Origin of the sequence: Cellulomonas sp. Leaf334, from assembly GCF_001424195.1 — a bacterium.
In the GTDB taxonomy this organism is placed as follows: Bacteria; Actinomycetota; Actinomycetes; order Actinomycetales; family Cellulomonadaceae; genus Cellulomonas.
The window spans coordinates 278,592-336,262 of the sequence record NZ_LMOO01000007.1 but is presented as its reverse complement, the minus strand read 5'-3'; the positions used below and the strand labels follow the sequence as shown (position 1 = coordinate 336,262).

Here is a 57,671-nt window from a genome sequence, read left to right as displayed (position 1 = left end):
CTCGTCCTGGCGATCACGGAGGCGTCGTGGCCGGCGCTGGTGGCCGCCGCCCTGCTGATGGCGGTCTTCGTCGTGGTCGAGCGCCGCACGGTCGCGCCGCTGGTCCCGTGGCGGGTGGTGCGGTCGCGACGGCTCGTCGCCGGGAACGTGCTGCTGCTGGTGGCGGGGATGTGTGTGGACGGCGTCCTTCTGGTGCTGGCGCTCGGCGCGCACGCGTCGGGCACGTCCCCGGTGCAGTTCGGGCTGACCACGGCCGCCATGACCGTCGCCTCGGTGGCCGGGTCCTTCGCCGGGCAGGCCGTCGTCACCCGGGCGGGGGTGCGGACCGTGGCCGTGGCCGGCACGGCGCTGCTCGCGGTGGGCAGCGTCGCGCTGACCGCGCTGCCCCTCGGCGTCGGTCTGGTGGTGTTCGGCGCAGGTCTCGGCGCCGCCTTCGTGAGCGCCCAGATCGCCGCCGTCTCCGGGGTGGCGGACGACGACGCAGGGCTGGCCGCCGGGATCGCGGACACGTCGTTCGCGATCGGTGGCGCGCTCGGCGTCGCGGTGCTCTCGACCGTCGGCGACACCCGCACCGCGCTCGTCGTGGCTGCGGGTGTCGCCGCTGTCGGCGTCGTGGTGGGGACGGTCCTGCGCGCCGACCGCTCGACCGTCAGCGCGGCCGCGTCATGACCTCGAGCGCGTCGAGCAGCGAACGGCGCGCCCCGTCCGTCCCGTCCCGGGGCACGGGCAGGTCGAGGACGACGCGACCGGGCCGTTCCGAGAGCACGAGCACGCGGTCCGCGAGCAGCAGCGCCTCGTCGACGTCGTGCGTCACGAGCACCACGGTCCGCCCGTGGCCGGCGAGGTCGAGGCCCGCCAGCCAGGCGTTCATGCGGCGCCGGGTGATCGCGTCGAGCGCACCGAACGGCTCGTCGAGGAGCAGCACCGGACGCCCGGGCAGGCAGGTCCGGAGCAGCGCGAGGCGCTGCCGCATGCCGCCGGACAGCTCGTGAGGCCACGCCCGCTCGAACCCTGCCAGCCCGAACTCGTCGAACAGCTCGCGCGCCCGAGCCTCGGCGACCGTCCGGTCCTGACCTGCGATCCGGGCGCCGACCAGCGCGTTCGGCAGCGCCCGCCGCCACGGGAGCAGGCCGTCGCGCTGGGGCATCCACGCCGCGGCCGACGGGCAGGCTGTCGCGCCGGTCACCGTCGCGCCGGACGGTGTGAGGCCGGCGAGGATGCGCAGCAGTGTCGACTTGCCGCACCCGGACGGTCCGACGACCGCGACGAACTCGCCCACCCCGACCTGCAGGTCGACGTCGTGGAGTGCGACGACGCCGGGGAACGTGACGGTCAGCCCGGCGACCTCGAGCGCCGGGACGGCCGTGGTCGGCGCCTCAGTCGACAGGGAGGTAGTCATCGGTCCACGCGGCGTCGGTGTCGAAACCAGGGTCGGCGAGGTCGTGGTCCTGGAGGAAGCCGACGAAGTCGTCCCAGACCTTCGCCTCCTGGACGCCCCAGTGCTCGGGGTCGTCGGTGTAGCGGGGTGCGAGCCACTGCGCGCTGAGGGCGAGCAGCTCCTCGTCGATCTCGGGCGCCGCCCCGTGGATCGCGTCGGCGGCGGCCTGCGGTTCGGCGATGGCGTCCTCGTACCCGTGCGTGAGGGCGGCGAGGAAGTCCCGGACCAGCTCGGGGTCGTCGTCGAGGTGCTGCTGCGACGTCGCGACGAGCGGGGTGTACCAGTCGGGGATGCAGTCGGTGTGCTCGATGAACGGGATCGTCGAGACGTCCAGGCCGTCGATCTGCCCGAGCCGGATGGTGTCCCACGCGTCGAACACCCAGGCGGCGTCGAACTGGTGCTCGGTCAGGCCGATCCGGAAGTCGTCGCTCGACAGAGGGGTCAGCTCGACGGCGTCGGGGTCGCCGCCGTCGCACTCGACGAGCGTGCGGATGAGCGCCTCCTCGAGCTCCGAGCCGTACGACCCGTAGGAGTGGCCGGCCAGGTCGCGCGGCCTGGTGATGCCGGACTCGGTCAGGGAGATGAGGCTGGAGGTGTTGTGCTGGATGACGGTAGCCACCGAGACGACCTCGGCGCCCTGCTCACGGGCGGGAACGAGCCCCTCGGCGACGGAGAACGCGAAGTCCGCCTTGCCTGCCGCGAGAAGCTGCAGGCCGGACGTGTCACCGGGCTCGACGATCGTGAGGTCGATCCCCGCGTCGGCGAAGTAGCCGCGCGCCTGCGCGAGGTAGAGGCCGGAGTGGTTGGTGTTCGGCGTCCAGTCGAGGATGACGGACACGGGTCGCAGCGCGGCGTCGTCGGCGGCGACCGCCGTGCAGGCGGTGAGCAGCGAGAGGCTCGCGACGGCAGCGAGGAGACGGGTTCTCATGCGGGGGTCCTTCCGGGACGCGAGGGGAGCGACGGCCGCTGCCACGGCGTGGCGAGCCGCGCGAGGCCGTCGACGAGCAGGAACAGCAGGCCGGTGAGTACGGCCACGAGGGCGACGGCGACGAGGATCTGGTCGACCTCGTAGCCCTTGCGCGAGCGCTGGACGAACACGCCCAGACCGCTCTGGCCGGCGAGGTACTCGGCGACGACGGCCGCGCCGATCGCGTACGTCGCGGCGACGCGCAGGCCACCGAGCGCACCGGGCACGGACGCGGGGAGCTGCACGAGCCAGAACTGGTGCCGGCGGGTGCCGCCCAGCCCGGCGACCATCTCGGCGTGCTCCGCGTCGACGGCGGCCATCGCGGTCACGGCGGCGACGAGCACGGGGAAGAACGCCGTGAGGGCGACGAGCAGCACCTTGGGCAGCAGCCCGAACCCGGCCCACAGGATGAGCAGAGGGGCGAGGACGACGGTCGGCACGGTCTGCGTGAGCGTGACCAGCGGGTAGACGGTGTCCGAGACCAGCGGGAACGCCGCGATGAGCACGGCGAGCAGCAGCCCGACGACGGCCCCGAGCAGCAGCCCGAGACCGGCCTCCGTCAGGGTCGTCGCGACGTCGTCGCCGAGCAGCGGTGCGACCTCGACGGCGGTGCGGGCGACCTGCGACGGCGGCGGCAGGACGAAGGCGGGGAGGTCGGACAGGCGCACCCCGACCTCCCAGCCGACGAGCAGCACGAGGCCGGCCAGCGACGGGGCGACGAGTCGACGCCAGCGGCGCACGGACTCAGGCCCGGAACTTGCCCACGAGGTCCGCGATCGTGGGTCCGGCGTCGTCCTTGCCCTGACCCACCTTGATCACGCTGGAGACCGCCGACGCGCCCGCGAGCACGGTCGCCTCGTGCACGGCGCGCAGCAGGGGCCAGATCTGGTCGGGCGTGCCCTGGACGGTGGTGCCCATGGCGCCGACCTCGTACACGAGGCCGGACTGCTGGATGACGGCGATGGCGGCGTCGACGTAGGCGTACCGGTCGTCGTCGGTCCCGCTCGGGCGGGGAGAGACCTGGATCTGTGCGAGCACGGTGTTCCTCCGGGGTGGGTCGGACCGGGCACACGCAGCACAGGTCCACCCGTCCGGGGACGACGACGACGGAGACCCGGCGACGGCCAGGAGACCGCCCACGCCGCGCTCGGTGGCGCATCCCTCCGCTGGCATTACCCAGTTCAGGTTCTCGGGTCGACGTGCGCTGACACCCTGCGGTGTCGCGGCTCGTCCTCTCAGCCCGACTGTCTCGAGCTCCCCGGCGTTGGCAGGACGAAATCTACCCGACCGGCGGACTGTTGCTCACCGTGTTCCCGCCGTGCGGTCGCTCAGCGGGCAGCCCAGAGCAGCCCGCGCTCGATGATCGTCCGGACCGAGGGCACCTCGAGGTCGGCCAGCAGGTGCCCGGGTGCGCAGACGAACACCCGCCCGGCGCCCCACCGACGCGTCCAGACTGCCGGGGACGTCACGGGCTCGTGCCAGGGGTCGTCGGGACCCGGGGTGATCGTGGTCGTCGCCAGCACGTCGTTGAGGGGGTCGGTCAGCAGCCAGTACTGCTCGGAGCGCAGCGTGAAGTCGTGCACGCCCTCGACGATCGGGTGGTCGCCGGTGATCTCGATGGTGTGCTCGACCAGGGGACCGCCGGGGTGCGCGGCGAACTGGGCGCCGACGAGCTGGAGGTAGTCGGTGGCGATCCGGAACGAGTCCACGATCCCGCCGTGCCAGCCGGCGAACCCGGTGCCGGCCGCGACGGCGGTGCGCAGGCCGCGCAGCTCGTCGGCCAGGATGTCGCCCATGGTCCAGCACTGGACCACGAGGTCGGTGGCAGCCATGAGGTCGGGGTCGGCGTAGGCCTCGAGCGAGCCCTCGACGACGACGTCGAAGTCGTGCTCGCGCAGGAACGGCACGAACAGCTCGGCGGCTTCCTCGGGCGCGTGCCCGTCCCAGCCGCCGCGGACGACGAGGGCGCGACGTTGTGGGGCCACGGCGGGTCTCCTTCTAGCTGATCAGGGCGTCGATCGCGGCGGCGGACAGGACGTGCTCGGAGGCCATCGCGCTCGCCCCGAGCACGCCGGCGCGCCCCTTGGTGCGGGACGCGACGATGCGCAGGTGCTGCGTGGCCAGGGGCAGGGAGCGGCGGTAGACGACCTCGCGGATGCCGGCGAGCAGGTGCTCCCCGGCCTCGGCGACGACACCGCCGATGACGATGACCGACGGGTTCAGCATGCTCACGCACGCGGCGAGGACCTCGCCGATGTGCCGGCCTGCGGCCCGGACCTCGCGGCTGGCGTCGACGTCTCCGGCCCGCACGAGCGCCACGACGTCCGCGCTGGTCGCGGCGTCGGCCAGGGCGTTCGCGATGGCGGGTCCGCTGGCGACGGCCTCGAGGCAGCCGGTGTTGCCGCAGCGGCACGGCAGGTCGAGCCCTCCGGGTACGGCGATGTGCCCGAGGTCGCCGGCTGCGCCCTGCGCACCTCGGCGGATCTGACCGTCGGAGATGATCCCGGCGCCGATGCCGGTGGCGACCTTGACGAAGAGGAGGTGGTCGACGTCGGGCCACTCGGAGGTGTGCTCGCCCAGTGCCATCACGTTGACGTCGTTGTCCACGAGCACCGGGACGCGCAGCTTGCGGGCGAGGAGCCCGGGCACGTCGGCGTCGTCCCAGCCCGGCATGATCGGCGGGTTGATCGGGCGTCCGGTCGAGTGCTCGACGGGCCCCGGCAGGCCCACCCCGACGCTGACCAGGTCGCTGAGCGGGCGGCGCGCGGTGCTGAGCAGCTCGAGTCCCAGCTCGACGACGCGGTCCAGCACGGGGCCGGGGCCCTCGGCGATCGCGATGGGCTCGTGGTGCTCGGCGAGGACAGTCCCGACGAGGTCGGTGAGGGCCAGGCGGGAGTGGGTGGCGCCGAGGTCGACGGCCAGGACGACGCGTGCCGACGGGTTGAACGCGAACGTGGCGGGCGGACGGCCGCCCGTCGAGCTGGCCTCACCGGCGGGCGCGACGAAGCCGGACGCGAGCAGGAGGTCGACGCGGGCGGCGATCGTGGAACGCGCTTGCCCGGTGAGCGTGGCGAGATCGGAACGGGTCCGCGGCTGCCGGTCACGGAGGAGCTGGAACATGTCCCCGGCGCCCGTCGGCCGAGGAGCGAACTTCAGTAGCTCGTCCATGCGCACAGTGAACCATTCCGCCTTCTGTAGGTCACGTTCGTGTAACCGTGCCACACAAGTGGCGACTTTTGCTTGACCGGCGACAGAAGTGGTTCTACGTTCCTGCCCATGGTCAATGCGGACCGAACGGAAGACCCGCCGCTGCTGCAGATGCGCGGGATCGTGAAGCAGTTCCCGGGGGCCCGGGCGCTGGACGGCGTCGACCTGGAGATCCGGGCCGGCGAGGTCCACTGCCTCCTGGGCCAGAACGGCGCGGGCAAGTCCACGCTCATCAAGGTGCTCGCCGGCGCCCACCAGCCGACCGAGGGCGAGATCCTCCTGGACGGCGAGCCCGTCACCATCACGCACCCGGTCGCGGGCCTCAAGCTCGGCATCGCGACGATGTACCAGGAGCTCGACGTCGTCGACGGGCTCTCCGTCGCGGAGAACATCTACCTCGGCCACGAGCTGGCCACCGCCGGGTTCTCGCAGCGTCGCGCCGCGACGGCGAACACCCGTGCACTCCTCACGCGCCTCGGTCACGGAGACCTGTCCCCGCACCGCGAGGTCGGCCAGCTCTCCGCCGCCGGCAAGCAGATCGTCAGCATGGCGCGCGCCCTGTCGCACGACGCCCGGGTGATCGTCATGGACGAGCCGTCCGCCGTCCTCGACGCGGAGGAGGTCACCAACCTGTTCCGCGTGGTCCGCGAGCTCACCGCGTCGGGCGTGGCCGTGGTCTACATCTCCCACCGCCTCGACGAGATCCGGCAGATCGGCGACCGGATCACCGTGCTCAAGGACGGTCGGACCGTCGCGTCGGGCCTGCCGGTCGCCCAGACACCCACCGCCGAGCTCATCAAGCTCATGACCGGACGCAACGTCGAGTACGCCATCCCGCAGCGCGACGCCGTGCCGCCGGACGCCGCGACGGTGCTCCGCGTCGACGGGCTCGGTCTGCGCGGGGCGTTCAGCGACGTGTCGTTCGAGGTGCGGGCCGGCGAGGTCGTCGGGCTCGCCGGGCTCGTCGGATCGGGACGCACCGAGATCCTGGAGACCGTGTTCGGGGCGCGCAAGGCGACCGCCGGGACCGTCCAGATCGAGGACCGTCGGCTGCGCGCCGGGTCGGTCAGCGACGCGGTCACCGCCGGCATCGGCCTGTGCCCCGAGGAGCGCAAGAGCCAGGGCCTGATCCTCGACGAGCCCGTCTACCGCAACATCACGCTCTCGACCTTCGCGCGCACCGCCAAGGCGTCGTTCCTCGACGAGGGCGCCGAGCGCACGGTGGCCCGCGAGCAGATCCAGGCTCTCGACGTGCGGCCGTCCGACCCGGACCGCAGCGCACGCACGCTGTCCGGGGGCAACCAGCAGAAGGTCCTGCTCGCGCGCTGGCTCGTGCACGGCTGCCGGGTCCTGCTGCTCGACGAGCCCACCCGCGGGGTCGACGTCGGCGCCCGCGCCGAGATCTACGGGCTGATCGCCGACCTGGCCGCCCAGGGGGCCGCCGTCGTCGTCGTCTCCAGCGACATCCCGGAGGTGATCGGGCTGTCCGATCGCGTCCTGGTCATCTCCGAAGGGCGCGTGGTCCACGACGGGCCGGCGTCCGACATCGACGAGCACCGCGTGCTCGACCTCGTCATGGAAGGAAGTGCCGCGTGAGCGAGCAGGACGTGACCGTCCCGGCCGCCGACGAGTCGGCCCGGATCGAGAGGGTGGCCAAGCCCTCCCAGAAGCGTAGCGGTCTCCTGACCGGGGCGACCGGACGCAACCTCGGACTGGTGATCGCGCTGGTCGCGCTGTGCATCTTCGGTGTCATCACCGCCGGTGAGCGGTTCGCCAGCATCGACAACCTGCTGACCATCCTGCGGCTCGCGTCGGTGATCGGGGTCCTGTCCATCGGGATGACATTCGTCATCACCGGCGGGGGCATCGACCTGTCGGTCGGCTCCGTCGTCGGGCTGTCGTCGGTGTGGGCCTCCACGCTGGCCACGCAGGCGATGGCGGAGGACTTCCACTGGATCGTCATCGTGCTCTGCGCGCTGGGCGTGGGTCTGGGGGCGGGCGTCATCAACGGCGTCCTGATCGCCTACGGCAAGGTGGTCGCCTTCATCGCGACGCTGGCCATGCTCGTGGCGGCCCGCGGCTTCGCGGAGATCATCGCCAACCGGCGGACCCAGGTCGTCAAGGTCGACTCCTTCCTCGACTTCTTCCGCTCGTCCCCCCTCGGGCTGCCCATGCTGGTCTGGATCTTCCTCGTCGTCGCCGTCGCGGGCTGGTTCCTGCTCAACCGCACGACGTTCGGCCGACGCACCATCGCGGTGGGCGGCAACCCCGAGGCAGCACGCCTGGCGGGCATCAAGGTCAAGCGCCACACGATGTACCTGTACGCCCTCTGTGGTCTGACCGCGGGCATCGGTGGCGTGATGATGCTCGGCCGCACGACGGCCGGCAGCTCCACCAACGGCCAGCTCTACGAGCTCGACGCCATCGCCGCCGTGGTCGTCGGCGGCACCCTGCTCATCGGCGGCCGCGGCACCATCGTCGGCACCGTCCTGGGCGTCCTGATCTTCTCGACGCTCCGCAACGTGTTCACGCAGAACAACCTGTCCATCTCGGCGCAGGCCATCGCGATGGGCGTGATCATCGTCGTCGCCGTGCTGCTCCAGCAGCGCATCGCCGAGCGCTCCCGCGCCGGAACCTGACCTTCACCAGCTCCGCCCCGCACCAGCCCGTTCGATCAAGGAGGATCGTCATGTCCACAGCTCTGCGCCGTAAGTGGCTCGCGGCAGCCGGCACCGCCGCAGCTCTCGTGCTCGTCGTCGGCTGCACGTCCAACACCCCCGAGGCCGAGGACACCGGTGAGCCGCAGGCGCCCGCCGCGGCCGCCGGCAGCAACGACGAGCCCGGTGACAAGGTCGTCATCGGCTTCTCCGCCCCCGCCGCCGACCACGGCTGGATGGGCTCCATCACCAAGTCCGCCGTCGACGAGGCCGCCAAGTACTCCGACGTCGAGCTGGTCCAGGCCGAGGCCACGAACGACGTGAACCTGCAGATCAGCCAGATCGAGCAGTTCATCAACGACGGTGTCGACGCCATCGTGCTGCTGCCGTTCGACGGCGCGGCGCTCACCGAGGTCGCCATCAAGGCGATGCAGGCCGGGATCGTCGTCATCAACGTCGACCGCGAGTTCGAGGACCCGGACGCCGCCCGCACCACCGTGCTGGGTGACAACTACGGCATGGGCGTCAGCGCCGGCGCGTACATCTGCGGCGAGCTCGGCGGCAAGCCTGACGCGAAGGTCGCGGAGATCGCGGGCATCGACTCCCTGCCGCTGACGCAGGACCGCAGCCAGGGCTTCGAGGACGCGCTCGCAGCGTGCGGCCTCGAGGTCAGCAACCGCGTGGCGGCCGACTTCACCGTCCAGGGCGGAGAGTCCGCGGCGGCCAACCTCCTGCAGGCGGCGCCGCAGCTCGACGCCATCTGGAACCACGACGACGACCAGGGCGTCGGCGTCATGGCGGCCATCGAGAACGCCGGTCGCGACGAGTTCATCATGGTCGGCGGCGCCGGCTCGAAGAACGTCATGGAGGCCATCAAGGCCGACGACTCCGTCCTCAAGGCGACCGTCATCTACCCGTCCACGCAGGCAGCCGACGGCGTCAAGCTGGCCCGCCTGCTCGTGCAGGGCAAGTCGATGAGCGACCTGGTCGAGGTCGAGGTGCCCCGCACCATCCAGCTCTACGCACCCGTCGTGACCAAGGAGAACGTCGACCAGTACCTGCCGACCGCCTTCGAGTCCTGAGTCCCACCTGACGAGCCGGGCGGGTTCCCCTCCGCAGGGAACCCGCCCGGGCACGGGCCGCGAGGAGGAGCCGTGACAGAAGCAGTCCCACGCCTGGGCATCGGCATGGTCGGGTACGCGTTCATGGGCGTCGCGCACTCGCAGGCCTGGCGCAACGCCCCCCGGTTCTTCGACCTGCCGCTGCGGCCGGACATGGCCGCCGTCGCAGGTCGCGACGAGGCCGCGGTGACCGCCGCGGCGACGAAGCTGGGCTGGTCCAGCTCGGAGACCGACTGGAAGGCGCTCGTCGCCCGCGACGACATCGACCTCGTCGACATCTGCACCCCCGGCGACACGCACGCCGAGATCGCGATCGCGGCGCTCGAGGCCGGCAAGCACGTGCTGTGCGAGAAGCCGCTGGCGAACTCCGTCGCGGAGGCCGAGGCGATGGTCCGGGCGGCCGAAGCCAGCAGCGGGCTCGCGATGGTCGGGTTCACCTACCGCCGCGTCCCTGCCATCCAGCTCGCCCGCACGCTCGTCGCGGACGGCCGGATCGGCACGGTCCGGCACGTGCGCGCGCAGTACCTGCAGGACTGGATCGCCGACCCGCAGGCGCCGCTGTCGTGGCGGCTGGACAAGCAGAAGGCCGGCTCCGGGGCACTCGGGGACATCGGCGCGCACATCGTGGACCTCGCCCAGTTCGTCACGGGGGAGTCGGTCACGGGTGTGTCCGCGGTGCTGGAGACGTTCGTCACGGAGCGCCCGGTCGCCTCGGAGCACTCCGGTCTGCACGGCACGGCCGGCTCGGAGACGGGCCCGGTCACCGTCGACGACGCCGCGATCTTCCTCGGCCGGATGTCGGGCGGGGGGCTGGCGACGTTCGAGGCCACCCGGTTCGCGTGGGGGCGCAAGAACGCGATCCGCCTGGAGATCAACGGGTCGACCGGGTCGCTCGCGTTCGACTTCGAGGACATGAACGTCCTGCACTACTTCGACGCGTCCGAGCACGCCGCGGTCGCGGGGTTCCGACGCATCGTCGTCACGGAGCCCGAGCATGCCTACGTGGCAGCCTGGTGGCCCCCGGGTCACGGCCTCGGGTACGAGCACGCGTTCACGCACCAGGCGGTGGACCTGGTCACCGCGATCGCCGAGCACCGCCAGCCGGTGCCCAGCTTCGCCGACGGGCTCGTCGTGCAGCGGGTGCTCGCCGCGGTCGAGGAGTCCGCCGCGAACGACAGCACGTGGACCCCAGTCACGAAGGAGAGCTGACGATGGCGCGACCGATCACCCTGTTCACCGGCCAGTGGGCGGACCTGCCTTTCGAGGAGGTCGTGCGCCTGGCCGCCGGGTGGGGCTACGACGGCCTCGAGATCGCCTGCTGGGGCGACCACCTGGACCCGTGGCGCTGGGACGACGACGAGTACGTCGCCGGCAAGCTCGCGCTGCTGGAGGAGTACGGCCTGAAGGTCTGGGCGATCTCCAACCACCTCAAGGGTCAGGCCGTCTGCGACGACCCCATCGACCAGCGGCACCGCGACATCCTGTCCGACCGCGTGTGGGGCGACGGCGACGCCGAGGGCGTCCGGCAGCGGGCCGCCGAGGAGATGAAGAACACCGCCCGGATCGCCGCGAAGCTCGGCGTGAAGACGGTCGTCGGGTTCACCGGGTCGAGCATCTGGAAGTACGTCGCGATGTTCCCGCCGGTCTCGCAGGAGGCCGTCGACGCCGGCTACCAGGACTTCGCCGACCGGTGGAACCCGATCCTCGACGTGTTCGACGAGGTCGGCGTCCGGTTCGCGCACGAGGTCCACCCCAGCGAGATCGCCTACGACTACTGGACGACCGTGCGGACCCTGGAGGCCATCGGCCACCGCGAGGCGTTCGGCCTGAACTGGGACCCCAGCCACTTCATCTGGCAGCAGCTGGACCCGGTCGACTTCATCCTCGAGTTCGCCGACCGGATCTACCACGTCGACTGCAAGGACGTGAAGCTCCGCCTCGGGAACGGTCGCAACGGCCGGCTCGGGTCGCACCTCGCGTGGGCCGACCTCCGCCGCGGGTGGGACTTCGTGTCCACCGGCCGCGGGGACGTGCCGTGGGAGGCGTCGTTCCGGGCGCTCAACTCCATCGGGTACGACGGCCCGATCTCGGTCGAGTGGGAGGACGCCGGGATGGACCGGCTCCTCGGCGCGCCCGAGGCGCTGGAGTTCGTGAAGCGCAACGCGTTCGACCCGCCGACGGCCGCGTTCGACGCGGCGTTCAGCACGCGCTGACCGGTCCGGGTGGCGCGCTCGGCACCCCCGCGCGCCACCCCCGCGCGCCACCCCCGGTCCCACGGTGGACCAGATGCCCGCGTGCACGGGCTGTGCCAGGCTCGACGTGTCTGTGGTCGCACGGGGCAGTGCGACCACGTGCGACGAGCTGACCGGGGGGGGCCGGGGATGGTGGCTGGGCGACGTGCACCGGAAGGACCGACGGGCGGCGGACGGAGGCTGCCGTGGTGGCGACCACGGGTCGCCGTGCTCGGCGCAGTCGTCCTGTCCCTTCCGTTGATCGTCGTCCCCGCGCTCCCGGCCGCGGCCGCCACGTGGGGCATCAGCAAGACCGAGACGAGCACCGGGCCGTACCAGCCCGGTGACAACGTCCAGTTCGTCGTCACCGTGTCCTGCTCGGACCCCAACGCGGACCCCTGCACGAACGCGGTCGTCACCGACCCGCTGCCCGACGGCCTCGAGCTGGTCAGCGCGTCGATCCAGAGCGGGCCCACGGGGGGCGCCATCGACGCTGACACGACGACCGACACGGTGACCGCCACCTGGCCGAGCGTGCCGAACGGTGCTCAGGCGCAGATCCTCATCACGGCCCAGGTGGACCCGGACCTGCCGTACTCGGCTGACGGCGTACCCATCACGAACAGCGCCACGGTGGTCGCGGACAACGCGCCGCTCGTGCCCGCGAACGCCACGATCACCCCGGTGGTCCCGCTCGTGATCGGGTCCACGACGACGAAGGAGATCGTCCCGGAGGGAGCGATCGCTGCTCCCGGGACCCCCACGACGATGACGCTGTCGGCGACGAACACGTCGAACGACCCGGTCGACCAGCTCGTCGTGCAGGACCCGGTGGACCCGACGGCGACGCCGAACCCGTTCACCTACCTCGGCTACTCCGCCACGGGGGACATCGGCCTGCCACCGAACGCGACCACGGTGACGGAGGAGTACTGGGACGGCGACTCGTGGGAGCCGCTGGACGACTCGGTCGACCCGACCGCCGTGCAGGGCGTCCGGTACACCTTCGAGGGCGACATCCAGCCTGGTGCCACAGCGACGATCCCGGTCTCGGTCGTGCAGACCGACGCCGTGGAGGAGCTCACCGGCGCGACCACCGTCACCAACGACGTCCAGTCCTCCGTGGTGCACCCCGAAGGCGGTCAGTCGGTCCCCACGTCCGACAGCGACACCTACGTCATCACGCCCCCGAACAACTCGGTCACCGCGTCGAAGAGCTTCGACCCGGCGACCGTCAGCGCCGGCGCGCCGACGACCGTGACGATCGGCGCCACCAACGGTGGAGACCCGACCACGTCGCTCACGCTGACCGAGCCGTCGCCGGGCACCGCCAGTCCCTTCGAGGGCGACGACCCGCTGAGGTTCACCGGGTTCGGGCCGAGCGGCGACGGGACCGGGGTCCAGTGGCCGGCGAACGCGGACGCGGCAGCGGTGACGTTCACCTGTGCCGACGGCGCCACCCCGACCCTGGACACGACGACCGTCGGCACCCTGCCGAACCCGCCGCCGGACTGCGAGGTCCTGGGTTTCAGCGTGGAGTTCACGGGCGCCATCGTCACGGGTGCGCAGGCGTCTGTGCCGTTCACGGCGGACACGGACCCCGACCAGGACCTGGACGACGTGACCCACCCCAACGAGGTCACCGCCACGATCCCGAACGCGGAGAGCACGGCGGCGGCGGACCTCGTCACTCTCACCGACCGGCTCGCGACCGACACCGACAAGCTCATCACCCCGTCGACCTTCCCGGCGATCCCTGGGCAGAGCGTGATCGTCCAGCTGCCGAGCGAGCTGCTGCCGTTCGGGCCGGACGGGTCCACCTCGTCCGCGGACCAGGTGGTCATCCAGGACCCGACCGACCCGTCCGACCCGGGCGACTTCTGGGCGAACTTCTCCGCGACGTCGGTGCGCACGACGGACGTCCCCCCGGGTTCCACCCTCACGGTGAACTACTGGGACGGCAGCGAGTGGGTCCCGGCTCCGGGCTGCGGACCGTGGACGGGACCGCAGGTGGTCAGCTGCGACCTCCCGGCGGGGGCCGAGGGCGTCCAGTTCGTCTACGACTCGACGGACGGCGGCTTCCCGCCGGAGACCTCGTTCCAGCCGAACTTCACCGCCGCGTACGACGGACCGACCGACCTCGACACGCCGTTGACCAACTGCGGCGCGTCCAGCGCGTCGTCGAGCACCGTCGCGCCGACCGACCCGGCCGAAGGCTGCGCGTCGGTCGACCCGTTCCCGGTGGACGGCGCGGGTGACCTCGACTTCCTCGACAAGGCGTTCCTCGGCGGCGACCCGCCCTCCGTCCTCGCGCGGTCGACCGACCAGGTGACCGCGCAGATCACCTGGTCGACGAACGGCTTCTCCGGCGTGGACCCGATGGTGATCGGGGACATCGGCACCCCGGAGACCACGCCGGTCGCGAGCTCGTTCTACGACGCGTTCGACCTCGTCCGGATCGAGGCGATCGACGCGTCGGTCGACCCACTGATGCAGTACGACGAGATCGAGAGCGTCGAGCTCTACGTCGGCGGGGCCTGGGTGCCGGCCGCGGGGGACCCCTGCCCGTGCGACGGCTCGTTCCCCGGGTACACGCTCTCGGCCGACGAGAGCGCGGACGCGACGGCGGCGCGGCTGACGTACGTCGAGTCACCGTCCCGCACGACGGACGACGTGCTCGCTCCCCAGCCCGGCGACGGTGTGGCACGGTCCACGCAGGCGGACGGGCGGCACGTCCAGCTCACCTTCCAGATCCGCGACGACCGCCGCAGCGACGGGTCGCCGGTCCTGGGCTCGACGAACGGGACCCTCTACAACACGCCTGATGCGGGCCTGGTGAGCGACGTGGCGCAGGGCACCGCGACGTTCGACGGCGAGCAGTACACCGACTCGGACGACGCGACCGTGCTGATCATCGACCAGCCGATCAACGTCGGCACCGACAAGACGTGGACAGGCGGCCCGATCTCCGTCCCACCGGAAGGCACGCCGGCGGCCTTCTACCCGTCGACCACCGTCACCGTCACCGGCACGAACGAGTCCCTGGCGCGCGTCGACCAGCTCCGGATCGTCGACCCGGGTCTGGAGGGCACCGACGAGGTGCAGGTCACCGAGGGCACCGAGCCGTTCGACGCGTTCACGCTCCGGGCCGTCGACGTCTCCCCGCCCACGGGCACCGAGACCACCACCGTCACCCTCACGACCTGGGACGGCGCCACGCTCGACACGGCGACGTACGACGAGACCGCGGCCGAGGCGCTCACGGTGGACGACCTGCAGGACGTCGTCGGCGTCGAGGTGGCGTTCGACGGGCGGATCGCGAGCCAGGCCTCGGGGACGATGACGCTGACGCTCCAGCTGCGCGCCCTCGACCGCTACACCGGGGACCCGGTGACGGTCGAGGGCTACAGCCCGGTGCCGAACGTCGCAGCGGCGCAGGTCTCCGACCCCGGCGGGACGTCGCAGGACCAGCCGCTCGCGTGGGACGGCGCCGACATGGTTCTGCAGACGGCGGCGATCGACCTGGAGGTCGGCAAGACGTTCGAGCCCGGCCAGGTGGTCGAGCCGGGGACCGGGCCGGTGCTCATGACGCTCACGGGTCAGCCGGTCGGGCCGTCACGGGCCGTGGAGATGGTGCTGGTCGACGACGACCCGCAGTTCTGGAACCAGTACGACTTCGACGCGTTCGTGGGGGCCACCCTCACGGCACCCATCGACCAGGTGCAGGTCGACGCGTTCACGGGGGCGACCTTCACAGCGATCGGCGACAACGTCGTCGTCAGCGGAGGCGGCTGGGAGACCGGCACGCTCGGGAGCACCTTCGCGCTGCCGGCGGGCGTCGGTCCCGAGGACGTCCAGGGTCTGCGGTTCACCTTCACGCGCGCCGACGGTGCGATCTGGGAGAACCCGGAGAACCCCCTGCAGAGCGTGCCGATGAACGTCGAGCGCCGGGAGGAGCTGCGCACGGGCGGGCCGGTCCTGCCCGACCTGGCGGACAACCCACCGGCGCCCGGGGAGGACGCGCCGGGTGTCGCGAGCAACACGGTCGACGGCACGGTCTCCGGTGCGGACCAGGTGGTCGACCCCGACACGGGGGACCTCGTGCCCGTCGGCGGCACGGACTCCCAGGACGCGTCGGTCGTCTACGTGCACGCCGAGAACGGGGTGCAGATCGTCAAGGCCTTCGACGGCACGGTGACCGGCGGCACCGAGGCGCCCAACGCGGTCTTCCCGATGACCATCGCGGTGACGAACACCGGCAACCGGCCGATCTTCGACCTCGTCGTCACCGACCCGATGCCGGTCGACGACGTCGGCGCGCAGCTCGCGCTGGCCGACGTCGACGAGCCGTTCACCTTCGCGCTCACGGGCGCAGCGCCGGACCCCGCCAACGGCGAACCGCTGCCGACCGATCCCGCGGACGTCACGATCGTGCAGACGGGCGACATCGAGAGCCTCGAGCTCTCGTTCCCCGACGACACCGTCCTCGAGGTGGGCCAGACCTACACGATCACCGTGATGGTGCAGTTCCGCCTGGGCCTCCCGGCCGAGACCGTGGTGCCGAACACCGCCGGCGTCACGGGTGACCGGCCGTGGGACGAGTGCGTCACGCGGCTCGACGCCGACACGGGCGCGTGCGAGGCCGACGCGGACGTGACCAGCGTCCCCGCCGGCGTCCTGGCCCAGTCGAAGCAGGTCAAGGCCACCGACGACGACGAGCTCGAGGTGTTCGTCGACCCGGCCGCCGACCCCGCGACGACCTGCACACCGGACGCCCAGGGCTTCTACTCCTACCCGTGCACCCCCGTGGTGCCGCCCGGGCACGACGAGACGTGGCGCGTACGCATCGACAACGTCGGCAACCTCCCGATGACCAAGGTCGTCTCCTACGACCGGCTGCCCGTCCCGGGTGACACGGGTTCCTACTCCGGCTCGGACCGCGGGTCCCAGTGGGAGCCGATCCTCACCAACGACCCGCCGCCCGTTCTCGTGAACGCACCGGCGGGCGCGGTGGCGACCTTCTTCTACACGACCGCGACCGACTACTGCATGGCCGACCTCGAGGACCCGCTCAATGAGCCGACCTGCCCGGCAGGCGACCCCGCGACGGGGTGGGCACCCCTGACGGGCACCGAGAGCGAGGAGGTCTTCGAGACGATCACCGCGATGAAGTTCGTCATCGACTTCCCCGAGGACGCCCCGTTCGAGCCGGGCGAGTCGATCGCGATCGAGGGGACGACCACCACCCCGGCCGAGGCGCCCGCGGCGGGCGACCGCTCCATCGCCTACAACTCGGCGGCGGCCAACGCGGTCATCGAGACCGTGCAGGGGCAGCAGTTCAACCTGCTGCCCACCGAGGGCACCAAGGTCGGCGTGGCGACCGCGACGGGCTCGCTCGACGTCACCAAGACGGTGACCGGCGACGGCGCCCAGTACGCGCCCGACTCGTTCAGCCTCCAGGTCGCCTGCACGTCGGCCGTCGGCACCTGGCTCGAGACCGAGCTCGACCCGATCCCGATCACCGTCACACCACCCGACGCGACGACGGTCACGAACCTGCCCTACGGCGCGGAGTGCACCGTCACGGAGGACGGTAGCAACGGCGAGACCGAGCTCCAGGTGGGTTCGGTGACCATCGGCGAGGAGCCGGACGTGGTCGAGCTCGAGGCCGTCAACGTCTACGACCTCACCGGCCTCGAGCTGTCGAAGGTGCTCGACACCGACGCGGTCGACCAGGACGGCGACCCGGTCCCGTTCGGCCCGTTCGAGCTCACCGTGGAGTGCACGTTCCTCGGCGAGCCGGTGTACGCCGACGGGTTCGACCCGGGTGAGCCGATGACCGTCACGATCGACGACGGCGACGCCCCGGTGGAGCTCACCGGCCTGCCGGTCGGCTCCGAGTGCGTCGTCACCGAGACCGCGACGGGCGGCGCGACCTCGACCACCTTCACGGTCACCCAGGACGGGCAGCCGCCGGTCACGGTGGACGGCTCCGCGACGGTGGTCCTCACGGCCCGCGACGCCGGCGACGAGGTCACGACCGCCGTCGTGGTCACGAACACCGTCGCGGTCGGCGCGATCGACCTCCTCAAGGTCGTCGACGGCGACGGTGGCGACGTGTGGGGAGGCGGTCCGTTCGAGATCGACGTGACCTGCTCGTTCGACGACGACGGCGACGGTCCCGGCGATCCGCGGACCGTGTACGACGACACCGTCTCGCTCGGCGGCGGCGACCCGCTCGAGGCGCAGGTCGTGGACCTGCCGGTCGGCGCCGTCTGCACCGTCACCGAGACCGATGACGGTGGTGCCACGGGCGCCGTCGTCGTGCCGGACACGGTGACGGTCGGCGGCGGCGAACCCGCCCAGGTGGTCATCACCAACACGTTCGACGTCGGCTCGATCGTCGTCGACAAGGCTCTCGCCGGCATCGGCGCGCAGTACGCCACGGGTCCGTGGGAGGTCTCGCTCAGCTGCACCTACGAGGGCGAGCCGATCACGATCCCCGGTGGCCCGACGCGCGAGCTGACCGTCGACACGCCCGCCCGGTACGACGACCTGCCCGTCGGCTCGGAGTGCGTCGTGACGGAGACGGACGACGGCGGGGCGACCGACGTCGAGATCTCGACGACCGTGGACGGTGGCGCCCCCGGCGAGGTCGTGGTCACCGACGGCGACGCCGAGATCACGGTGACCAACACGTTCCGGATCTCCCCGGTCGTGGTCCGCAAGGTCGTCGACGGGGACGGCGCGCAGTACGCCGCCGGGCCGTGGGAGGTCACGCTCGCCTGCACCTTCGGCAGCATCCCGATCGAGACGTACCTCGGTGGACCGACGCGTGAGATCACGCCCGGTCAGCCCGGGGTCTGGTTCGGGATCCCCGACGGGGCGGTGTGCTCCATCACGGAGACCGACGACGGCGGAGCGACCGCCGTGTCCGTCGCTCCGGACACCGTGACCATCACGGAGGACGAGATCGCGCTGGTCACGGTGACGAACACGTACGACCTGGGCGAGCTGAGCGTCGAGAAGGTCGTGGACGGGGACGGTGCGCAGTACGGCACGGGCCCGTTCGAGGTGTCGCTGGCGTGCACGTTCGAGGGTGACCCGGTCGACATCCCCGGTGGCGCCACGCAGGACGTCGGCCCAGGGGAGACGGTCACCTACACCGACCTCCCGGTGGGAGCCGAGTGCGTGGTGAGCGAGACGGACGCGGCGGGGGCGACGTCGACGACGGTGTCCACGACGGTCGTCGACGGCGAACCCGGCCAGGCGGCCGTCCCCGGTGACGACGGCGACCCGGTGCTCGTCACGGTGACGAACACGTTCGACCTGGGTGAGCTGAGTGTCGAGAAGGTCGTGGACGGGGACGGTGCGCAGTACGGCACGGGTCCGTTCGAGGTGTCGCTGGCGTGCACGTTCGAGGGCGACCCGATCGAGATCCCGGGCGGTGCGACGCAGGAGGTCGGGCCGGGCGAGACCGTGACGTTCACGGACCTGCCCGTCGGCGCGGACTGCGTGGTCAGCGAGACGGACGACGGGGGAGCGACGTCGACGACCATCTCCCGGACGGTCATCCTCGGCGGTCCCGGTGCGACGGTCGTGCCCGCGGACGAGGCCGACCCCGTCGTCATCACGGTGACGAACACCTACGACCTCGGCGCGCTCGTGGTCGACAAGGTCGTGACCGGTGACGGCGCCGACCTCTACGGCGGCGGTCCGTTCGAGGTGTCGCTGTCCTGCACGTTCGACGGGGTGCCGGTCGAGATCCCGGACGGCGCCACGCGGAGCGTCGAGCCGGGGTCACCGGCCACGTACGAGCAGCTCCCGGTCGGGTCCGAGTGCGTCGTCACCGAGCCCACCACGGGCGGGGCGACCTCCACGACGATCTCGGCCGTCGACGACGGGGAGCCCGGGGAGATCACGGTCGCGGGTGAGCCCGCGACGGTGACCGTGACGAACACCTTCGACGTCGGTGAGGTCAGGGTGGTCAAGAGCCTCTCCGGGGCGGACGCGCCCAGCCACCAGGGGGACGTGTTCACGGTCGGCCTCGCGTGCACCCAGGAGGTCGACGGTGTGACGGTGCCGGTCGACGTCCCTGGCGGGCCGACGCGGACGCTCTCCCAGGCGGGTGCCTGGGTCGCGGTCTACGAGGACCTGCCCCAGGGAGCGACGTGCGTGGTCGCGGAGACGGACGCCGGGAGCGCCGACGCCGTGCAGGTCGTCGTCGACGGTGTCGGCACGCCGACGATCCCGACCGCGACCGACCCGCCGTCGGCGCAGTTCGCGCTGCCTGTCGGCGACGACGTGTGCCAGCCGGTCGAGGTGATCAACACCTGGTTCGCGTCCCCCGGTGGTGGTGGGCCGGGCGCCGGCCTCGGCACCGCGGTCACCGGGCCGTCGTCGGCACCGATGTCGGCGGCAGCCCTCCTGGCGGCGTCGGGCTGCTCGAGCACGCTCGCGGCGACGGGGACGAGCCCGCTCGCCCCGGCGCTGCTCGGTGTGCTGCTGCTTGTCACGGGTGTGCTCGCCGTGCTGGTGGCGCGACGGCGCTGGGCCGTGCCGACCGTCTGAACAGGGGTGATACTGGCCAGATGATCAGCATCGCCCGTGCCGAGCAGCTCCACTCCGCCGGCCTGCGCTGGCGTCCGGCGCCGGGTGACCGGTTCGCCGTGCGGACGCTCGCCGACCAGGTCTTCACCATCTCGGACATGGTCGTCGAGCCGCACGAGTACCCGACCGGGACGGTTCTCGGGTTCAACGGCACGACGGAGTGGGCGCTCGACTCGGTCGCGCAGGAGGATGCCCTCTGGCTGCCGCGCGAGGACCAGCTGCGCGAGCTGCTCGGCCGGACGTTCCGGAGCCTGGCGCGGTCGCTCGACGGTCAGTACCAGGTGCTCGTCGAGCTCTCGGGGCAGCCGGAGCGGGTGTTCACCGCCGACGAGGCGGCGGACGCGTACGCCCAGGCGCTGCTGGCGCTGGTCAGTGCGGCGGTCGACCGGGTCTGACCCGGTCAGTCGTCGTAGCGGTCCTGGTCCTGGACCGGCACGAACGTGCCGCGCTCACCGGACACGGTCCACCCCGGGCCGTCGTCGCCGGCAGGCTGTCGCGGCGGGATGCTGATCGGCTGCGTGTCGTCCGGGCGCACCTCGTGGAGAGGTGGCCACGCGACGCCGCGGTCGGCGACCACCGGGCTGACGGGCGCCGGTGCCGGGCGGCGCACGGCGACGGACGGCGGACGGTTCTGCGCTGCCTGAGGTACCTGTGTCGGCGTGAAGATGATCGCGCACAGCTCGCGGTAGGTGGAGTCGGGGTTGGCCACCCAGGAGATGCGGCTCAGCGCCTGGTCCTGGCCGGCGGACTCCATCAGGAACTCGCCGTAGCCGAGCACGCGGCCGGTGATGGACCGGGAGTACCGCATGTCGGTGACCTTGACCAGCGGCATCATCGAGACCTTCTTGGTGATGAGCCCGTAGAGCAGCAGCATGCGCTTGTCGGTGGCGACGAACCACTCGTTGCGCCAGTCCAGCACCTTCCACACGAGTCGCACGAGCACCGCGACCCACAGCCACCACAACCACTCGGAGCGCTGGCCGACGGCGGTGGCGGCCACCTCGACGAGCCACGCCACGACCACGAAACCGACGAAGGTGCTGAGGGCGGGCTCCGCGAGCTTGCCCCAGTGGGACCGGCGGGTCAGGACCACGCGCTCGCCGGGCAGCACGTACTTCCGCAGGGTCCGGTGCCCCGCGAGAGTCTGCTCGACGGTGGCCATCGTCACTCGGTCAGGTTGGAGAAGAACGTGGCGAAGCTGCTGAACGCGCTGACGATGATGTCCCACACGGCGCGCACGGCGTCGGCGGCGCGGTCCGGGCTCGTGACGATGGCGTACACGAGGAAGATCGCGATGATCCAGAAGAGGGCGGTCTTGATCTTCGGCGGCATGGTGGTCCTCGCAGGGCGTCGTCGGGTGGCGCGGGCGCGGTCAGGGGGAGCGCGTTTCTTGCGGGCAGCACGGTCGGGGGCAGGCGGCGGGTCGACCCGGGGGGCAGGGCCGGCCAGCACCACCAGTCTCGGCAAAGCGTACTTACCGGACGGCGCCCAGCGGGGGAGCACACACCGGGAGCGGGACGCGTTGCTGTGCTCGCCCGCGTAGGCAGGCATGCCCAACGTCTAGACTCCGACGCATGTCCACCCTCTCTCGCGACGAGGTCGCGCGCGTGGCGGGCCTGGCACGGATCGACCTCACGCCGGCGGAGCTCGACCGCCTCGCGGGCGAGCTCGACGTCATCGTCGAGTCGGTCGCCCGCGTGAGCGAGATCGCCACGCCCGACGTGCCGGCCACCAGCCACCCCCTGCCGCTGACCAACGTGTTCCGCCCCGACGTGCCCGTGGAGCCGGTCGACCGCGCCCTCGTGCTGGCGTCCGCGCCGGAGCACATCGACGGCAAGTTCGCGGTCCCGCAGATCCTGGGGGAGGACGCGTGAGCCTCACTCGTCTCTCCGCCGCGGTCCTGGCCGAGAAGCTCGCCGCGAAGGAGGTGTCCAGCGTCGAGGTGACGCAGGCGCACCTCGACCGGATCGCCGACGTGGACGGTGCCGTCCACGCGTTCCTGCAGGTCAGCAGCGATGCTGCACTCGCTGCCGCAGCCGACGTCGACGCGCGCCGCACGTCCGGGGAGTCGCTGCACGCGCTCGCCGGCGTGCCGATCGCGGTCAAGGACGTCGTCGTCACCAAGGGCCTGGAGACCACCGCGGGCTCGAAGATCCTCGAGGGCTGGATCCCGCCCTACGACGCGACGCTCGTCGAGAAGCTCAAGGCAGCGGGCCTGCCGATCCTGGGCAAGACCAACATGGACGAGTTCGCCATGGGGTCGTCCACGGAGCACTCGGCGTACGGCAACACCCACAACCCGTGGGACCTCGACCGGATCCCCGGCGGCTCCGGTGGCGGGTCCGCGGCGGCGGTCGCCGCATACGAGGCGCCGCTGGCGATCGGCACGGACACCGGCGGCTCGATCCGCCAGCCGGCCGCCGTCACGGGCACGGTCGGCGTCAAGCCCACCTACGGCGGGGTGTCCCGCTACGGGCTCATCGCGCTGGCGTCGTCGCTGGACCAGGCCGGACCCGTGACGCGGACGGTCCTGGACTCCGCGCTGCTGCACGAGCTCATCGGCGGCCACGACCCGCGCGACTCGACGTCCATCGACGAGCCGCTTTCTCCGCTGGTCGCCGCGGCCCGTCAGGGCGCGAACGGCGACCTGACCGGTGTGCGCGTCGGCGTCATCCGCGAGCTGCAGGGCGAGGGCTACCAGCCCGGTGTGCTCGCGCGGTTCGAGGAGTCGCTCGAGCTGCTGCGGAACGCGGGTGCGCAGATCGTCGAGGTCTCCTGCCCGCACTTCACGTACGCGCTCGCGGCGTACTACCTGATCCTCCCCGCGGAGGCGTCGAGCAACCTCGCCAAGTTCGACGGCATGCGCTTCGGCCTGCGCGTCGTCCCGGAGGACAACCCGACCGCCGAGCGCGTCATGTCCGCCACGCGCGGCCAGGGCTTCGGCGACGAGGTCAAGCGCCGGATCATCCTGGGCACCTACGCCCTGTCGGCGGGCTACTACGACGCCTACTACGGCTCGGCGCAGAAGGTCCGCACGCTCATCCAGCGCGACTTCACCGCCGCGTTCGAGCAGGCCGACGTGCTGGTCTCCCCGACGGCGCCGACCACCGCGTTCAAGCTGGGCGAGAAGCTCGACGACCCGCTGGCGATGTACCTGAACGACGTCGCGACCATCCCCGCCAACCTCGCGGGCGTGCCGGGGCTGTCGCTGCCGAGCGGGCTGTCCGACGACGGCCTGCCGGTCGGGTTCCAGGTGCTGGCCCCGGCCAAGGCCGACGACCGGCTGTACCGCGTCGGTGCGGCGCTCGAAGCGCTGCTGGAGAAGGAGTGGGGCGGGCCGCTGCTGCTCAAGGCTCCTGAGCTGGAGGTCGGACGATGAGCACGCTGGTGGACTACGACGACGCCGTCGCGCGCTACGACACGGTCATCGGCATCGAGGTGCACGTCGAGCTCGGCACGAAGACCAAGATGTTCGACGGCGCGCCTGCCGGCTTCGGTGAGGAGCCGAACACCTCGGTCACGCCCGTCTCGCTCGGTCTGCCCGGGTCGCTGCCCGTGGTCAACGGGGTCGCGGTCGAGTACGCGATCCGCATCGGTCTCGCGCTGAACTGCTCGATCGCGGAGACGTGCCGGTTCGCCCGCAAGAACTACTTCTACCCGGACGTCCCGAAGAACTTCCAGACGTCGCAGTACGACGAGCCCATCGCGTACGAGGGCTGGGTCGACGTCGAGCTGGACGACGGCAGCATCTTCCGCGTCGAGATCGAGCGCGCGCACATGGAGGAGGACGCCGGCAAGAACACCCACATCGGCGGCTCCGACGGGCGCATCCACGGCGCCGAGTACTCGCTCGTCGACTACAACCGCGCGGGCATCCCGCTGGTGGAGATCGTCACCAAGCCGATCACCGGTGCCGGCGCCCGCGCGCCCGAGGTGGCCCGCGCGTACGTCCAGACGCTGCGTGACCTGTTCCGGGCGCTGGAGGTCTCCGAGGCGCGCATGGAGCGCGGCAACGTGCGTGCGGACGTGAACGTGTCGATCCGCCCGACGCCCGAGTCCCCGCTGGGCACCCGCACCGAGACCAAGAACGTGAACTCGTTCCGGTCGGTCGAGCGGGCCGTGCGCTACGAGGTCAGCCGCCAGGCCGGCGTGCTCGACGACGGCATCGCGATCATCCAGGAGACCCGCCACTGGCACGAGGACACGGGCACCACCGCGTCGGGTCGCGTGAAGTCGGACGCGGAGGACTACCGGTACTTCCCGGAGCCCGACCTGGTCCCGATCGCCCCGGATCGCGCGTGGGTCGAGGAGATCCGCGCTTCGCTGCCCGAGCTGCCTGCAGCCCGTCGGCGTCGTCTGCAGGGGGAGTGGCAGTACGCCGACGCCGAGATGCGTGACGTCGTCAACGCCGGTGCGGTCGAGCTCATCGAGACGACCATCGCTGCGGGTGCCAGTCCGGCCGCCGCGCGCAAGTGGTGGATGGGCGAGCTGGCCCGCACCGCCAAGCAGCAGGAGGTCGAGCTGGCCGAGCTGCCGGTGACGCCGACCCAGATCGGTCAGCTCCAGAAGCTGGTCGACGACGGCCGGATCAACGACAAGCTCGCCCGGCAGGTGCTCGAAGGGGTGCTGGCGGGCGAGGGCGACCCGGAGACGGTGCTCGTCGCGCGCGGCCTGGAGGTCGTGTCCGACGACGGCCCCCTGCTCGAGGCGATCGACGCCGCACTGGCTGCCCAGCCGGACATCGCGGAGAAGATCCGGTCCGGCAACCTCGGCCCGGTCGGCGCGATCATCGGCGCGGTCATGAAGGCCACCCGCGGGCAGGCCGACGCGGGCCGCGTCCGTGAGCTGCTGCTGGAGCGCATCCAGGGCTGAGCCGCTGGTCAGCGCCCCGTTCCGGCGGGGCGCTGACCGCCGCCCGTGATCCGCCGGTAACGTCCCTGCCATACCCGGGCCGTAGCGTTCGCCGCAGCGACAGGAGGCACCGATGGAGAAGCCCACGCTCCAGGGCGAGATGATCGTGCTCCGACCACTTCGGGCGAGCGACGCGGACGCCCTCTGGGAGTCCGTGAACGACGCCGAGGGCAACCGGCTCACCGGCACGACGCAGGTGTTCACGCGCCAGCAGATCGACGACTGGTGCGCGACGATCTCGTCGGTCGACGGCCGGATCGACCTGGCGGTCACCGCGAACGGCTCCGACGAGTACCTGGGCGAGATCGTGCTGAACGAGATCGACGAGGTCGTGCGCTCGGCGAACCTCCGCCTCGCGATGCGCCCGGGGTACCGCGGTCGCGGGTACGGCACGGAGGCGATCCAGCTCATCCTCGGGCTGGCGTTCGACGGCCTGGCCCTGCACCGGGTCGAGCTGGACGTGCTGAGCATCAACGCCCGGGCCAAGTCCCTCTACGAGAACCTCGGCTTCCGGGTCGAGGGCCGCAAGCGCGACGCCTACCGGGACGGCGACGGGTACTGCGACGCGATCATCATGGCGCTGCTCGAGGACGAGTACCGGGCGAGCCAGCTGGACTGACTAGCGGGGCAGGTACTTCTCGACGGCGGCCAGGTACGCCTCGGCGTCGAAGTCCGGCACCATCGCCGACTGAACCACGAACCCCTGCACGGCTGCGATCAGCAGGGGGGCCTGCTCGCCGGCGAGCGCGTCGGCCTCGTCGGGCGGCGTGCCGTGGGTGCGCTGGTGCCACAGGGACGTGTACTCGACGAGCGCGCCGCGCAGCCGCACGATGACGTCGTGCGCGACGGCCCGCACCTGGGGTTCCGTGACGCCCTCGCCCCACAGCTGCAGCATGATCGCCGGGTTGCCGATCGCGCGGAGCATGCCCCCGATGAGGACGCGAGGGAGGGTGGGCGGCGGCGCGAGGGGCTCGGTGCGCGCGAGGCGCTCGACGTCGAGGATCCGGTTGCCGACGACGCGGGAGGCGACGTCGACGATGATCGCGTCCTTGCTGGGGTAGTGCCCGTAGATCGCGCCGGCGGACAGCCCGGACTCGGCGATGATCTCGGCCATCGACGTGGCCTGGAACCCCTTGCGGCGGAACGCCCGCAGGGCTGCCTCGGCGATCTCGTCGCGACGGGCGACGCGGTACTCCTCGGTGACCTTGGGCACCCCGCAGCATAAAAACGAATGATCGTTCTTGACAAGCGCGGCGCGCGGGAGTTCGCTGGGTCTACAAGAACGAACGTTCGGTTTATGAGAGGACCCGTCATGCTGCACACCTCGTGGCGTCACCTGCTGGGCGTGAGTGCCGGGCTCGTCGGCGCCCTCACCGTCCTGGTGCTCGCCTTCCTCTGGCCCGCAGTCGCGTCCGAGCCGCGCGACCTCCCGGTCGCCGTCGCCGGTCCCGCCGCCGCCGTCGCACCGGTGGCCCAGGGACTCGACGAGCGCGCCCCCGGTGCGTTCGAGATGATCCCCGCCGCCGACCGCGCCGCCGCGGTCGGCCTCGTCGAGAGCCGCGAGGCGTACGGCGCCCTGGTCCTGGGGCCGGAGCCCGAGATCCTCGTCGCGTCCGGCGGCAGCCCGCTCGTCGCGCAGCAGCTCACGGCCCTCGCGCCCACGTTGCAGGCCCAGCTCGGCGTGCCCGTCCTGGTGACCGAGATCGCTCCGCTCCTGGCGGGCGATCCCCGCGGCGCGATCCTCGGCGCGATCACGTTCCCGCTGGTCATCGGCGGGATGATCGGCGGCATCGCCATCTCGGTCACCGTCGTCGGTGTCTGGCGGCGCGTCGTCGCGGTCACCGCCTACTCCGCCCTCGGCGGGCTCGCGGTCGCCGGGGTGCTCCAGGGCTGGTTCGGCGCGCTCGCAGGCTCGTACTGGGTCAACGCGGGCATCATCGGGCTGGCGATCCTCGCGATCGGCGGGGTGATCGTGGGCGTCGTGTCCCTCGTGGGTCGCCCCGGCATCGCGATCGGCCCGGTGTTGTTCCTGCTCATCGCCAACCCAATCGCGTCCGCCGCCCAGCCGTGGCAGATGCTGCCGGCGCCGTGGGGTGCGATCGGCCAGTGGCTGCCGCCCGGTGCCGCCGCCGCACTCCTGCGTGACGAGTCGTACTTCCCGCAGGCCGACACCACGCAGCTCTGGGTCGCGCTCGCGTCGTGGGCGCTCCTCGGCCTGCTGCTGGCGACCCTCGGCCACTTCCGCGACACGGGTGCCGCATCGCAGGCGGCGATCGAGGAGGCGAGCACGTCCGAGGCGCCGGCCCCGCAGCTGATCACCACCTGACCTCTGCGCGATCCAGCCGCACTGGTGACGTGTGGGGGAGGTGGGACACCCGCGTCGCCCCACACGACATCATCCGCACCAGGTGCGGCTGGATCTGGCGCTGGATCAGACAGGTCGGCGTCGAGCGGGTCAGCCGCGGCCGCGGTGGAAGTCGTCGAGAGCGACCTTGCGCTCCACCGCGTGGTCGACGATCGGCGCGGGATAGTCCTCGGGCGCCTCGAGCCCCAGCCTCCACGGCTGGTGCACGGCGCGCCCGGGGATGCCGCGCAGCTCCGGCACCCACTGCCGGACGTAGTCGCCGTCGGGGTCGAACCGTTCGCCCTGCGTCACGGGGTTGAACACCCGGAAGTAGGGCGCCGCGTCCCGACCGGTGCCGGCGACCCACTGCCAGTTGAGCTGGTTCTGCGAGATGTCCCCGTCGACCAGCCAGTCCAGGAAGTGCGCAGCTCCTCGCTGCCAGCGCACGTGCAGGTCCTTGACCAGGAACGACGCGACGACCATGCGGACGCGGTTGTGCATCCAGCCGAGCGCGTGCAGCTGACGCATACCGGCGTCGACGAACGGGTAGCCGGTGCGGCCTGCCGCCCATGCCTCGAACGCGGCGTCGCCGGTGTCCCAGGAGTCCTCCGGCACGACTGTCCGCAGCGACCGCTGCGTCGCGCCGGGATGGTGCCAGAGGACGTCCGCGTGGAACTCGCGCCAGGCCAGCTCGGACCGGAACGTCGCGACGTCGACCGGTGCGTCGGCGAGGTCGGCGAGCAGGGTGCGCGGGTGCAGCTCGCCGTACTTGAGGGGGATGGACAGCATGGACGTGCCGTCCAGGTCGGGTCGGTTCCGCAGCGTGGCGTACTCGGCGAGCCCGTCGTGCAGGTACTCCGACCAGCGCGCGTGGGCGGCGCGCTCCCCGGCCGTGGGGAGCCGCACGTCCGTCGCGGGCTCGTCGGGGACGCCGTCGGAGCGGACGTCTGCCCACGGGATCCGCTGCGGACGCCGCGCGGGGGCTGACCAGCCGTGGTCGAGCCACGCGCCGCGGAACGGGGTGAACACCTGGAACGGTGTGCCGCCCTGGGTGGTCAGCCGGCCGGGTGCCACGGCGTAGGGGGAACCGGTACGGACGAGCGGCACCCCGAGGGCCCGCTCGACCGCGTCGTCGCGTCGCCGTCCGTAGGGCTCGGTCGCCGCGGTGACGTGCACGGCCGGCGCCTCGACCTCGCGGGCCACGGTGGGCACCACGTCGGACGCGCGCCCGTGGCGGACGACGAGCCGTCCGCCGAGCGACTCGTCGAGGGCCCGCAGGCTGCGCGTGAGGTAGGCCGACCGGGGCGTGCCGACCGACCGCCAGAGGGCCGGGTCGACGACGAACAGCGGCACGACCTCGTCGTCGGCGGAGCGGGCCTGGTCCACCGCGGCGAGCAGAGCAGGGTTGTCCGCGAGCCGCAGGTCGCGGCGGAACCAGTGGATCGTGGGCACCTGGCGACGGTAGCCGGGGAGCGTCCACACCGCCCGCCGGTGGTGCGCAGCCATGGGCGAGGCCACGATGGGCAGATGAGCGGCGCAGCCGACGCGCAGGTGGGGGGCCCTGGGGGGACCGAGCCGAGCGCCCGCAAGAGCGACACCCTGCCCAAGGACCGTGCGTTCTTCGGCCAGCCCCTCGGGCTGTTCACGCTGTTCGGGACCGAGCTGTGGGAGCGGTTCAGCTACTACGGCATGCGCGCCATCCTGCTCTTCTACCTGACGGACACGGTCGCCAACGGTGGCCTGGGGATCGAGCAGACGTCGGGCGAGGCGCTCGTCGCGGTGTACGGGTCCTCGGTCTACCTGCTCTCGGTGCTGGGTGGTTGGCTGGCCGACCGGATCATCGGGGCGCGACGGTCGGTCCTGTACGGCGGCATCATCATCGCCGCGGGCCACCTCTTCCTGACGGTGCCGCAGGCGTCGTTCTCGTTCCTCGGCATCGTGCTGGTGGCCCTCGGCACCGGCCTGCTCAAGCCCAACGTGTCGAGCATGGTCGGGGAGCTGTACGACCGGGACGACCCGCGGCGCGACTCGGGCTTCTCGATCTTCTACATGGGCATCAACATCGGCTCGTTGGCGGCGCCGTTCCTGGTCGGCGCGGCGCGCGCGGTCGGCGGCTACCACTGGGGGTTCGCGGTCGCGGCGATCGGCATGGCGATCGCGCTGGTGTTCTTCGTCGCCGGCCGCAAGTACCTCGGCGGGGCCGGCGACGTCCCGCCGAACCCGCTGACCCCGGGGGAGCGACCGGCGGTGGCCCGGCTGCTGGCGGTCGTCGCCGGCGGCGTCGTCCTCGCGTTCGCCGTCGCCGCACTGATCCAGGGCGGCTTCGGGCTCACGTCGTTCATCGACGCGATCTCCTACCTCGCGTTCGCGGCGCCGGTCGCGACGTTCGTCGTGATGTTCCGCTCACGCAAGGTGACCGACCACGAGCGGACGCGGCTGCGCGCCTACATCCCGCTCTTCGTCGCAGCCATGATCTTCTGGATGATCTTCGAGCAGGCCGCCAGCACGCTGGCGTCCTACGCGCAGGACAACACCGACCTGACGCTGTTCGGCGTGACCGTGTCGCCCGAGCTGTTCCAGTCGATCAACCCGGCGTCGATCATCCTCCTGGCGCCGGTGTTCGCGTGGCTGTGGATCAAGCTCGACGACCGCCCGCCGACGGCCGTGAAGTTCGCGCTCGGCCTGACGTTCGCGGCGCTGAGCTTCGTGTTCCTGGCCGGGGCGTCGTGGCTGGCCGACGGTGCGAAGACCTCGGCGTGGGTGCTGATCATAGTGTACGTGATCCAGACGGTCGGTGAGCTGTGCCTGTCACCCGTCGGGCTCGCGGCGACGACGCTCCTGGCGCCGAAGGCCTACCGCGGCCAGGCGATGGCGCTGTGGTTCCTCGCGCCGTCGGCCGGCAACGCCATCGCAGCGCAGGTCATCCAGTCGACGCCGGACGTCGCCCCGGCCGTCTACTTCGGGGTCATCGGGCTGGTCGCACTCGTCTTCGCCGGAGGCATGTTCGCCCTTGCGCCGTGGGTCACGCGGCACATCCGGGCGGGCGCGGACTCCGAGTCCGAGGCGGCGCTGCAGCGCTGAGCGTGCGGTGGCAGGGTGGGCGGCATGGCTGACACCACCCTCCTCCGGCACTCCGACGTCACGGCCGCGGTCGACGAGCGGCACTGGCGCGTCCTGCTGCAGTCGCTGCGGGCCACGTTCTCGACGCCCGACTTCAGCACCGCGGCCGCCTTCGTCGCACGCATCGCCGCAGCGGCCGACGAGGCGAACCACCACCCCGACGTCGTGCTGCGCTGGGGCCAGGTCACCGTGACCACCTCCAGCCACGACGCCGGTGGCCTGACCCGGCGTGACGTCGACCTTGCCGCGACGGTGACCGCGATCGCCGACGAGCTGGGGGTCACCGGGGACACGCCGCTCAGCGGGATGCTCGAGATCGCCGTCGACGCCCTCGACATCCCCGCCGTCCGCCCGTTCTGGGCGGCGGTGTTCGGGTACGACGTCCGCAACGACGACGACCTCGTCGACCCCGCCGGGATCGGCCCGTCCATCTGGTTCCAGCAGATGGATGCGCCCCGCGTGCAGCGCAACCGGATCCACTTCGACGTCATCGTGGGGCACGACCAGGCGGAGGCGCGCGTCGAGGCGGCGATCGCCGCGGGCGGCCACCTGGTCAGCGACGAGCGGGCACCCGCGTTCTGGGTCCTGGCCGACTCCGAGGGCAACGAGGTCTGCGTGTGCACCTGGCAGGCCCGCGGCAACAGCTGAGAGCGACAAGCAGGCCGCGGGTCCCGGAACGGAGGTTCAGCGGCGCGGCGGCGCGCACGAGGCGCGGACGACCAGCTCGGTCGGGAGCCGCAGGTGCGTCGACCGCTCCTTGCCGTCGATCAGGTCCACGAGCAGGCGCAGCGCCTCGGCGCCCATCTCCTGCAGCGGCTGGTTGATCGTGGTCAGCGGGGGAGAGGCCAGCGCCGACTCGGGGACGTTGTCGAAGCCGATCACCGACAGGTCGTCGGGCACGGTCAGGCCGAGCTCGACGGCGACGGCCATCACCTGGATGGCCGAGAGGTCGTTCGCGGCGAAGACCGCGGTCGGGCGGTCGGCGTTGCCGAGCAGGACGCGCGCCGGGGCGTCGGCGGTCTCGGGGCGGTACCCGCCGACGGCGACCAGGGCCTCGTCGACGGGGAGGCCGGCGGTGTCCATCGCCTTGCGGAACCCGTCCTCGCGCAGCCGCGCGGACTCCAGGTCCAGACGCCCGCCCAGGAAGCCGATCCGGCGGTGACCGAGCCCGATGAGGTGCTCGGTCGCGAGGACCGCGCCCGCGTAGTTGTCGGAGTCGACGGTCGGCAGGCCGGTGGGGCCGGTGTGCGGGTCCACCGCCACCACCGGGACGCCCGTGTTCGCCTCGACGACGGTGGGGGTGACGATGATCGCACCGTCGATGAGCGTGCCCGACAGCCGTGAGAGGTAGCGCCGCTCCCAGCCGACGTCGGCGCCGCGGCCCCCGCCGGAGTAGGCGAGCAGCTCGTAGCCGGTCGAGCCCACGGCGGAGGAGGCACCCTTGAGGAGCTCGGTGCTGAACGGCTCGAACTCCGCGACGAGGATGCCCAGGACGTTGGTGCGGTGGCTGCGCAGCGACCGGGCGCCGAGGCTCGCCTCGTACCCGAGCTCGTCGATCACTTCCTGCACGCGCGTCAGCGTGGCCTGCGCGACGCCGTACCGTCCGTTGACCACCTTGGAGACCGTCGCGACCGAGACACCTGCGGTCCGGGCGACGTCTTCCATCTTCACGCGCGGTGTCGAGTCCACGTGGTGGAGCATAGAGCATGGTTTCGATAACGTTATCTGCCCGAGACCTTCGTTTCGATAACGTTATCGACAACGATTGACACCTCACAGACTCAAGTGCCAACCTTGGCGCCGTCCAGCCCTGTCAGTGACGACGAGGAGATTCAACGATGATGAGGACAACAGTCCTTCGCACCCTTGCCCTGGGTGCTGGTATTGCCCTGCTGGCGACCGCCTGCAGCTCGGGCGACGCGGGCGACGACTCGACCGACGGCGCCTCCGGCGAGGCGACGACGATCACGTGGTGGCACAACTCCAACACCGGTGACGGCAAGGACTACTACGACAAGGTCGCGGCCGACTTCGAGGCCGCCAACCCGGGCGTGACCGTCGAGGTCACCGCCATGCAGCACGAGGACATGCTCACCAAGCTCGACGCCGCGTTCCAGAGCGGAGACGCCCCCGACGTCTACATGGAGCGCGGTGGCGGCGAGCTGGCCGACCACGTCGAGGCGGGCCTGACCAAGGACATCTCCGAGGCGGCCGCGGACACCATCGAGAAGATCGGTGGCTCCGTCGCGGGCTGGCAGGTGGACGACAAGACGTACGGCCTGCCGTTCTCGGTCGGCGTCGTCGGCTTCTGGTACAACAAGGCGCTCTTCGAGCAGGCCGGCATCACCGAGCCCCCGACCACCTGGGCCGAGTTCGAGGAGGCCACCGACAAGCTCAAGGCGGCGGGCATCGAGCCCGTCTCCGTCGGCGCCGGCGACAAGTGGCCCGCCGCGCACTACTGGTACTACTTCGCGCTGCGTGAGTGCTCGCAGGACGTCCTGAGCGACGCCGTGCAGACGCTCGACTTCTCCGACGCCTGCTTCGTCAAGGCGGGCGAGGACCTCGAGGCCCTCATCGGCACGGAGCCGTTCAACGCGGGCTTCCTGTCCACGAAGGCCCAGGAGGGTGCGACCAGCGCCTCGGGTCTCCTGGCGACCGGCAAGGTCGCGATGGAGATGCAGGGACACTGGGAGCCCGGCGTCATGCAGGGCCTCACCGAGGACGGCAAGGGTCTCGGCGAGAACACCGGCTGGTTCCCGTTCCCGGCCGTCGACGGCGGCGAGGGCGACCCGGAGGCCGCGCTCGGTGGCGGTGACGCGTGGGCCGTCTCGCAGGAGGCGCCCGACGCCGCGGTGGACTTCGCGGTCTACCTGCTCTCGGACGAGGTCCAGAAGGGCTTCGCGGAGCTCGACATGGGTCTGCCGACCAACTCCACGGCCTCGCAGTACGTGTCGGACCCGGCCCTGGCCGAGCTCCTCAAGATCCGTGACGCGGCGCCGTACGTGCAGCTCTACTTCGACACGGCGTTCGGTGCCTCCGTCGGTGGCGCCATGAACGACGAGATCGCCCTGGCCTTCGCCGGCCAGGCCACCCCGCAGGACATCGTCGACGCCACGCAGGCGGCGGCTGACGCGGAGAAGTGACCGACGTGGCAGACGAGACGACCGCCCGCGTGGGCGTCACCGCCTCGCCTGCGACGTCCTCCCCGCAGACCGTGGTCACCGGTCGCGCTTCGGCGCGGCCGGTGGCCCCGGCCCCGGGCGGACGCCGTGGGACGGGATCGGCTCTCCGCAAGCGCCTGGAGATCGCGTTCTTCGTGGCACCCGCCCTGCTGCTGTTCCTGTTCTTCGTGGTGGTGCCGATCATCAGAGCGATCCAGCTCTCGGCCTACCGCTGGAAGGGGTACGGCCCGCTCGTCGACTTCGTCGGCTTCAAGAACTACGTGAGCGTGCTCCAGAACGACGTCTTCATCGGCGCGCTCCAGCACAACCTGATCATCGTGGTGGCCTCGATCGCCATCCAGCTCCCGCTCGGCCTGGCCATCGCGCTGCTGCTCAACCGCAAGATGTGGGGCCAGGGCATCCTGCGCACCATCATCTTCGTCCCGTACGTGCTGGCGGAGGTCATCGCCGGCGTCGTATGGCTGCAGCTGCTGCAGCCGAAGTACGGCGTCATCGACACCGTGCTGGACGCGGTCGGGATCAACGGCCCGGAGCAGGGCTTCCTCGGCACCCCGCAGTACGCACTGTGGACGGTCATCGTCGTCCTGACCTGGAAGTACCTGGGCCTCGCGGTGATCCTGTTCCTCGCCGGCCTGCAGAGCGTGCCCGAGGAGCTGTACGAGGCGTCCCAGATCGACGGTGCCAGCTGGTGGCAGACGCAGCGCAAGATCACCATCCCGCTGCTCGGCCCGACCATCCGCACGTGGGCCTTCCTGTCGATGATCGGCTCCCTCCAGCTCTTCGACATGGTCTGGATCCTCACCGGCGGCGGCCCCGCCAACGCGACCACCACCATGGCGACCTTCCTCATCAACGAGGGCACCAAGCGGCAGAACTACGGGATCGCCGGGGCAGCCTCCGTGATCCTCTTCGTCGTCGCCCTCGTCCTGGCCCTCCTGTACCAGCGATTCATCCTGCGCCGGGACATCCAGGACCCCGCTCTCCGGAAGAAGGCCAAGGCATGAGCGCCGTGTCGACGACGCGGAGGACCCCGCCGACCACCCCGCAGGCCGCCGAGGGCTCGCGACGACGGACGGGCAAGTACACCGGCGGCAACCCCCTGGTCTACGCCCTGGCGCTCGTCGTCGTGGCCCTGACCCTCGGGCCCGTGCTGTACGGCGTGCTGGGCGGTTTCCGCACCAACGCGCAGCTGGCCCAGTCGCCGGCGGGCATGCCGGACCCGTGGGTGCTCTTCAACTACACCGGCGTCCTGACCAACCCGGCCTTCTGGAAGTACGCGTTCAACTCCACGGTGATCGCGCTGATCACCACGGCCCTGGTCGTGGTCTTCGGGATCATGGCGGCGTACCCGCTGGCCCGCTACAAGTTCAAGGGCCGTGAGCAGATCTTCATGGTGTTCGTCCTCGGCCTGCTCTTCCCGGCCACGGTGGCGATCATCCCGCTGTTCATCCTCATCACGGACCTGAACATGGGGAACACCTGGTGGGGGGTGGCGCTGCCGCAGGCGGCGTTCGCGCTGCCGGTGACCGTCGTCATCCTGCGGCCGTTCCTGCAGGCGCTCCCCGACGAGCTCGAGGAGGCCGCGCTGCTCGACGGCGCCTCCCGCATCGGGTTCTTCTGGCGGATCCTGCTGCCACTGTCCGGCCCCGGCATGGTCACCGTCGGCGTGCTCGCGTTCGTCGGCTCGTGGAACGCGTACCTGCTCCCGCTGCTCCTGCTGCAGAGCGACATGAAGACGCTGCCCCTGGGCGTCGCGGACTTCTCGTCGGAGTACTCCTCCGACACCGCGGGCGTCTTCGCGTTCACGACGCTGGCCATGATCCCCGCGCTCGTGTTCTTCCTCGCCATGCAGAAGCGGATCGTCAACGGCCTCCAGGGCGCGGTCAAGGGCTGATCCGTGAGCACCCAGCACATGCACATCACCACCGAAGGAGACAGATCCGTGACGGATCTCCAGACCCTGGCTGTCCCCGCGACGGTCGACCGGGCGAGCGAGCTGCTCGCCCGGATGACCCTCGAGGAGAAGCTGGCCCAGATCGTCGGGTTCTGGGAGAAGGGCGACGGCGAGGTCGTCGCGCCCCTCCAGGGCGAGTTCACCGTGGAGCAGGGTCTCGACGAGGCGACGGTGCACGGGCTCGGGCACATCACCCGCGTGTACGGCACGCGCCCGGTGGACGCGGTCGAGCGAGGCCGCTGGCTCTGGGACCTGCAGCGCCGCCTGGTGCGTGAGACGCGGCTGGGCATCCCGGCCCTCGTGCACGAGGAGTGCCTGACGGGTCTGTCGGCCTGGCGCGCGGCGACGTTCCCGACGCCGCTGGCGTGGGGCGCGTCGTTCGACCCGGAGCTCGTGACCGAGATGGGCGCCGCCATCGGCGGGTCGATGCGAGCCCTCGGCGTGCACCAGGGGCTGGCGCCGGTGCTCGACGTCATCCGGGACCCGCGCTGGGGCCGGGTCGACGAGTGCATCTCCGAGGACCCGTACGTCGTCGGCACGCTCGGCACGTCCTACGTGCGCGGCCTGCAGTCGACGGGCGTGCACGCGACGCTCAAGCACTTCGTCGGCTACTCCGGGTCGCAGTCCGGCCGGAACTTCGCGCCCGTGCACGCCGGTCGGCGCGAGGTCGAGGACGTCCTGCTGGTGCCCTTCGAGATGGCCCTGCTCGACGGCGGGGCGCGCTCGGTCATGAGCTCCTACAACGAGATCGACGGCGTCCCGGTCGCGGCGGACCCGCGGCTGCTCACAGGGGTGCTGCGGGACCGCTGGGGCTTCGACGGCACCGTGGTCGCCGACTACTTCGGCGTCGCGTTCCTGCAGATCCTGCACGGGGTGGCGGGCGATCTCGGCGAGGCGGCGGGCCAGGCGCTCGCGGCCGGCGTCGACATCGAGCTGCCCACGGGCGACGCCTACCTGACCCCCTTGGCGGACGCCGTCCGCGCCGGACGGGTCGACGAGGCGCTCGTCGACCGAGCCGTCCTGCGCGCCCTGCGGCAGAAGGACGAGCTCGGGCTCCTGGACGCCACGTTCGACGACGAGCCCCCGCGGGAGGTCGACCTCGACAGCCCGGAGCACCGCCGCATCGCCGCCCGGCTGGCGGAGGAGTCGGTCGTGCTGCTCTCGAACGACGGCACCCTGCCGCTGGCGACCCCGGCGAGGGTCGCCGTCATCGGACCGAACGCCGACCGCGCCGAGGCCCTGTTCGGCTGCTACTCCTTCCTCAACCACGTGCTCGCGCACCACCCCGAGGTCGAGGTCGGGCTCGACAGCCCGACGGTCCGGGCGGCGCTCGCGGCCGAGCTCGGTGGCACCGAGATCGTCTCGACGCTCGGCTGCGCGGTCGACGACGACGACCGGACGGGCTTCGACGAGGCCGTGCGCGCGGCGGCGTCCGCCGAGGTGGCCGTGCTCGTCGTCGGCGACCACGCCGGTCTGTTCGGCCGCGGGACCGTCGGCGAGGGCTGCGACCGGGACGACCTGGAGCTGCCGGGCGTCCAGCGCGAGCTGGTCGAGGCGGTGCTGGCCACCGGCACGCCCGTCGTGCTCGTCCTGCTCACCGGACGTCCTTACGCGATCGACTGGGCCCTGGCGCGCTGCGCGGCAGTCGTGCAGGCGTTCTTCCCGGGCGAGGAGGGCGGCACCGCGCTGGCCGGCGTCCTCTCCGGCCGGGTCAACCCGTCGGGGCACCTGCCGGTGAGCCTGCCGCGGTCCGCCGGCGCGCAGCCGTTCACGTACCTGCACCCGCCCCTGGGTGGCAACGGCGACGTCACCAACCTGAAGAGCACGCCGGCGCTCCCGTTCGGGCACGGGCTGTCGTACACGACGTTCGTGCACAGCGATCTCGAGGTGGATGCGCACGTTCCCACCGATGGGCATGTCGGGGCGAGCGTCCGCGTCACCAACACGGGGGACCGGCCCGGGGCCGATGTCGTGCAGCTCTACGCGCGCGACGTCGTCGGCTCGGTGACCCGACCGGTGGCGCAGCTCGTCGGGTACCGGCGCGTCCACCTCGAGGCCGGCGAGTCCGCCGTGGTGACCTTCGCGGTGCCGACGGCGCGGCTCGCGTTCTCCGACCGCGACCACGTGCGCGTGGTCGAGCCGGGCGAGGTCGAGGTCTGGGTCGGCCCGTCGTGCTCCGAGCGGGAGGCAGAGGCGCGGACGTCGCTCACGGGTCCGGTTCACGCTGTCGGCGTGGAGAGCCCGCGCTGGACCGCGGTGTCCGTCACGTCCTGATCGTCGCGAGGTCGTCGTCCGCGGGGGTCGCGTGACGACGACCTCGCGGGCTGCCCGCCGGCTGACCTGCGAGTACACCCCGTTCCGCCGAACGGGGGATCGTGCTCCGTTGAATCGATAACGATGTCGATAACGATGTCGGAACCACCGAGCTCCCTGTGCGCCGGTAGCGCCATCGCCCGCGCAGTCCCACCACGTCAACGACGACCTGAGAGGACCACGACATGAGAATCGCGCACACCGGGAGGGCGGTCGCGGCGATCGCCGCCGTGACGGCCCTCCTCGCCGCCTGCGGAGGCACGGGCAGCGGTGACCGCGGCTCCGACGGCCCCGTCACCCTCACCTGGTGGCACAACGGCATCGACGAGCCCCTGAACACGTACTTCGAGCGGGTCGCGCTGGGGTTCGAGGCGGACCACCCGAACGTCACCATCGAGAACGTGCCTGTGCAGAACGAGGAGCTCAAGGCCCAGCTGGCCGACGCGCTGGAGACCGGGGAGTTCCCGGACGTCTTCCAGCAGTGGGGCGGCGGACAGATGGGTGAGCAGGTGGCCGCCGGTGTGCTGCTCGACCTGACCGACGACGTGGCCTCCGAGCTCGAGCTCATGGGCGGGTCGGCCGCCGGGTGGCAGCTGGACGGCCGGACGTACGGGCTGCCGTTCAGCATGGGCGTGGAGGGGTTCTGGTACAACCGCGCGCTGTTCGCGCAGGCGGGCATCGAGGAGCCCCCGCTCCTGCAGGAGGAGCTGGACGAGGCGGTCCGCAAGCTCCGGGCCGCGGGCATCGTGCCCATCGCCGTGGGCGCCGGGGACAAGTGGCCGTCGGCGCACTACTGGTACAACTACGCGCTGCGCGCGTGCGAGCCCGACACGATGGCCGCGGCCGGCGCGGCGAAGGACTTCAGCGACCCCTGCTTCGAGAAGGCGGGCAGCGACCTGGAGGCGTTCCTCGCCACGTCGCCGTTCCAGGACGGCTACCTGGAGGCACCCGCCCAGCAGGGGGAGACGAGCTCGGCCGCGCTGCTGGCCAACGGGGGAGCGGCCATGGAGCTCATGGGCCACTGGCACCCGGGCGTCATGTCGGGGCTGGCCGCGGACGGGGTCGGCCTGGGGAACGACCTCGGCTGGTTCCCGTTCCCGCTGACGGCCGGCGGGCAGGGCAACGCCTACTCCGCGCTCGGCGGCGGCGACGGCTTCTCCTGCTCGGCGGACGCACCGCCGGAGTGCGTCGACTTCCTGCGGTACCTCCTCAGCGTCGACGTCCAGACGGACTACGCGAAGACCGGCGCAGGCCTGCCGGTGACGCAGGGCTCCGAGGCAGGCGTCGACGACCCGAACATGGCCGCCCTGCTCACGTTCCGCAACAAGGCGACCTATGTGCAGCTGTGGCTGGACGTCGCGTACGGGAGCACGGTCGGTGGCGCGCTGAACGACGCCGTCGTCGAGCAGTTCGCGGGCACCGGCTCCGCAGCGGACGTCGTCGACGCGATGACCGCGGCTGCGAGCGGCTGAGACACGGCCCTCGCCGACCGTCCCCGGTCGGCGAGGGCCGGCGTCCGCTGGGTGACCCTCCCGCGGCTGCGCGCAGGCGCAGTCCTACACTCGCGAGCATGACCGTGACGTCGGACAACGCCCCCAGCTCTCCTGCTCCCTCAGTCGACATCAAGCCCCGCTCGCGCACCGTCACCGACGGTCTCGAGGCCACGGCGTCGCGCGGCATGCTCCGCGCGGTGGGGCTCGGTGACGACGACTTCGCGAAGCCGCAGATCGGCGTCGCCAGCTCGTGGAACGAGATCACGCCGTGCAACCTGTCGCTGCAGCGGCTGGCGCAGGCGGCCAAGGCGGGCGTGCACGCGGCGGGCGGCTATCCGCTCGAGTTCGGCACCATCTCGGTCTCCGACGGCATCTCGATGGGCCACGAGGGCATGCACTTCTCGCTGGTCAGCCGCGACATCATCGCCGACTCGGTGGAGACCGTCATGCAGGCCGAGCGCCTCGACGGCTCGGTGCTGCTGGCCGGCTGCGACAAGTCCCTGCCGGGCATGCTCATGGCCGCGGCCCGCCTCGACCTGGCCAGCGTGTTCCTGTACGCCGGGTCGATCGCGCCGGGGTGGGTCAAGCTCGAGGACGGCACCGAGAAGGACGTCACGATCATCGACGCCTTCGAGGCCGTCGGCGCCTGCGCGCGCGGGCTGATGAGCCGCGAGGACGTCGACCGCATCGAGCGGGCGATCTGTCCGGGCGAGGGCGCCTGCGGCGGCATGTACACCGCCAACACGATGGCGTCGGTCGCCGAGGCGATCGGCATGTCGATCCCCGGGTCCGCTGCCCCGCCGTCGGCCGACCGCCGGCGTGACGCGTTCGCCAAGAAGTCCGGCGAGGCCGTCGTCGAGCTCTTGCGCAAGGGCATCACGGCGCGCCAGATCATGACCAAGGAGGCGTTCGAGAACGCCATCGCCGTCGTCATGGCGTTCGGCGGCTCCACCAACGCCGTCCTGCACCTGCTGGCCATCGCGCACGAGGCCGAGGTCGACCTCACGCTCGCCGACTTCTCCCGCGTCGCCGCCAAGGTGCCGCACCTGGGCGACCTCAAGCCGTTCGGCCGCTACGTCATGAACGACGTCGACCGCATCGGCGGGGTCCCGGTCGTGATGAAGGCGCTGCTCGACGCGGGCCTCCTGCACGGCGACTGCCTCACGGTGACCGGCAAGACGGTCGCGGAGAACCTCGCGGACGTGAACCCGCCGGACCCCGACGGCAAGATCCTGCGGGCCCTGGACAACCCGATCCACAAGACGGGCGGCATCACGATCCTGCACGGCTCGCTCGCACCCGAGGGTGCGGTGGTGAAGTCGGCCGGCTTCGACTCCGACGTGTTCGAGGGGACGGCCCGCGTGTTCGAGCGCGAGCGTGCCGCGATGGACGCGCTGGAGGACGGCACGATCGTCGCCGGTGACGTCGTCGTCATCCGCTACGAGGGCCCGAAGGGCGGCCCGGGCATGCGCGAGATGCTCGCCATCACCGGCGCGATCAAGGGTGCCGGTCTGGGCAAGGACGTCCTCCTGCTCACCGACGGCCGCTTCTCCGGGGGCACCACCGGCCTGTGCGTCGGGCACGTGGCACCCGAGGCCGTCGACGGCGGTCCGATCGCGTTCGTCCGGGACGGCGACCGGATCCAGCTGGACGTGGCCAACGGGACGCTCGACCTGCTGGTCAGCGCCGAGGAGCTCGAGGGTCGCAAGGCCGGCTGGGCGCCCCTCGCCCCCACGTACACGCGCGGGGTGCTGGCCAAGTACGCGAAGCTCGTGCAGTCGGCGTCGAAGGGCGCCGTGCTGATCTGAGCGACGTCGAACGGCCCGGCCCCCGAGGGAGCCGGGCCGTCGCCGTCCCGCCGTCGACTACTTGATCGACCCCCGGGTGACCCCGGAGATGACCCAGCGCTGGCTGAAGATGTAGACGACCAGCAGCGGCGCCATCGCCATGAGGTAGGACGCGAACGCCACCGTGTAGTCGGTGTTGAACTGGCCCTGGAACACGAACTGCGCGAGCGGCAGCGTCCGCGCGCCGGGGTCGGTCAGCACCACGAGCGGCATGATGAAGTCGTTCCACGCCCACACGCAGGTGAGGATGCCGACCGTCGCGTTCATCGGGGTCAGCAGCGGGAAGATGATCTGCCGGAACACCCGCCACGTCGACGCGCCGTCGACCCGTGCCGCCTCCTCGAGCTCCATCGGGATCGAGCGGATGTAGGCGGTGTAGATGAAGATGTTCAGCGACAACCCGTAGATCGTGTACAGCATGATCATGCCCGCCTGGTTGTCGAGCCCCAGGAGCGACGTCTGCTTCACGAGCGGCAGCATGATGATCGGGAACGGGATGAACAGGGCGGCCAGCAGGTAGAAGAAGACGCCCTTGAAGAACGGCCGGTGGATGTTCCGCGCGATGCCGTAGGCGACGACCGAGCTGGTCAGCAGCGTCAGGACGACCGCCCCGACGGTGATCATCGCGGTGTTCATGAGGGCCTGCGGGAAGCTCGTCCGCTCCCACGCCTCCGCGAAGTTCTCCCAGCGGACGGGGTTCGGCCACTCGAAGCCGGTGCCGGCGGCGAGCTGGTCGGGAGTCTTCAGGGCCACGACGACGGCCAGGTACAGCGGGATCAGGATCGTCAGCGAGCACACCGCGATCAGTGCGGTCACCCACCAGTTGATCTTGCGGGAGTCGTCGTCGGCGACGTTCTTGGTGCGGCGCCGCCGAGGTTCGGGAAGGACGGCCTCGGCCTGGCCGAGCGCGGTTCCTGCGGTGGTCATCAGAAGTCCGCCTCTCTGCGCTGAAGGACCTTGAACTGGAACAACGAGACGATGGTGATGACGATGAAGAAGATCACCGCGTTCGCCGACTGGTAGGCGAACTCCCCGCCGGAGAACCCGCCGCGGAAGATGAGCAGGGTCACGGACTCGGTCGCCGTGCCCGGACCACCGTTCGTCAGGGCGACGATCTGGTCGAAGACCTGCAGGAAGCCCTTGAGGCTCAGCACGACGTTGATCGTGAAGAACGCGCTGATCAGCGGGAAGGTGATCGAGGAGAACTGCCGCCAGGGCTTGGCGCCGTCCAGGGACGCGGCCTCGTAGAGCTCGCGCGGGATCGTCTGCAGCCCGGACAGGTAGATGATGATCGTGAAGGCGCAGGCCTGCCAGACGGCGAGCGCGACGATCGCGGTCCACGCCCACGTCTCGTTGGTGAGGATGTTGTCGGCGATGAGCGGGATGCCCGACAGGATCTTCGGCAGCGAGCTGGAGAAGAGGAACTGGAAGACGTAGCCGATGACCAGCGCCGCCAGGACGTAGGGCACGAAGTACACGCCGCGCCACAGGTTGCGCGCCATGATCTTGGCGTTCAGGCCCATCGCGATGGCCAGCGAGATCGCGTTGGTCAGCACGGTCGCCGCGATGGCGAACAGGAACGAGAACCCGTAGGCCGCCAGGATGCGGTCGTCCTTGAACAGGTTCGCGTAGTTGGACAGCCCGACGAAGTTCCACGCGCCGTAGCCGGCGTAGTTGGTGAAGCTGTAGAAGATGCCGACGAGCACCGGGATGGTGTGGAACAGGAAGAACGCGATGACCGCGGGCCAGACCATCCAGTAGAACGTGCGTTGGGCGCGGTCCTTGGTGCGGCGCGGTGTCGTGGGCGGACCGGCAGTGCCGGCGCCGCGTGCCGCAGGCAGTGCTTGGGTGGAGGACGTCATCGTCATTCTCCCGTCACGGGGATGGTGCGAGCGGCGACCTTGCTCCACTCGCTGTCGAGGGTGGCGAGCGCCGCGTCGGCGTCGCCGCTGAACAGGAACTGCTGGTCGATCGCCGCGAGCGGGATGCTGGGCGGGATCTGGTGGTCGATGAACCCGGCGATGCGGCCCTCGTCGAAGTAGGGCGCGACCGACTGGATCGCCGGCTCGTCGCTCAGCTCGGAGCCCTCCACGGACGGGATCATGTTCTGCGAGGCGGCGAACTCCTCGATCACGTCCTTCTGGAACAGGTAGTCGATGAACCGCAGCGCCTCCTCTTGACGCGGCGAGTCCTTCGCCATGGTCACGACGACGTCGACACCGGAGACCAGCACGCGGTCGGCAGGGTCGTCCGTGGCCGGGTACGGGAAGATGCCCGCCCGGATGTCCGGGTTGACTCCCTTGATCGGGCTCAGCGCCCAGATGCCCTGCAGGAGCATCGCGACGTCCCCGTTGGCGAACGCGGCGTTGCCGTCGTCGTAGGTCGCCCCGCGGTAGCCGTCCTGCATGTACTCGAACAGCTGGTACTGCTGGTCCATCGCCTCGGCGAAGTTCTTCTCGAACGACACCTCCGAGTCGGGTCCGGTGTCCTCGCCCTGCTCGCGCATCTTCTCGAAGAAGCCGTCCATCGCGGGATAGGCCCCGAGCGCGTTCCACGACGGCATCCCGGTCCACGAGTCGGCCAGCGTGCCGTAGAACGGCGTGATCCCCGCGGCCTCGAGCGCGTCGCACACGGCGATGAGCTCGTCCCACGTCTCGGGGACCTCCAGGCCCTGCGCCTCGAAGATGTCCTGGTTGTAGATGACCCCGTTGGCGTTGTTGACGTAGCCGAGGCCGTTCACCTCGTCGCCGTACGTGCCCAGGTCCGCGACGATCTCCTGCACCGCCGGGTTGATGGTCTCGAGGACGGGCTCGTCGGAGAAGTCGTGGAACACCCCGGCCTGGGCGAGACGGCCGAAGTTGCCGCTCGCGTTCAGCGTGATGACGTCCGGCGCCTTGTCCTTGACCAGCAGCGTCCGGATGGCCGTGTCCGCATCGGCGACCTGGTTCTGCACGACGCGGATGTCCGGGTTCTCCGCCTCGAAGTCGGCGATGATCTCGGTGAAGTCCTCGAGCGCCTCCCCCTTGAACTGGAAGAAGTTCAGGGTGGTGACGCCATCGGATGGTTCGTTCGCACAGCCGCCGACGGCCGCCAGCAGGGCGACCGCCCCGACCGCTGCCACGCGACCTCGTCGCGTCATTCGGTCTCTCATCGTGCGCCTCCTTGCGCCTGGGTGGTGCTCAGTTCTGGGCGATCAGCTCGATGACGGTGGATCTCTGGGGGTACTGGACGGGAGGGCGGAGGCCGACGGCGTCGAGCTCGCGACCCGTCAGCGTGATGCCGTTCTCCTGCCATTGCAGACCTGACTGCGCGGCGGCGCTCGTCGAGCTGCCGACCACCCGGACCCGGTACTGCCGACCGGCGTCGAGCCCGGGGATCCGGACCCGTCCGGGGGGATAGGCGACGGTGGTGTCCGTCTGCGTGAGGGTGAACACGGCCGAGGAGCCGTCGCGCGCGACGATGCCGCGCACGTCGATGCCGGGCTCGGTGCCGTCGACGTCGACCGTGCGACCGGTCGCCACGAGTGGGCGGATGCGCTTGGCGTACTCGACCCACGCGGCGATGCGGCGGCGGGTCTCGTCGTCGGTCGCGGTGAGGTCCCACTCGATCCCGACGTGCCCGAGCAGCGCGACGGCGGCGCTGAGGTCGAGGTCGACGGTCCGGCCGGTCGAGTGCACGACGGGGCTGGTCAGGTGCATGCCCATCAGCTCGGGTGGCACCAGGAGGGCCGTGTACCGCTGGTTCACCAGGCGCTCGAGCGGGTCGAGGGTGTCGCTGGTCCAGATCCGGTCGGTGCGGGCCAGGATGCCGAGGTCGACGCGGGCGCCCCCGGACGCGCAGCTCTCGATCTCCAGGTCGGGGTGTGCCGCCTTGAGCTCGTCGAGCAGGCGGTAGAGGGCGAGGGTGTGCTCGCGCACCCGGGCGACGCCCTCGGGTCCGCTGCCCGCGTCGAGCAGGTCGCGGTTGTGGTCCCACTTGAGGTACGCGATCGGGTACTCCTCCACCAAGGCGTGCAAGCGCTTCGCCACGTACGCGTACGCGTCCGGGTGTGCGAGGTCGAGCACCTGCTGCTGGCGGGCGGCGGGTGGCAGCGCCATCCGACCGCGCAGGATCCAGTCCGGGTGACGCCGTGCGACGTTGCTGTCGGGGTTGACCATCTCGGGCTCGACCCACAGCCCGAATTCCATGCCCCGGGCGTGCACGTGGTCGACGAGCGGGTGCAGGCCGTCGGGCCAGACCGTCGGGTCGACGTACCAGTCGCCGAGACCGGCGGTGTCGTCGCGACGTCCGAGGAACCAGCCGTCGTCGAGGACGAACCGCTCGACCCCGACGGTCGCCGCGGCGTCCGCGAGCGAGGTGAGCCGTTCCAGCGAGTGGTCGAAGTAGACCGCCTCCCACGTGTTCAGGGTGATGGGACGCGGGCGGCGAGGATGGGCCGGCCGGCTGCGCCACTCGTCGTGGAAGCGGTGCGCGAGCTCGTTCAGCCCGTCGCCCCAGGACCCGATCACCTCGGGTGACGTGATCGACGAGCCGGGCGCGAGGACGACCTCTCCGGGCGCGAACAGCTCGCCTCCGGCGAGGAACGCCTCGCCCGACACGGACCGCTCCGCGACGAGCCGGTGGTTGCCGCTCCACGCGACGTGGACGGCGTGCACGCGACCGCGCTCGAAGCCGAACCCGGGCCGGCCCGCGGCCAGCACGAGGGTGGCGTCGGCGCCGGGCCGGCCACGGCGGCTCTCCCGCAGGTAGGTCCCGTAGCCGAACGGGTGCCGCTGCGGCGTCCGTTCGCGCAGGTGACGTCCGGTGGTGTCGAGGAGCTCGGTCGCGTCCCACGGCACGGGGAACGCGAGGTGCAGGTGCTGGAGCGTGTAGCGCGAGTCGCCGTCGTTGCGCAGCGTGATCCGCTGCCGTAGGAGACCGGCGGTTCCGACGCCGATCTCCAGCTCCGCGCTCAGCCGGGCCTCGGGGTCGACCAGCGACAGCCGGACGTGGTGGTCGTCGGCCTCGACGTCGGTGAGCTCCAGCCGGACGCTGAACGAGGCGCCGTCGCGGTGCCCCTCGAGCCCGGGGGTGCCGAGCCAGCCGCCCGCGGGGGTCGCGACGAGCGTGGCGCGTGCCGGCTCGTCCAGACCGCCCGAGACGCGCTGCGGACGGGCCGCCACGGCCAGGCTCGCGAGCGTCAGGTCGGTGGAGTCGGCGAGCTCCTCACCCCAGTGCACGATCACGGGGTGCGGGACGGCGTCGAGGTCGATGACGACGCTCGTCCCGCCGCGGCGCAGGTGCAGGACCCGTCCTGCCAGGGCTGAGGAGGGGGCGACCATCTCGTCGGGAGAGAGCATGGTTTAGTTCTAACACGGAAGTAACGAGCGCCACAAGACGGGAGAATCAGGCAATGTGCCCTCGAAGGGCCGATGTTCGTGCCAGGATGGAACCAATGAACCGGTCACGCACATGCTGAGCGACAGCGAGAGAGCCCTCGCGCGCGCCGTGCTCATCCACGGGCCGATCTCGCGCAGCGAGCTGACGAGCAGGCTCGGGCTGTCCCCGCCGAGCCTCACGCGGCTGGCCAAGCCGTTCCTCGACCGCGGCCTGCTGGTCGAGCTCGACGACCGGTCCGACGGGTCCGTCGGTCGCCCCGTCCGCCCCCTCGACGTCCGGCCCGGGCTGGCGCACTTCGCCGGGGTCAAGATCACGGGGGAGGCGCTCCACGTCGTCGCCACCGACGTGCGCGCCGAGCTGCTGGCCTACCAGGAGGTCCCGCTGCACCGTCGCGACCCGGCGGGGGTCGCCACCGAGATCGCCGACGCCGTCCGCGCGCTCGGCGTCGACCGCATCGCGGGGGTGGGCGTCTCGCTCGGCGGTGCCGTCCGCGACGGACGCGTGGAGTTCGCCCCGTTCCTCGACTGGACGGACGTGCCCTTCGCGCAGCTCGTCGAGGCCGAGCTGGGCGTCCCCGCGTCGCTCGAGAACGACCTGGTCGCGCTGGCCGAGGCCGAGCGCTGGTTCGGGCTGGGCCGCGGCATCCCCGGGTTCGTCGTCATCACCATCGGTGCCGGCATCGGGTACGCGCTCGTCGTGAACGGCCAGGTCGTGCACTCCCGCGAGGCGGGCGTCGGGCTGGGCGGGCACATCCCGCTCGGCACCACCGGCCCGGTCTGCCACGCCGGCCACCGCGGGTGCGCGGAGGCCATGCTGACCTCGGGCTCGATCGCGGCCCAGGTGTCGGCGGCGCTGCAGCGACCGGTCGACCACGCCGAGGTCCTGCGGCTCGCGGCCGCGGGCGACCCGGCGGCCGCGACGGTGGTCGACGAGGCCGCGACCGCCCTCGGGCGGCTCGTCGCGATGGCGGTCAACCTGACCCTGCAGCCCGCGGCCGTGCTCGCGGGCGAGGGCATCGGGCTGTTCCCGCTCGCCGAGGAGCGGGTGCGGGCGGCCATCGCCGCCGACCGGGACCCGCGCGCCGAGCCCGTCCGGCTGTTCGTCGACGAGTCCGGTTTCTCCGCCTGGGCCCGCGGAGCGGCCACGATCGCGATCCAGGATGCCGTCGACCGCATCGACCTCCATCGTGGGGAACAGGAGCTGCTGCCCACGAGAGGAGCCCTCGCATGACCTGGACGCCGCAGGACGCCCCCTGGTGGACGCGGGCCGTCGTCTACCAGGTGTACCCGCGCTCGTTCGCGGACTCCGACGGGGACGGCATCGGTGACCTGCGGGGCATCCTGGGACGGCTCGACCACCTGGCCGAGCTGGGGGTCGACGTGGTCTGGCTGTCGCCGATCTACGCCTCCCCGCAGGACGACAACGGCTACGACATCAGCGACTACCAGGCGGTCGACCCGGTGTTCGGCACCCTGGACGACCTCGACGAGCTGGTCGCGGCGCTGCACGCGCGGGGCATGAAGCTGGTCATGGACCTCGTCGTCAACCACACGTCCGACGAGCACCCGTGGTTCGTCGAGTCCCGGGACCCCTCGAGCCCGAAGCGGGACTGGTACTGGTGGCGCCCACCGCGCGACGGGATGGCGGCCGGCGCCCCGGGCGCGGAGCCGACCAACTGGGGCTCGTTCTTCGGCGGGCCCGTCTGGGAGCACGACGAGCGCTCCGGCGAGTACTTCCTGCACCTGTTCAGCCGCAAGCAGCCGGACCTGAACTGGGAGAACCCGCGGGTCCGCGACGCGGTCTACACGATGATGCGCTGGTGGCTGGACCGCGGTGTCGACGGCTTCCGCATGGACGTCATCAACCTCATCTCCAAGGACACGAACCTCCCCGACGGGGTGGTCACGGGCGGCCTGCTCGCGGACGGCTCCGCGTCCTACGTGTGCGGACCGCGCATCCACGAGTTCCTCGCCGAGATGCACGAGGAGGTCTTCGCGGACCGTCCCGAGCGTCTGCTGACCGTGGGGGAGATGCCGGGCGTCACTGTCGAGCAGGCGCGCGACTTCACGGACCCGGCGCGCGCCGAGGTCGACATGGTGTTCCAGTTCGAGCACGTCGGGCTCGACCACGGCCCGGGCGGCAAGTTCGACGTCCGGCCGCTGCGGCTCCTCGACCTGAAGGCGTCGTTCGGTCGCTGGCAGGCGGGCCTGGCCGACGTCGGCTGGAACAGCCTCTACTGGGACAACCACGACCAGCCGCGGGTCGTCTCCCGGTTCGGCGACGACGGTGCGTTCCGACGGGAGTCGGCGACCATGCTGGCCACGGTCCTGCACCTGCACCGTGGCACGCCGTACGTCTACCAGGGCGAGGAGCTCGGGATGACGAACGCGCACTTCACGCGGTTCGACCAGTACCGGGACATCGAGACGCTCAACCACGTGGCGGTCGCGCGGTCCGTCGGCACCGGCTCCGACGAGGACCTGCTGGCGGGCATCGCCGCGATGGGGCGGGACAACGCCCGCACCCCGATGCAGTGGGACGACTCCCCGCACGCCGGGTTCACCACGGGCACGCCCTGGATCGAGGTGAACGCCAACTACCCGTCCGTGAACGCCGCGGCGGAACGCGCTGATCCGGGGTCGGTCTTCCACTACTACCGCACGCTGATCGCGCTCCGGCACGCCGATCCGGTGGTCGCGCTCGGCGACTTCACGATGCTCCTGCCCGACCACGAGCACGTGTACGCGTTCACCCGTCGGCTCGGTGACGTGACGCTGACGGTCCTGGGCAACTTCTCGCGCGACGAGCAGGAGGTCGGACTGGACCGCGCTCCGGGCGAGCTGGTGATCGGCAACTACGCAGACCCGGCCGGACCGGCCTTGCGCCCGTGGGAGGCGCGGGTCTACCGCCGCTCGTCCGACTGAGCTGCCCGTGCCACCGGGTCGACGATCCGGAGCGTCGGCAGCCCTCGCCGCCGGACCATCCACTCGGCGATGACGAGGTTCGGCACCCACGCCAGGAACGTGACCGCGTCGTACGCGTTCTCGAAGGCCGCGTCGAAGTCGAACGCGTCGCCGGCGGCGAACGCCTGCGCGGCGACGAGCGTCCCGGTCCACGTACGCAGCATGACCGCCCCGAACGTGAGCGAGAAGTTCCGGATCATCCACGCCTGGTGCGACCGCACGTCCCCGGTCCGGATCGCCCGGTAGGCACGCCAGCCCGTCCAGACCCAGAGCGCGCCGAGCGTCCCGAACCCGAGGAACCCGATCATGCCTGCCGTGTTGTAGGGAGCCATGACCAGGGACGCGACCCCGCCCACCCAGACGCCGGCGAGGTACGTGCGGCCCAGCCACCGGTGCAGGCCCGGGAACCGGCGACGCGACGCCGCCCAGAACTGGAAGGGCCCGACGAACAGCGCGACGGCTGCCCCGACGATGTGGACGACGAGCGCGACCTGCACGACGGTCGGGGTCTGCGCGTACGCGGGGGCGAGGGGCGCCCGGTCGGGGTCGAGCTGCTCGAGCGAGCCCATCAGGTAGGGCACCGCCGAGTACGCGACGATCGTCAGCGACGTGAGCAGCACCGCGAACCAGCCCGTGCGAGCCGTGACCCGGCGCCGTCGTCGGGCGGACCTGGACGGACGGGACGGCCGCGCGGGCGGGCTCGGCGGAGTCTCGGTCGAGAGGGTCGTCATGTCCGACAACGGTAGGTATGTCTCCTTCCCGTGTCGGTGGGGCACACCCACGCGTGCACACGGTGGTGTGCCCCCTCCGGACGCCTGGACGACCGGAGGGCGAGACCGGCGGGGCCGTGCGCGGTCGGTTGGCTAGGGTCGTCGCGGAGAGGTGGTCGGACCATGGGCAAGGTGCACGAGAAGATCGACGGCCGGCTGCGGGCGTTCGTCGAGGCGCAGCCGATGTTCTTCGTCGCGACGGCCCCGAGCGGCCCCGACGGGCACGTGAACCTGTCGCCCAAGGGCATCGCCGGGTCGTTCGCGGTGCTCGACGAGCACACGGTCGCCTACCTCGACCTGACCGCCAGCGGCGCCGAGACCATCGCGCACCTGCGCGACAACGGCCGGATCACGCTCATGTTCTGCGCGTTCGAGGGTCCGCCCAACATCGTCCGGCTGTACGGCCGCGGCCGGTTCGTGACGCTGTACGACGAGGGCTTCGCCGAGCTCGCTGCGCTGTTCCCGGAGACGCGCGGCGCGCGCGCGGTCATCGTGGTGGAGGTGGACCGCGTGTCGGACTCGTGCGGCTACGCGGTGCCGCGGATGGAGCTGGTGGGGGAGCGGGACCTGCTGCCGCAGCACATGGAGCGCAAGGGGCTCGACGGGCAGGCGGACTACCGACGGCTGAAGAACCGGGTCAGCATCGACGGACTCCCGGCCTTCGACATGGACCCGGCGCCCGTTCACGCGCCGTCCACCCCTTGATCCCGTGAACCACGATGTGAGACGCGCGGCCGGTGGCGTGACACATCGGAAACGTGGGCGTAGTGTCCAACGGGTGCAGACGACCCTTCTCGTAGTACTTCCTGAGCGCGCCGGCTAGAGGCCTCCCGCACAGGCCCCGTCAGCGCGCTCGCCCCTCGACCAGCCCGTACGTGGCTCGAGGGGTTTTTTCATGCTCAGGCACCCATGCAGGACACGTTGCACGACCCAGGGAGACATCGATGGTCCAGGGCCCTCACCCGGCACCGCCGCGAACGCCCACGCCTACCGCCGCGCGCGTCTCGGTTCCCGCCACGACGACGAGCGCGATCGGCCCGGAGCGGGTCACCGGCGCGCAGTCGATCGTCCGCTCGCTCGAGGAGGCCGGCGTCGAGGTGGTCTTCGGCATCCCCGGCGGCGCGATCCTGCCCCTCTACGACCCGCTGATGGACTCCACCCGCGTGCGCCACGTCCTGGTCCGCCATGAGCAGGGCGGCGGCCACGCGGCCGCGGGCTATGCGGCGGCGACCGGCCGCGTCGGCGTGTGCATGGCGACCTCGGGCCCGGGTGCGACGAACCTCGTGACCCCCATCGCCGATGCCCACATGGACTCCGTGCCGCTGGTCGCCATCACCGGACAGGTCGTCGCCTCCCTGATCGGGACGGACGGGTTCCAGGAGGCCGACATCGTCGGCATCACCTTGCCGGTGACCAAGCACAACTACCTGGTCACCGACGCGGACGACATCCCGCGCGTGATCGCCGAGGCGTTCCACATCGCGTCGACCGGCCGCCCGGGCCCCGTGCTCGTCGACATCTCGAAGTCCGCCATGCAGGCCAGCACCACCTTCTCCTGGCCGCAGGACCTGAACCTGCCGGGCTACCACCCGGTCACCAAGCCGCACGCCAAGCAGATCCGTGAGGCCGCGCGCCTGATCGCGACGTCCCGCAAGCCGGTCTTCTACGTGGGCGGCGGCGTGATCCGGGCACGGGCCGCGGCCGAGCTCAAGGCGCTGACCGAGGCGGCGGGCGCGCCCGTCGTGACCACCCTGATGGCCCGTGGTGCGCTGCCCGACTCGCACCCCCAGAACCTGGGCATGCCCGGCATGCACGGCACGGTCACGGCCGTCGCGGCGCTGCAGAAGGCGGACCTGATCGTGGCGCTCGGCGCACGGTTCGACGACCGCGTGACCGGTCAGCTGTCGAGCTTCGCGCCCAACGCGACGATCGTGCACGCCGACATCGACCCGGCCGAGATCGGCAAGAACCGGACCGTGGACGTGCCGATCGTCGGTGATCTCAAGGAGGTCATGGCCGACCTGCTGCCCGAGCTCGCCCGCGAGCACGTCCAGCACGGCAAGCCGGACCTCGAGGGCTGGTGGCGTCTGCTGGACGACTGGCGCGCGACCTTCCCGCTCGGCTACGACGAGCCGCTCGACGGTCACCTGTCGCCGCAGTACGTCATCTCGCGGATCGGTGAGCTGTCCGGGCCGGAGTCGATCTTCGCCGCGGGCGTGGGCCAGCACCAGATGTGGGCCGCGCAGTTCATCAAGTACCAGCGGCCCAACTCGTGGCTGAACTCCGGGGGCCTGGGCACCATGGGCTACGCGGTGCCGGCGGCGATGGGCGCCAAGGTCGGGGACCCGTCCCGGACCGTGTGGGCGATCGACGGCGACGGGTGCTTCCAGATGACCAACCAGGAGCTGGCCACCTGCACGATCAACGACATCCCGATCAAGGTCGCGATCATCAACAACTCGTCGCTGGGCATGGTCCGCCAGTGGCAGACGCTGTTCTACGAGTCCCGCTACTCCAACACCGACCTGAACACCGGGCACGGCACCGTGCGCATCCCGGACTTCGTCAAGATGGCCGACGCCTACGGGTGCGCCGGCCTGCGCTGCGAGACGGCGGCCGATGTCGACGCCACCATCAAGCGCGCGCTCGAGATCAACGACCAGCCCGTGGTCGTCGACTTCACCGTGTCCCGCGACGCGATGGTGTGGCCGATGGTCGCCGCCGGCGTCAGCAACGACGCCATCCAGTACGCCAGGGGAATCTCCCCGGCGTGGGACCGGGAGGACTGAGCCATGTCCCGTCACACCTTGTCGGTCCTCGTCGAGAACAAGCCCGGCGTGCTCACGCGCGTCGCCGGCCTGTTCGCGCGGCGGTCGTTCAACATCCACTCGCTCGCGGTCGGTCCGACCGAGCACGACGAGATCTCCCGCATCACGGTCGTCGTCGATGTCGACGCCCTGCCGCTGGAGCAGGTGACCAAGCAGCTGAACAAGCTGATCAACGTCATCAAGATCGTCGAGCTGGAGGACGCCGCGTCCGTCCAGCGCGAGCTGCTGCTGGTGAAGGTCAAGGCCGACGCCACGCAGCGCACCGGTGTCCTCGAGGTCGTCCAGCTGTTCCGGGCGCACGTCGTCGACGTCGTGCCGGACACCGTCGTCATCGAGGCGACCGGCGGACCGGGCAAGCTCGACGCCCTGCTCGCCGCCCTGGAGCCGTTCGGCATCCGGGAGATCGTGCAGTCCGGCACCGTGGCCATCGGCCGCGGGTCCCGCTCGATCACCGACCGCGCACTCGAGCGCGTCAACCGCAGCGCCTGAATCTTTCCCCTGTCAGCAGCACCAATCACCGAGGAGAACCCATCGTGGCCGAGCTGTTCTACGACGACGACGCCGACCTGTCGATCATCGCCAACAAGAAGGTCGCCGTCATCGGCTACGGCAGCCAGGGGCACGCGCACAGCCTCAACCTGCGCGACTCCGGTGTCGACGTGACCGTCGGCCTGCGCGAGGGCTCCGCGTCCCGCGCCAAGGCCGAGAACCAGGGCCTCAAGGTCGCCTCGGTGGCCGACGCCGTCCGCGAGGCCGACGTCGTCGTCATCCTGGCCCCCGACCAGGTGCAGCGCATCGTCTACCGCGACGAGATCGAGCCCAACCTCAAGGACGGCGCCGCGCTCGTCTTCGGCCACGGCTTCAACATCCGGTTCGGCTACATCAAGCCGGCCGCCGGGCTCGACGTCCTCATGGTCGCCCCCAAGGGCCCCGGCCACCTGGTCCGTCGCGAGTACGTCGACGGTCGCGGCGTGCCCGTGATCGTCGCCGTCGAGCAGGACGCCTCCGGCTCCGCCTGGGACCTCGCGCTGTCGTACGCCAAGGCGATCGGTGGCCTGCGCGCCGCCGGCATCAAGACGACCTTCACCGAGGAGACCGAGACCGACCTGTTCGGTGAGCAGGCCGTCCTGTGCGGTGGCGTCTCGCAGCTGGTCCAGTACGGCTTCGAGACCCTGACCGAGGCTGGCTACCAGCCCGAGGTCGCGTACTTCGAGGTCCTGCACGAGCTGAAGCTGATCGTCGACCTCATCTTCGAGGGCGGCATCACCAAGCAGCGCTGGTCCGTGTCCGACACCGCCGAGTACGGCGACTACGTGTCCGGCCCGCGCGTCATCACGCCCGACGTGAAGGCGAACATGCAGGCCGTCCTCGCGGACATCCAGAACGGTGCCTTCGCGGAGCGCTTCATCAACGACCAGGACGCCGGCGCGCCGGAGTTCAAGGAGCTGCGCGAGAAGGGCCAGAACCACCCGATCGAGCCCGTCGGCCGCGAGCTGCGCAAGCTGTTCGCCTGGGTCAAGCCGTCGGAGACCGACTACGTCGAGGGCAGCGCGGCGCGCTGACCCTCCGCTCCACCGAACGGCACCCCGGCTCCGGGGTGCCGTTCGTCGTCCCCGCCCGCGCCCCACCCCGCAGCGCCGAGCGCGCCCGAACCGTTCGAGCGCACATGCTGCAGCTACCGCGGTCGGCGGTATCGGGCGCGGTGGGCGTCGGGAACTGTGCGTGGGCAGGAGCGGTCGGGCCGGGGGCGCTAGTCCGGTCGCGGGCGATGTGCCGGTGGCCAGCGGGTACGCAAGGATGGGGCAACCACGACGGAGGGACGACGATGACCGACGAGCAGGTAGAGCCGGCCGAGCACGCAGCCGAGGGAGCGGTCGAGGACCTCCGCATCGCGGCGTTCTGGCAGGCGGCGCGCGGGCACGTCGGGATGGGCAAGATGGACCAGGTGCTGGGCGGGACCGCCGACGACGTCGTACCGCCACCGTCGTGGTCGTACGGCGACGACGCCGAGGCGGACGACCTGCTGGCCCGGGTGCTCGACGGGCGCAAGACGGCGACCGCCCTCGCGGTCGCCGAGCTGACGCAGGTCGGGCTCGAGGTCCCGCGCGTGGGGGACCTGTCGATCGTCGTGGACGGCGCCGGTGACCCGCGAGCGCTGCTGCGCACCACCGAGGTCGAGGTGGTCCCGTTCGACCAGGTGCCGGCGGAGCACGCGGCGGCGGAGGCCGAGGGTGACGGCTCGCTGGGGTCGTGGCGCGCGCAGCACGAGGAGTCGTGGCGTCTGGTGCTGGGGGAGGCGTTCTCCCCGTCTCTCGACGTGATGCTGGAGCGGTTCGAGCTGATCTACCCGACGACCGGCCCGACGCCCGCGGTGGACTGAGCACAGGATTCCGCAGGATGAGACACCCGTCCCGAGCGGTGGGACGGGGTCTAGGCTCGGTCCATGGTCGACACCACCGCTGCCCGGGACATCCGCCTCGCCGTCGTCGCAGGTGACGGCATCGGCACGGAGGTCGTCGAGCAGGGCCTGCTGGCCCTCGACACGGCGCTGCACGGCAGCGGGGTCACCGTCTCGACGACGGACTTCGACCTGGGCGCCCGGCGCTTCCACGCGACCGGCGAGACCCTCACGGACACCGACCTCGACGCGATCCGCGCGCACGACGCGATCCTGCTGGGCGCCATCGGGGACCCGAGCGTCCCGTCCGGCGTCCTGGAGCGCGGGCTGCTGCTCAAGCTGCGCTTCGCCCTGGACCACTACGTCAACCTGCGCCCCAGCCGCCTGTACCCCGGCGTGGTGTCCCCGCTGGGCAACCCCGGGGAGATCGACTTCGTCGTGGTCCGCGAGGGCACCGAGGGCCCGTACGTCGGCAACGGCGGCGCCATCCGCGTGGGCACCCCGCACGAGGTGGCCAACGAGGTCAGCGTGAACACCGCGTTCGGCGTCGAGCGCGTGGTCCGGGACGCCTTCGCGCGCGCCGCTGCCCGTCCGCGCAAGAAGCTCACGCTCGTGCACAAGCACAACGTCCTCGTGCACGCCGGCCACCTGTGGCGCCGCACGGTCGAGGCCGTGAACGCCGAGTTCCCCGACGTGACGGTCGACTACCTGCACGTGGACGCGGCGACCATCTTCCTCGTCACCAACCCGGCGCGGTTCGACGTCATCGTCACGGACAACCTGTTCGGCGACATCCTCACGGACCTCGCCGCGGCGATCACCGGCGGCATCGGGCTCGCGGCGTCGGCCAACATCAACCCGGACCGCACGGCGCCCAGCATGTTCGAGCCCGTGCACGGCTCGGCCCCGGACATCGCGGGCCAGGGCAAGGCCGACCCGACCGCCACGGTGCTGTCCGTCGCGCTGCTGCTGGAGCACCTGGGCCTGACGGCCGAGGCCGCCCGGGTCGAGAAGGCCGTCGCCGAGGACATCGCGGACCGCAAGGGAGCCGAGCGAGTACGGTCGACGGCCGAGGTGGGCAAGGACCTCGCCGCGCGCATCGCCGGCTGATCCTGCATCCCCGGGGCCACTGGGCCCCGTCCCGGATTCCACCCGGCCGTCCTCACCGGTACCGTCAAACCTGACTCTGGTGAAAGGCCCCGCACATGAGCACCACGACCCACCCCACGTCGGCTGACCTCTTCGAGATCACCCGGACCGACACCCCCGTCCCCGACGAGCAGCGCGAGGCAGCGCTCGCGTCGCCGAAGTTCGGCACCGTGTTCACGGAGCACATGGCCCGCATCACGTACTCGAACGAGGACGGCTGGACGGGCCGCCGCGTGGAGAAGTACGGGCCGCTGCTGATGGACCCGGCGACGGCCGTCCTGCACTACGGCCAGGAGATCTTCGAGGGCATGAAGGCGTACCGCCACGCCGACGGCTCGGTGTGGACGTTCCGGCCGCGCGACAACGCGGCCAGGTTCACGCGGTCCGCCCGACGGCTGGCGCTGCCCGAGCTGCCCGAGGAGGACTTCCTCGGAGCGATCGAGGCGCTCGTCGCGACCGACCTGGCCTGGGTGCCGTCGGGCGAGGAGACGAGCCTGTACCTGCGCCCGTTCATGTTCGCCTCCGAGACGTTCCTCGGCGTGCGACCGTCGCTGGAGGCGGAGTTCCTCGTCATCGCGTCACCGGTCGGGCCCTACTTCGCCGGGGGCGTGCGGCCGGTGTCGATCTGGGTGGATCAGGAGTACCACCGTGCGGGTGCCGGTGGCACGGGTGCCGCCAAGTGCGGAGGCAACTACGCCGCGAGCCTCCTGCCGCAGCAGCTGGCGTACGCCAAGGGCTTCGAGCAGGTGTGCTTCCTCGACGCGTCGACCAACACCCAGCTCGAGGAGC

General features: G+C 71.4%; 46 protein-coding genes and 1 riboswitch (2 of these 47 cut by a window edge). Of the genes, 30 read left to right on the top strand and 16 right to left on the bottom strand.

Features of this window, described 5'->3' with window-relative positions; genetic code table 11:
- Nucleotides 1-669, top strand: the 3' portion of a protein-coding gene (locus ASF78_RS17945) for an MFS transporter (protein ID WP_056592679.1). The gene continues 624 nt to the left of window position 1, outside the view; the window shows 669 of its 1,293 coding nt (coding positions 625-1,293); the start codon falls outside the window, past its left edge; the stop codon is at nt 667-669.
- On the opposite strand, the gene ASF78_RS17940 is transcribed toward ASF78_RS17945, so the two are convergent.
- From ASF78_RS17940 to ASF78_RS17915, 6 genes are all read right to left on the bottom strand, one after another.
- Nucleotides 650-1,399 (bottom strand): ABC transporter ATP-binding protein, encoded by a 750-nt coding sequence (locus ASF78_RS17940; RefSeq protein ID WP_056592677.1) that lies wholly within the window; start codon nt 1,397-1,399, stop codon nt 650-652. The genes ASF78_RS17945 and ASF78_RS17940 overlap by 20 nt on opposite strands.
- Entirely contained in the window at nt 1,377-2,366 is a 990-nt protein-coding gene (locus ASF78_RS17935) for an ABC transporter substrate-binding protein (protein ID WP_056592839.1), read from the bottom strand. Before ASF78_RS17935 ends, ASF78_RS17940 begins: the two co-directional genes overlap by 23 nt.
- Nucleotides 2,363-3,145, bottom strand: coding sequence for an ABC transporter permease (locus ASF78_RS17930; protein WP_056592674.1), 783 nt, complete (start codon nt 3,143-3,145; stop codon nt 2,363-2,365). The genes ASF78_RS17935 and ASF78_RS17930 overlap by 4 nt, the downstream gene beginning before the upstream one ends.
- Nucleotides 3,146-3,149: 4 nt before the next feature.
- Complete coding sequence (locus tag ASF78_RS17925; RefSeq protein WP_056592671.1) at nt 3,150-3,443, bottom strand: thiamine-binding protein; 294 nt, start codon at nt 3,441-3,443, stop codon at nt 3,150-3,152.
- 116 nt (nt 3,444-3,559) lie between these two features.
- A riboswitch (TPP riboswitch) is annotated at nt 3,560-3,669 on the bottom strand.
- A gap of 64 nt (nt 3,670-3,733) precedes the next feature.
- On the bottom strand, nt 3,734-4,390 hold the full coding sequence (locus tag ASF78_RS17920; protein WP_056592667.1) for a ThuA domain-containing protein: 657 nt from the start codon (nt 4,388-4,390) through the stop codon (nt 3,734-3,736).
- Between the two features lie 13 nt (nt 4,391-4,403).
- Complete coding sequence (locus ASF78_RS17915; protein WP_056592664.1) at nt 4,404-5,573, bottom strand: ROK family protein; 1,170 nt, start codon at nt 5,571-5,573, stop codon at nt 4,404-4,406.
- A gap of 108 nt (nt 5,574-5,681) precedes the next feature.
- On the opposite strand from ASF78_RS17915, the gene ASF78_RS17910 reads away from it, so the two are divergent.
- From ASF78_RS17910 to ASF78_RS17880, 7 genes are all read left to right on the top strand, one after another.
- The gene (locus ASF78_RS17910; protein ID WP_056592661.1) at nt 5,682-7,208 is read left to right on the top strand and encodes a sugar ABC transporter ATP-binding protein; all 1,527 of its coding nucleotides are present in this window, start codon (nt 5,682-5,684) and stop codon (nt 7,206-7,208) included.
- Nucleotides 7,205-8,251, top strand: a complete 1,047-nt coding sequence (locus tag ASF78_RS17905) for an ABC transporter permease (RefSeq protein WP_082495167.1) — start codon at nt 7,205-7,207, stop codon at nt 8,249-8,251. Before ASF78_RS17910 ends, ASF78_RS17905 begins: the two co-directional genes overlap by 4 nt.
- A 50-nt stretch (nt 8,252-8,301) precedes the next feature.
- Nucleotides 8,302-9,351, top strand: a complete 1,050-nt coding sequence (locus ASF78_RS17900) for a substrate-binding domain-containing protein (RefSeq protein WP_056592659.1) — start codon at nt 8,302-8,304, stop codon at nt 9,349-9,351.
- A 105-nt stretch (nt 9,352-9,456) separates the two neighbouring features.
- On the top strand, nt 9,457-10,599 hold the full coding sequence (locus tag ASF78_RS17895; RefSeq protein ID WP_056592656.1) for a Gfo/Idh/MocA family protein: 1,143 nt from the start codon (nt 9,457-9,459) through the stop codon (nt 10,597-10,599).
- A gap of 2 nt (nt 10,600-10,601) precedes the next feature.
- Nucleotides 10,602-11,603 carry a sugar phosphate isomerase/epimerase gene (locus tag ASF78_RS17890; protein WP_056592654.1) on the top strand — a complete coding sequence of 334 codons (1,002 nt, stop codon included), beginning with the start codon at nt 10,602-10,604 and terminating at the stop codon, nt 11,601-11,603.
- Between the two features lie 246 nt (nt 11,604-11,849).
- Nucleotides 11,850-20,192 (top strand): DUF5979 domain-containing protein, encoded by an 8,343-nt coding sequence (locus tag ASF78_RS17885; protein ID WP_056592651.1) that lies wholly within the window; start codon nt 11,850-11,852, stop codon nt 20,190-20,192.
- Between the two features lie 20 nt (nt 20,193-20,212).
- On the top strand, nt 20,213-20,626 hold the full coding sequence (locus ASF78_RS17880; RefSeq protein WP_056592649.1) for a hypothetical protein: 414 nt from the start codon (nt 20,213-20,215) through the stop codon (nt 20,624-20,626).
- 5 nt (nt 20,627-20,631) lie between these two features.
- On the opposite strand, the gene ASF78_RS17875 is transcribed toward ASF78_RS17880, so the two are convergent.
- Together ASF78_RS17875 and ASF78_RS22835 are read right to left on the bottom strand one after the other, a co-directional pair.
- Nucleotides 20,632-21,393, bottom strand: a complete 762-nt coding sequence (locus tag ASF78_RS17875) for a PH domain-containing protein (protein ID WP_056592646.1) — start codon at nt 21,391-21,393, stop codon at nt 20,632-20,634.
- A 2-nt stretch (nt 21,394-21,395) separates the two neighbouring features.
- Nucleotides 21,396-21,563, bottom strand: a complete 168-nt coding sequence (locus tag ASF78_RS22835) for a hypothetical protein (RefSeq protein WP_200940646.1) — start codon at nt 21,561-21,563, stop codon at nt 21,396-21,398.
- A 242-nt stretch (nt 21,564-21,805) separates the two neighbouring features.
- On the opposite strand from ASF78_RS22835, the gene gatC reads away from it, so the two are divergent.
- The 4 genes from gatC (at nt 21,806) to ASF78_RS17855 (ending at nt 25,761) form a co-directional block, all read left to right on the top strand.
- Complete coding sequence (gene gatC, locus ASF78_RS17870; RefSeq protein WP_056592643.1) at nt 21,806-22,105, top strand: Asp-tRNA(Asn)/Glu-tRNA(Gln) amidotransferase subunit GatC; 300 nt, start codon at nt 21,806-21,808, stop codon at nt 22,103-22,105.
- Nucleotides 22,102-23,610, top strand: coding sequence for an Asp-tRNA(Asn)/Glu-tRNA(Gln) amidotransferase subunit GatA (gene gatA / locus ASF78_RS17865; RefSeq protein WP_056592639.1), 1,509 nt, complete (start codon nt 22,102-22,104; stop codon nt 23,608-23,610). Before gatC ends, gatA begins: the two co-directional genes overlap by 4 nt.
- Entirely contained in the window at nt 23,607-25,103 is a 1,497-nt protein-coding gene (gatB, locus tag ASF78_RS17860; protein ID WP_056592636.1) for an Asp-tRNA(Asn)/Glu-tRNA(Gln) amidotransferase subunit GatB, read from the top strand. Before gatA ends, gatB begins: the two co-directional genes overlap by 4 nt.
- Nucleotides 25,104-25,215: 112 nt before the next feature.
- Nucleotides 25,216-25,761 carry a GNAT family N-acetyltransferase gene (locus ASF78_RS17855; protein WP_056592633.1) on the top strand — a complete coding sequence of 182 codons (546 nt, stop codon included), beginning with the start codon at nt 25,216-25,218 and terminating at the stop codon, nt 25,759-25,761.
- Here the strand turns inward: ASF78_RS17855 and ASF78_RS22625 are convergent, their stop codons facing one another.
- The gene (locus tag ASF78_RS22625; RefSeq protein ID WP_056592629.1) at nt 25,762-26,355 is read right to left on the bottom strand and encodes a TetR/AcrR family transcriptional regulator; all 594 of its coding nucleotides are present in this window, start codon (nt 26,353-26,355) and stop codon (nt 25,762-25,764) included.
- A gap of 99 nt (nt 26,356-26,454) precedes the next feature.
- Here ASF78_RS22625 and ASF78_RS22620 point away from each other — a divergent pair, with 99 nt between their 5' ends.
- On the top strand, nt 26,455-27,468 hold the full coding sequence (locus tag ASF78_RS22620) for a hypothetical protein (protein WP_056592626.1): 1,014 nt from the start codon (nt 26,455-26,457) through the stop codon (nt 27,466-27,468).
- Nucleotides 27,469-27,597: 129 nt separating this feature from the next.
- Here ASF78_RS22620 and ASF78_RS17840 read toward each other — a convergent pair whose 3' ends face one another.
- Nucleotides 27,598-28,938 carry a deoxyribodipyrimidine photo-lyase gene (locus ASF78_RS17840; RefSeq protein WP_056592834.1) on the bottom strand — a complete coding sequence of 447 codons (1,341 nt, stop codon included), beginning with the start codon at nt 28,936-28,938 and terminating at the stop codon, nt 27,598-27,600.
- A gap of 75 nt (nt 28,939-29,013) precedes the next feature.
- Between ASF78_RS17840 and ASF78_RS17835 the strand changes: the two genes are divergently transcribed.
- Nucleotides 29,014-30,567, top strand: coding sequence for a peptide MFS transporter (locus ASF78_RS17835; protein ID WP_056592623.1), 1,554 nt, complete (start codon nt 29,014-29,016; stop codon nt 30,565-30,567).
- 24 nt (nt 30,568-30,591) lie between these two features.
- On the top strand, nt 30,592-31,254 hold the full coding sequence (locus ASF78_RS17830; RefSeq protein WP_056592831.1) for a VOC family protein: 663 nt from the start codon (nt 30,592-30,594) through the stop codon (nt 31,252-31,254).
- 36 nt (nt 31,255-31,290) lie between these two features.
- Here the strand turns inward: ASF78_RS17830 and ASF78_RS17825 are convergent, their stop codons facing one another.
- On the bottom strand, nt 31,291-32,271 hold the full coding sequence (locus tag ASF78_RS17825; RefSeq protein WP_200940653.1) for a LacI family DNA-binding transcriptional regulator: 981 nt from the start codon (nt 32,269-32,271) through the stop codon (nt 31,291-31,293).
- Between the two features lie 173 nt (nt 32,272-32,444).
- On the opposite strand from ASF78_RS17825, the gene ASF78_RS17820 reads away from it, so the two are divergent.
- The 6 genes from ASF78_RS17820 to ilvD all read left to right on the top strand — a co-directional run bounded on the left by ASF78_RS17820 (nt 32,445) and on the right by ilvD (nt 41,356).
- Nucleotides 32,445-33,749, top strand: coding sequence for an ABC transporter substrate-binding protein (locus ASF78_RS17820; RefSeq protein WP_056592618.1), 1,305 nt, complete (start codon nt 32,445-32,447; stop codon nt 33,747-33,749).
- A gap of 5 nt (nt 33,750-33,754) precedes the next feature.
- Complete coding sequence (locus ASF78_RS17815) at nt 33,755-34,792, top strand: carbohydrate ABC transporter permease (protein WP_082495181.1); 1,038 nt, start codon at nt 33,755-33,757, stop codon at nt 34,790-34,792.
- Nucleotides 34,789-35,682 carry a carbohydrate ABC transporter permease gene (locus ASF78_RS17810; RefSeq protein WP_056592616.1) on the top strand — a complete coding sequence of 298 codons (894 nt, stop codon included), beginning with the start codon at nt 34,789-34,791 and terminating at the stop codon, nt 35,680-35,682. Before ASF78_RS17815 ends, ASF78_RS17810 begins: the two co-directional genes overlap by 4 nt.
- Before the next feature lie 18 nt (nt 35,683-35,700).
- Nucleotides 35,701-38,016: a glycoside hydrolase family 3 N-terminal domain-containing protein gene (locus ASF78_RS17805; protein ID WP_082495180.1), complete on the top strand. Its 2,316-nt coding sequence runs from the start codon at nt 35,701-35,703 to the stop codon at nt 38,014-38,016.
- 224 nt (nt 38,017-38,240) lie between these two features.
- Nucleotides 38,241-39,527, top strand: coding sequence for an extracellular solute-binding protein (locus ASF78_RS17800; RefSeq protein ID WP_056592611.1), 1,287 nt, complete (start codon nt 38,241-38,243; stop codon nt 39,525-39,527).
- 98 nt (nt 39,528-39,625) lie between these two features.
- Nucleotides 39,626-41,356 (top strand): dihydroxy-acid dehydratase, encoded by a 1,731-nt coding sequence (ilvD, locus tag ASF78_RS17795; RefSeq protein ID WP_056592609.1) that lies wholly within the window; start codon nt 39,626-39,628, stop codon nt 41,354-41,356.
- A 57-nt stretch (nt 41,357-41,413) separates the two neighbouring features.
- Here ilvD and ASF78_RS17790 read toward each other — a convergent pair whose 3' ends face one another.
- The 4 genes from ASF78_RS17790 to ASF78_RS17775 are packed head-to-tail and all read right to left on the bottom strand — an operon-like array spanning nt 41,414 to nt 46,734.
- Complete coding sequence (locus ASF78_RS17790) at nt 41,414-42,322, bottom strand: carbohydrate ABC transporter permease (RefSeq protein WP_056592607.1); 909 nt, start codon at nt 42,320-42,322, stop codon at nt 41,414-41,416.
- On the bottom strand, nt 42,322-43,257 hold the full coding sequence (locus ASF78_RS17785; RefSeq protein ID WP_056592604.1) for a carbohydrate ABC transporter permease: 936 nt from the start codon (nt 43,255-43,257) through the stop codon (nt 42,322-42,324). The genes ASF78_RS17790 and ASF78_RS17785 overlap by 1 nt, the downstream gene beginning before the upstream one ends.
- A 2-nt stretch (nt 43,258-43,259) precedes the next feature.
- Nucleotides 43,260-44,516, bottom strand: coding sequence for an ABC transporter substrate-binding protein (locus ASF78_RS17780; protein ID WP_235518673.1), 1,257 nt, complete (start codon nt 44,514-44,516; stop codon nt 43,260-43,262).
- 58 nt (nt 44,517-44,574) lie between these two features.
- Nucleotides 44,575-46,734 carry an alpha-galactosidase gene (locus ASF78_RS17775; protein WP_235518671.1) on the bottom strand — a complete coding sequence of 720 codons (2,160 nt, stop codon included), beginning with the start codon at nt 46,732-46,734 and terminating at the stop codon, nt 44,575-44,577.
- Nucleotides 46,735-46,846: 112 nt separating this feature from the next.
- Between ASF78_RS17775 and ASF78_RS17770 the strand changes: the two genes are divergently transcribed.
- Both ASF78_RS17770 and ASF78_RS17765 read left to right on the top strand, forming a co-directional pair.
- Nucleotides 46,847-48,004, top strand: a complete 1,158-nt coding sequence (locus ASF78_RS17770; RefSeq protein WP_056592595.1) for an ROK family transcriptional regulator — start codon at nt 46,847-46,849, stop codon at nt 48,002-48,004.
- Nucleotides 48,001-49,698: an alpha-glucosidase gene (locus ASF78_RS17765; RefSeq protein WP_056592592.1), complete on the top strand. Its 1,698-nt coding sequence runs from the start codon at nt 48,001-48,003 to the stop codon at nt 49,696-49,698. Before ASF78_RS17770 ends, ASF78_RS17765 begins: the two co-directional genes overlap by 4 nt.
- Here the strand turns inward: ASF78_RS17765 and ASF78_RS17760 are convergent.
- On the bottom strand, nt 49,677-50,468 hold the full coding sequence (locus ASF78_RS17760) for a DUF2306 domain-containing protein (protein ID WP_056592589.1): 792 nt from the start codon (nt 50,466-50,468) through the stop codon (nt 49,677-49,679). The genes ASF78_RS17765 and ASF78_RS17760 overlap by 22 nt on opposite strands.
- 162 nt (nt 50,469-50,630) lie before the next feature.
- On the opposite strand from ASF78_RS17760, the gene ASF78_RS17755 reads away from it, so the two are divergent.
- From ASF78_RS17755 to ASF78_RS17725, 7 genes are all read left to right on the top strand, one after another.
- Complete coding sequence (locus ASF78_RS17755) at nt 50,631-51,212, top strand: pyridoxamine 5'-phosphate oxidase family protein (protein WP_056592587.1); 582 nt, start codon at nt 50,631-50,633, stop codon at nt 51,210-51,212.
- Between the two features lie 239 nt (nt 51,213-51,451).
- Nucleotides 51,452-53,296 carry an acetolactate synthase large subunit gene (locus tag ASF78_RS17750; RefSeq protein ID WP_056592585.1) on the top strand — a complete coding sequence of 615 codons (1,845 nt, stop codon included), beginning with the start codon at nt 51,452-51,454 and terminating at the stop codon, nt 53,294-53,296.
- A gap of 3 nt (nt 53,297-53,299) precedes the next feature.
- Nucleotides 53,300-53,824: an acetolactate synthase small subunit gene (gene ilvN, locus ASF78_RS17745; protein WP_056592582.1), complete on the top strand. Its 525-nt coding sequence runs from the start codon at nt 53,300-53,302 to the stop codon at nt 53,822-53,824.
- A gap of 44 nt (nt 53,825-53,868) precedes the next feature.
- Entirely contained in the window at nt 53,869-54,897 is a 1,029-nt protein-coding gene (gene ilvC, locus ASF78_RS17740; protein WP_056592579.1) for a ketol-acid reductoisomerase, read from the top strand.
- 263 nt (nt 54,898-55,160) lie between these two features.
- A complete protein-coding gene (locus ASF78_RS17735) occupies nt 55,161-55,715 on the top strand; it encodes an ASCH domain-containing protein (protein ID WP_056592576.1) in 555 nt (184 codons plus the stop codon).
- Nucleotides 55,716-55,778: 63 nt separating this feature from the next.
- Nucleotides 55,779-56,843: a 3-isopropylmalate dehydrogenase gene (locus ASF78_RS17730; protein ID WP_056592573.1), complete on the top strand. Its 1,065-nt coding sequence runs from the start codon at nt 55,779-55,781 to the stop codon at nt 56,841-56,843.
- A 95-nt stretch (nt 56,844-56,938) separates the two neighbouring features.
- Nucleotides 56,939-57,671 carry the 5' portion of a branched-chain amino acid aminotransferase gene (locus tag ASF78_RS17725; protein ID WP_056592570.1) on the top strand. Its footprint extends 377 nt past the window's final position, so the window shows 733 of its 1,110 coding nt (coding positions 1-733); the start codon lies at nt 56,939-56,941; its stop codon lies beyond the right edge, outside the window.

Coding starts and splice junctions, on each gene's coding strand:
- ASF78_RS17805 (WP_082495180.1), top strand. CDS start 35,701: ATGCACATCACCACCGAAGGAGACAGATCCGTGACGGATCTCCAGACC.
- gatC (WP_056592643.1), top strand. CDS start 21,806: ATGTCCACCCTCTCTCGCGACGAGGTCGCGCGCGTGGCGGGCCTGGCA.
- ASF78_RS17760 (WP_056592589.1), bottom strand. CDS start 50,468: ATGACGACCCTCTCGACCGAGACTCCGCCGAGCCCGCCCGCGCGGCCG.
- ASF78_RS17790 (WP_056592607.1), bottom strand. CDS start 42,322: ATGACCACCGCAGGAACCGCGCTCGGCCAGGCCGAGGCCGTCCTTCCC.
- gatB (WP_056592636.1), top strand. CDS start 23,607: ATGAGCACGCTGGTGGACTACGACGACGCCGTCGCGCGCTACGACACG.
- ASF78_RS17830 (WP_056592831.1), top strand. CDS start 30,592: ATGGCTGACACCACCCTCCTCCGGCACTCCGACGTCACGGCCGCGGTC.
- ASF78_RS17775 (WP_235518671.1), bottom strand. CDS start 46,734: ATGCTCTCTCCCGACGAGATGGTCGCCCCCTCCTCAGCCCTGGCAGGA.
- ASF78_RS17785 (WP_056592604.1), bottom strand. CDS start 43,257: ATGACGTCCTCCACCCAAGCACTGCCTGCGGCACGCGGCGCCGGCACT.
- ASF78_RS17825 (WP_200940653.1), bottom strand. CDS start 32,271: ATGGAAGACGTCGCCCGGACCGCAGGTGTCTCGGTCGCGACGGTCTCC.
- ASF78_RS17835 (WP_056592623.1), top strand. CDS start 29,014: ATGAGCGGCGCAGCCGACGCGCAGGTGGGGGGCCCTGGGGGGACCGAG.
- ASF78_RS17810 (WP_056592616.1), top strand. CDS start 34,789: ATGAGCGCCGTGTCGACGACGCGGAGGACCCCGCCGACCACCCCGCAG.
- ASF78_RS17750 (WP_056592585.1), top strand. CDS start 51,452: ATGGTCCAGGGCCCTCACCCGGCACCGCCGCGAACGCCCACGCCTACC.
- ASF78_RS17765 (WP_056592592.1), top strand. CDS start 48,001: ATGACCTGGACGCCGCAGGACGCCCCCTGGTGGACGCGGGCCGTCGTC.
- ASF78_RS17730 (WP_056592573.1), top strand. CDS start 55,779: ATGGTCGACACCACCGCTGCCCGGGACATCCGCCTCGCCGTCGTCGCA.
- ASF78_RS17900 (WP_056592659.1), top strand. CDS start 8,302: ATGTCCACAGCTCTGCGCCGTAAGTGGCTCGCGGCAGCCGGCACCGCC.
- ASF78_RS17895 (WP_056592656.1), top strand. CDS start 9,457: ATGGTCGGGTACGCGTTCATGGGCGTCGCGCACTCGCAGGCCTGGCGC.
- ASF78_RS17880 (WP_056592649.1), top strand. CDS start 20,213: ATGATCAGCATCGCCCGTGCCGAGCAGCTCCACTCCGCCGGCCTGCGC.
- ASF78_RS17910 (WP_056592661.1), top strand. CDS start 5,682: ATGGTCAATGCGGACCGAACGGAAGACCCGCCGCTGCTGCAGATGCGC.
- ASF78_RS17735 (WP_056592576.1), top strand. CDS start 55,161: ATGACCGACGAGCAGGTAGAGCCGGCCGAGCACGCAGCCGAGGGAGCG.
- ilvD (WP_056592609.1), top strand. CDS start 39,626: ATGACCGTGACGTCGGACAACGCCCCCAGCTCTCCTGCTCCCTCAGTC.
- ASF78_RS17770 (WP_056592595.1), top strand. CDS start 46,847: ATGCTGAGCGACAGCGAGAGAGCCCTCGCGCGCGCCGTGCTCATCCAC.
- ASF78_RS22620 (WP_056592626.1), top strand. CDS start 26,455: ATGCTGCACACCTCGTGGCGTCACCTGCTGGGCGTGAGTGCCGGGCTC.
- ASF78_RS17855 (WP_056592633.1), top strand. CDS start 25,216: ATGGAGAAGCCCACGCTCCAGGGCGAGATGATCGTGCTCCGACCACTT.
- ilvN (WP_056592582.1), top strand. CDS start 53,300: ATGTCCCGTCACACCTTGTCGGTCCTCGTCGAGAACAAGCCCGGCGTG.
- ASF78_RS22835 (WP_200940646.1), bottom strand. CDS start 21,563: ATGCCGCCGAAGATCAAGACCGCCCTCTTCTGGATCATCGCGATCTTC.
- ASF78_RS17915 (WP_056592664.1), bottom strand. CDS start 5,573: ATGGACGAGCTACTGAAGTTCGCTCCTCGGCCGACGGGCGCCGGGGAC.
- ASF78_RS17940 (WP_056592677.1), bottom strand. CDS start 1,399: ATGACTACCTCCCTGTCGACTGAGGCGCCGACCACGGCCGTCCCGGCG.
- ASF78_RS17935 (WP_056592839.1), bottom strand. CDS start 2,366: ATGAGAACCCGTCTCCTCGCTGCCGTCGCGAGCCTCTCGCTGCTCACC.
- ASF78_RS17875 (WP_056592646.1), bottom strand. CDS start 21,393: ATGGCCACCGTCGAGCAGACTCTCGCGGGGCACCGGACCCTGCGGAAG.
- ASF78_RS17820 (WP_056592618.1), top strand. CDS start 32,445: ATGATGAGGACAACAGTCCTTCGCACCCTTGCCCTGGGTGCTGGTATT.
- ASF78_RS17800 (WP_056592611.1), top strand. CDS start 38,241: ATGAGAATCGCGCACACCGGGAGGGCGGTCGCGGCGATCGCCGCCGTG.
- ASF78_RS17890 (WP_056592654.1), top strand. CDS start 10,602: ATGGCGCGACCGATCACCCTGTTCACCGGCCAGTGGGCGGACCTGCCT.
- ASF78_RS17755 (WP_056592587.1), top strand. CDS start 50,631: ATGGGCAAGGTGCACGAGAAGATCGACGGCCGGCTGCGGGCGTTCGTC.